This is a genomic window from Bacillus cereus group sp. BfR-BA-01492 (genome assembly GCF_022662815.1).
GTDB lineage: Bacteria > Bacillota > Bacilli > Bacillales > Bacillaceae_G > Bacillus_A > Bacillus_A cereus_BD.
This window is the reverse complement of sequence record NZ_JAKUEH010000024.1, coordinates 1-49,918: the sequence shown is the minus strand read 5'-3', so window position 1 is coordinate 49,918 and position 49,918 is coordinate 1. Positions and strand designations below refer to the sequence as shown.

Below are 49,918 nucleotides of genomic sequence, written 5' to 3'. Positions count from 1 at the left end.
TACCTCATTTCTATCATTGGTTCCATTATAACGAGGTTTTTTGATAAAAATACACAAAAACCCCGAATCATGGGGCTTTTTTTAAGTGTCCATGATTCGGGGTACAGTTCATATGTAAGAATCTGAGCTCTTTTTTGTTTACCGAATGCGAATATGATAGCTTTTTAACCATTCGTTCGTTTGTAGCATATATTCCATTGTACTTCTCGCATCCAAATCATTGATTTCTTGATTCGTTTGATTTGCAATTGCAAGCAATGCGGAATGATCGATAAGTGAGAAGATTGGATTGTTTTTATTACTACACATATCAAGCGTTAAATTGCGAATGGCTTGTAAGTAATTCGGATCTTGTGAAGTTGGATAAGCGCTCTTTCTTCGGTTGCGAACGTCATCTGGTAAGACGCTTTTTAATGCCCGACGTAAAATGCCTTTTTCAATATGATCAATCCGTTTTACATCAAAAGGTACGTTCCATAAGTATTCTACGAGTCGATAATCACAAAATGGTACGCGAACTTCAAAGCCAACCGCCATGCTCATGCGATCTTTTCGGTCCAGTAAAAACGGTAAAAATCTTGTTAAGAATAAATAAAACATTTGGCGTTGTTTTGCTTCTTTTTTATTTTCATCAGGGAGGATCGGAACTTCCTGAATGGCCTCTTGGAATCGATTATGAATATAATGATCAAGATTGCATTGTTTTTTTACTTCATTTTGTAAGAGGAAGGAAGAGTTTTTCCAGTTTGTGAGCCAAGGGAACTGATCTACATATAATAGTTCTTCTTGATGAAACCAAGGGTATCCGCCAAATACTTCGTCAGCTGATTCGCCAGAAAGTGCAACAGTAGCGTCTTTTTTCATTTCCTGAAATAGTAAATATAGTGAAGTTTCTATCTCACCGGCACCCGGTAAATCTTTTGCATAAAGTGGAACAAATAAGTGATTTGCTAATTCTTCTGCATTGACAATAATATCGTGATGAGTTGTTCCGACATGTTCAGATACTCGTTTTACCCACGGGGCATCTAGACCAGTGCGAGAAAAAGTTAACTCAAAATCTTTGGCGCTGTTTACAAAGTCGATGGAATACGTATGAAGTGTTTTATTTTCCTTTGCAAATTCCTTTCCTGCTAGAGCAGTAATACCACTAGAATCTAAACCGCCAGATAACATACAAACGAGAGGTACATCAGCAATGAGTTGTCGTTTTACAGTGTCTTGTAGAATAGAAAGAATATGTGAGGCTGTTTCTTCTGGAGTATCTGTATGTTTTTTACTTGTGAAAGTCCAATATCTTTTTACTACCTTTTTATCTTTTGTAAATGTGATATAATGTCCGGCGCGCACTTCTTTTATATGTTTCAACACACCGCATCCTGGAGTTCGAAATGACCCGAGCCCAAATATTTCATTAATACCACTTTCGTCAATTTCAGCAGACACGGACGGATGAGCAAGTAATGCCTTAATTTCTGAGCCGAAAATAATACTATCATTGCGCTCTGTATAAAAAAGTGGTTTGACACCTAAATGATCTCGCGCTAAAAAGAGTTGTTGTTTTTGGTCATCCCATATTGCGAAAGCAAAAATGCCATTTAAATGTTGCACGCAGTCTTCTTTCCATTCCAAATAAGCATGGAGCAATACTTCTGTATCTGAATATGTTTCAAATGTGTGTCCATTCCTTTTTAAGATTTCTCTTAGTTCTCGAAAATTATAAATTTCACCATTATATGTGATGGCAAATGTATAATCACCAGCCTTATATGTTTTTGGCTGTGCTCCACCTTTAGGATCAATGACAATTAAACGACGATGTGCGAATGCTGCTCGCGGGGATAACCAAAAGCCTTCTGCATCTGGGCCACGGTGCTTAATACGGTTTGCCATAGCCTGTAAAATATGTTGTTGATTTGAAAGGTCTTCTCTCCAATCGACCCAACCTGTAATTCCACACATATGTCTCATCTCCTAATTATAAAATAGTGATAGATTAATAAAACCTAACTTTATAAATAGTATACTAGATGAAATAAATTGTAGACTTGAGAAAATATTCTCAGAAATTTTTAGTAGAACAGTAATCATGTTGTGTCATATACAATATTGCATATAAATGTCCAAACAAAAATGGAATAAGATGCATTACATATAGTATGTTTTTATTTTATCTAAACTTTACAATTTGTATAGACTGTAAAAAAGATATTAATTTTATCCCGCTATTTTAGGGCAGTAAGATTCCTACTTTAAGCTTTAGGGTGGGAGTAGGTGGCTCGTTTTGTAATGATGAACTTTCTCGTTATCGAAAGAATGAAAGGGAGGTTGTTAAGTCATTTGATTGATCAATATAAGAATATACACATTCAATATGAGAATTTAGATTCATTTCATTTTATATATGATAAACCGTTTATTTTGTCCGTCATGTGGAATGGGGTGAAATATGAATTTTTAATTAGAGTGAAGTCAAACTCTTCCAGGATGATCGTTTTAGGATCTGGAGCCGGAGGATATCATGAGAATCCAATTGGGCCTCCGATTTTTCAACGACATTCTTGGATCAATGATTTACATGATACTGTTATTTATTATAATGATCCTACTTTATATTTAGGTAACATTTTGCTAGGGTGGGGGCAAGGGACAAAAGAACGATATTATTTAAAAGATATTGCAACCATCCTTACTAAGTTAATCGAAAAAACAAAGGTACTCCATAAAAATGTTCTATTTTTTGGTAGTTCAGGTGGCGGATTTATGTCTTTCATGTTAGCTGGGTTTCTTAAGGATACAGTCGCTCTTGTCAATAATCCGCAAACTTGCTTAACAAAATGGATTACAGGCCCAGTACAAAATGTATTTCGGCATAGTTATTCTGGTTTATCTGAAGAAGAAATTATAGAAAAATATCGAGAAAGAATAAATGTAATAGAATTTTATAAAAGTATACAATACGTTCCAGAAATACATTATATACAAAATGTAGCTTGTGAATTTGATATTGTGAACCATATGATCCCCTTCATTGAAGGGCTGAAGAATATAAAAGATAATCACGTGATCAATCATGTCTACTTTGATTTATATCATAAAATAGTAGGAGATACGATGCTCGCAAATCATGTGGCATTAGGAAAAGAAGAAACGATTCATTATTTAAATCATTTACATGAATTTAGAACTAATAAAAACAAAGAAGTAGGGTAATAAAATGATGTGTCTAATATAGTGAAATGTTATTTTGTGAGTAAATTTCTTTTTGAAAAGTGTGTTCTATACGCTATATAAAAAAGGAATAAATGAAAGAAGAAGGGACTGGCCTTGATTAGCGGGCTAGTCCCTTCTCTTTAAAAGGTAGTTACGAATAGTGCGTGAGGGTGTTGCGTCTTATATTCTTCTTTCCATGGAATGTTTAATTGTTCCCATGTTTGTCCGCTATCTATAGATTGAAAGACGCCATTATTATTTAAAGCATAAAACGTATGAGGTTCTGCTGGATTCGTAGCAAGCATGGAAATGACTGTACCGATTGCAGATGGTAAGCCTTTATGTACTTGCTCAAATGGGGTATCCTTCGTTTTTCGATACATATAGGATTCATAAGGAATACGGTGGTGAGCTAAGTCAGCGCTTGGTGCGGCAGAAACAAGAATTGTATCACAATCAGCTGGATCAATTGCCATACTATATAAATAATGATGTTCTAACCCTTCACTGCATGAAGTCCAGGTATTACCATTATCATAGCTTTCGAGATATGCTCGTTCAGGTCCGTTCATAAATCCATCACCACATGATGCGTATAGACGGTTAGGAGCATCATCGTGCATGAGTAACTGATGGGCGTCGATTGGAGCACCGAATTTTTTATCGCTCCATGTCTGTCCATGATCATTACTTTGAATAACGGCGCCAGCTTCGATAGATACATGTATTGTATTTTCGTTATGAGGGTCTACTGTAATCCATCGTACATGATGTGTAAAGGGACGAGGTGGAAAAGCCCATGTATAGGAAGATAATAATGATTTCATCGTTTTTAGTTCTGTCCACGTTTCTCCTCCATTTTCTGAACAGAATAACGCACTAGGTTCTGTTCCAACATAAATAGTGCCGTAACCGTTCTTTTGTTTTGCGGGGCTTATAGTAATCGAAGTAATAGCAGAATGAAGAATTCCATCTTCTTTCGGAAAATCAAAATAGCGATAGGCATCGCCAATTGGTCTCCAAGAATCTCCTTTATCATCGCTTACCCATAATCCTCGTCCAAAAGTACCGCAGTAAATACGATTCGGTTGGAATGGATCAACTGCGATACAAGTGGGCTGCATATTTTGTAAGTGGCATTGAATTTGGAAGTCCTCATCTTTCTCTTCAGCAACAACAATTTCATGCTCCATACAAAGAAATAATCGCTTCAAATGAAACGCCTCCTTTTTAAGTTGTACATTATTAAACAATATGAGAAAGAAAGAGAAGTAGTCTTGTTTTTTTGAGAAAAAGGAATCGAGCATGAAAATGACGAAGAGGGTATAGGAAGGGTGTAACAGATACATTACGATAAGAATAAGTGTATGAATGCAAGGAACAAATATGTGAAAAGAAGAAGTCCATATACAGCATTCAATGATTCAGAGACAATTTGCAAAGTATGAAAGAAAAAAGATGAGAAAAAGTGTCATAACATTTGCCTTGCAACATACATATATATAATGTGGCCACAAACAGTTTGGAAGGTAAATATTTCATGAAATTATTTTACTTATAAAGTTTCACCTTTTATAGTTAAATCGGTAATTGATAAAGATTATCATCTATAATCATTGTAGAAAGGAGTTTTTAAAAAAGTGAGTAGTCAACTCCGTTTTGCTATTGAAAATCGAAAAAAGCAATTGATTGATCAGTTAATTGGGGCAGGGGTATTTAAAATTCTCGATCGACAATTATATGAGCTTTCATTAGAGGAACTAGAAAAAGAGTACAAGAACATTAAGAAATACGCTGAAATTCAGGCATAGTTATATAGATATAGAATAAATCAGAAGAGCCGTTTATGTTGGATGCAGCATAAACGGCTCTTCGTTATTTTGTAGAAATGATGTTTTGAATTTCTTTCATTGGGCGTAACCAGTTTTGCGTGATCATTTGCTCTAATTTCTCTTCATCTTTCTCTTGTAAAGCTTTAATCATGAAATGATGCTCTTCAATCGATTGCTTTGCTGGAGTAAGAGCTTGAAAAAATATATATTCAAGGCGTAATACATGAAGGTGAAGGTTGGCTAAGAAAGGTTCGATATATGTATTTTTTGATATTGCTACTATTTTATTATGAAATGCTACATCTAATTGTAACGTTTTTTTTGTATTTTTCTCAAGCAATGCTGTTTGAAATGCAAAATTGATTTGCGAAAGCTCTACAATATCAGTCTCATTGATATGCTTCATAGCTTGTTTTCCAACGATGGTATGAAGCCCAGCGATTGTTTCATACATGATAGGTACGTCTTCTAATTTTATTGGTGCAATTTTTGTTTTTTGTCCCGGTACCATCTCGACTAGTCCTGAAATTTCTAATACTTGAAGTGCTTCCCTAACAGGTGTTCGACTTACTCCTAAAGCTTTAGCCAGCTCTCCATCATGAATCTTTTCATCAGGTTGTAAGACCCCTTCAATAATCCAGTCTTGTAACTGATTTAAAACGAGTGATTTAGCGGATAATCTTTCTTGTTTTTGATAATTTTGAGGAATAGGCATAATGAAGAAGAACTCCTTTCGCTATTTACTTCCTATTTTCTTTTTTGTTTGAACAAGCCGTAATTTTGGTTTCCCTTCATCAGGTTTTTGGCTCAATAAAAGTACCATTACGATCACGCAAATTGCGCCTAGTAGTTGAAATGATTGAAAGGGAACATGCAAAATAAGAACACTTGAAAGAATTGCTGCAAGAGGTTCTGTGCAACCAAATAATGTTGTTTCTTTTGGAGTTAAGTATCGTATGCTGTCTAAATATAAATAAAATGCAATGAGTGTACCAAAGATGATAACGAATGCGATCAAAAGTAAGTTTTGAATGTGGAGATATTTCATGCTAGATAGTAAGATAAATTCATTTGTAGAAAAGAAGTGTAACATTGTTACACCAATCCCCCCGATGATCATTCCCCATCCCACAATAACTGCTGAAGACCATCTATCTAATAACTCTTTTGAATATAAACTATAAAATGCTAATGATAATCCTGATAAAATACCCCAAATGATAGCAGGAGCAGAAACAGAAAGGGTATGAATAGAACCATTTGTTAATAAAAAGAATGTTCCGATTAAAGAAAGTGTAATGGAAATAAAGTCAATGATTTTCGGGCGAATCTTCCATTTGAAGATTAAGTATACAGTGATGAAAATAGGTGCTAAATATTGCAATAATGTTGCAATCGCAGCGTTTCCTTCACGAATAGATGCAAAATAAGTATATTGTACAGCTAGCATACCTAGTAATCCGAATAAAATCATTTTATTCGCATCACTTTTTTGTTTCCAAATCCCGAATATTTCATGTTTTTTACTACGAAATGATGCAAATAAGAGCAATAGAAAGCCTGATACAAGTAGACGAATTGTTACAAGCCATTCGGCAGATACACGTTCTTGTTGGAAAAGCTGTTGTGCAGCAGTCCCGGATAATCCCCATAAACTGGCTCCTATAATCACCATTATAATTCCTTTTAACCTAGCTGAATTCATAATAAAAGCCTCCTTTCTAGAGGAAATGCATTGAAATATGTAATACAATATGCAATATATCACGAATAACAATAAAAATAAATGGAATTTTTAAAAAATAAATTAGATAATAGATGGTAAAGGATTGGAGGGGGAGATTTGATGATCGGCGGTTTTATCATTTGTTTTTTGTTAGGTATGTTAATCATCATGTTAGGATACCAAATTCACATAAAAAAGAGATTATTTCTTCTAGCAGGATATCAAGAAGAAACGTTTGTAGGGGATAAAGAAAAACTTGCAAAAATATCAGGATTTTTTTCTTATACAATCGGCATTGTCACGATTTTATTACCATTTGGTTTAGAAACAATTGGTAACAATGCTGGAATTGGTTATGCGGCATTTGTTGTCATCAGTACAATTGTAGTTATGATATGGATAAATGTAATCAATAAGCCGAAAAAAGAAAAATGAGAACAAGCTGGTTCCTCTCCTAGGGAACTAGCTTGTTCTATTTATAGTTATAAGGATTTCATATGCATTTTTGGAAATTATAAATAAAAATATAAAATTTTTTATAATTTTCATTGCGAAAAGGACAATCTACTTTTACAATAGAAAGGGTCGTATATATTATACTGGAAAAATAAATCGAAATAATGTGAAAATTTTAGTTTGTCTTTGTTAACTGTATATCGCATACACGTAAGACGACACACATCATGTTATCGACTTGTAAGGAGAGAAGCAAATGAAAAGTGTAAGATTACCGACGATTCCAGAAATCATCATTTTGTTATTACTGTTTCTTGCTGTCGTCTTTTCTTTTCAAACGATTTTTAATCTCCCAATTCAATTAGCGCTATTTATTTCATGGTTTTTAGTGATTGCGCTAGGACTCAGATTAGGATTTCGTTACCAAGAATTGCAAGATGCAATTATAAAGGGAATTGCTAATGGATTAGAAGCCGTTCTTATTTTAGTTGCAGTTGGGGCACTCATTGGGACATGGATTGCTGGTGGCGTTGTGCCAACGTTAATCTATTATGGATTAGAGTTTATTCACCCGAGTATATTCTTATTAGCAACGTTAATCATCTGTTCAATTACTTCGATTGCAACAGGAACATCATGGGGCACAGTTGGAACAGCTGGTATCGCGATGATGGCAATTGGAGAAGGGCTTGGATTGCCGCTTCCATTAGTTGCTGGGGCAGTTCTGTCAGGTGCTTATTTTGGTGATAAACTATCTCCACTTTCAGATAGTACAGTACTTGCTGCTTCTATGGCAAAAGTAGATGTAATCGCACACGTTCGAGCGATGCTTGTACTAGATGTTCCAGCTTATATCATTACAGGAATTATGTTTACAATTGCTGGCTGGATGTATGGTGGAGATCATGTTGATTTAAACAAAGTAGAATTTTTAAAAGGAGCTTTATTGAAACAATTTGATATTAACATATGGATGCTTGTTCCAGCGTTCATTGTTATTATGTTATTAGCAATGAAGCGCCCATCTATGCCAACAATTGCAATGGGAGCACTTCTTGGTGCGATTTGGGCTACGCTTTTCCAAGGTATGCACTTTGGGGAGGCAATTGGAACGGCGTATAATGGATTCTCAATTCAATCAGGTATTGAATTTATTGATAAATTATTAAACCGTGGTGGTATTAACGGTATGCTTGGTTCAGTAGCTGTTATTATTTTCGGATTAGGATTTGGCGGCTTGCTTGAAAAACTAGGTGTTTTAAAGGTAATCGTATCGAAATTTGAGAAGAAATTAAATTCTGCCGGAAATGTAACGCTTTCTACATTAATTGTAGCTTTCTTAGCAAATGTATTTGGTTGTGCGATGTACGTATCGTTAATTTTGACTCCAAAAATTATGCAAGAAAACTATGATAAATTAAAATTAGATCGCCGCGTATTAGCTCGTAACTCAGAAGTAGGCGGAACATTAACGGCTGGTATGGTACCATGGTCTGATAATGGTATTTTTATGGCTGGTATTTTAGGGGTAGCAACATTATCATACATTCCATTTATGTGGCTAAGCTTCGTATCTTTAGCTTTAGCAATTATTTATGGATATACAGGTAAATTTATTTGGTATGTAGATGGTGCTGAAAAAGGAAAGCAAGTATCATAAATAAAAGGTCACTTTCTGCTTTTAGCAGAAGGTGACCTTTTATGTTCTAAGGAATCATTCCATTTTATTTATGTACTGAAGTGAGAATTCTTATCATTTGATTGGAATTCTGTTAAAATAAGAAAGGTAGATATTTTATTTTCAAGGGGATGAAAAAATGGAGTATAGAATTGAAAGAGATACATTAGGAGAAATGAAGGTTCCAGCTGACAAATTATGGGCAGCTCAAACGCAGCGCAGTAAAGAAAACTTTCCGATTGGCACTGAGCGCATGCCACTTGAAATTGTAAAGGCTTTTGCTATTTTAAAGAAAAGTGCCGCGATTAGTAATCAAAAATTAGGGAAATTAGCTGAAGAAAAAGCAGAAGCGATTGTACAAGCAGCTGATGAAATTATTGAAGGGAAATGGAATGAACACTTCCCTCTTGTTGTATGGCAAACAGGTAGTGGTACACAATCAAATATGAATGTGAACGAAGTGATTGCGAATCGTGGGAGTCAAATTTTGAAAGAAAAAGGAATTGATGCACATATTCATCCAAATGACGACGTGAATATGTCTCAAAGTTCAAATGATACATTTCCAACAGCCCTTCATGTGGCTTGTGTAATAGCAGTGGAAGAGCATGTATTACCAGCTATTGCGAAGTTAAAAGGTACATTAGCAGAAAAGGTAACCGCTTTTCAACATATTATTAAAATTGGTCGTACACATTTGCAAGATGCTACGCCTCTTACATTAGGGCAAGAAATTAGTGGTTGGCATCGTATGCTTGAAAAAACGGAGCGTATGATTGCTGAGAGCAATACATATATGAAGGAGTTAGCGATTGGTGGTACTGCAGTTGGAACGGGAATTAATGCTCATCCTAAATTTGGTGAGATGGTAGCGGCAGAAATTAGCCAATTTACAGGGAAACAGTTCGTTTCTGCGCCGAACAAATTTCATGCATTAACAAGTCATGATGAAGTTGTATTTGCACATGGTGCATTAAAAGCATTAGCTGCTGATTTAATGAAGATTGCAAATGATGTGCGCTGGCTTGCAAGTGGTCCGCGCAGTGGTCTTGGCGAAATTATTATTCCAGCAAATGAACCAGGTAGCTCTATTATGCCAGGTAAGGTAAATCCAACACAAAGTGAAGCCTTAACAATGGTAGCAGCGCAAGTTATGGGAAATGATGCAACAATTGGATTTGCGGCTAGCCAAGGGAACTTTGAATTAAATGTATTTAAACCGGTTATTGCATATAATTTCTTACAATCCGCTCATTTATTAGCGGATGCAACAGTTTCATTCAATGATAAATGTGCAGTTGGTATTGAAGCGAACGAAGAAGTGATTAAACAAAATGTGAATCGTTCCTTAATGCTTGTAACAGCATTAAATCCGCATATTGGATATGAAAATGCAGCAAAAATTGCAAAGCATGCACATAAAGAGGGATTAACTTTAAAAGAAGCAGCATTGCAGTCAGGATTATTAACAGAAGAACAATTTGACGAAATTGTCGATCCGGAGAAAATGATCGCTCCGAAAGAATAAAAATTTAAAATTGAAACATTCTATCATAGAAGCGAATAAGAGCACTGTCCTACTTATAATAAAAGTGAGACAGTGCTCTTATTTTTAATTTACGTGTCTATCTAATATTTTTACATTTGGACATTTGCTTTTTAATTCGGAAAGAAATTCGTCTTCATTTTGCGGTACACAAGCTGTTAAAGTATCAAATAGTCCATATGCAAATTCAAGTCGTTGTCTTGTCCATTTCTCTGAATGGAGCGGTTTACCATAGTATTTTATATGGCGAATGTCTTCATACAAAATTTCTGTTCTTACAAAACCGTAATGAATAATGAGCGAGGAAGGAGTAAATGTGTAGGTAGATTGAAAGAAAGAAATTATATTATATAAGGTCATTCCGACCATAAAGATATTAAGAAGTGAATGACTATCTTGTAGGAAGAAAAGAACGATGAAAGCAATTGCAAGTGAAGAGAATAACATGATGTGAATCGGATTTTGTTTCACTTTAAATTTCAAATCAATCACCTCTATTTAGTATTGAATCATAAAATGTAGATTAATAATAGAAATATGCATAATTGCATATTTCTTAACTTAAGGTTCATGTAAACTATTTAAAGTAAGAAAAACGATATATATTTCTTTTATGATTCAGTTGTTAGTTTTCTGTATTGAGGATGATAGAAATGAGTAGTGAAAAAATAATAAAGATCTGTTTTATATATAGTTGTATGCTTATAATCAGTGGATGCGCCAATCAATTTCAAGACGAATGGAGTCAGAGAAATCGGAAAAAGGATATTATTAAAATGAGCCAAATTTTAGTAAACAGTGCAAAGAAAAAAACAGTTTTGCAAAACGCAAGATAATAATTGTAATCATAAAGAATGAAAAGATGCTCTCTATTTTAAGGGGAGCATCTTTTTTGTTCGTAAAAAATTCAAAAGTATAGAATTCATTAAAAGAATGAATCTTTTTTATTAGTATTAAAGGTGTATAGATATATTTTATAAACGTTTGTAAAATAGGTAAACAAAATATTGAAATGTTTGTTTTTGTTATGTTAAGATGATAGAGACATAATAAACGAAATAATAATTTGTTTGCATATAAAATAAACTATATGGAGGATTGTTTAGTATGAGTGATATTTCGGAGAAGTTTTGGGAAGCGTCGATTGAAGAATTAAAGAAAGGATATGTGTTTGAGGAAGAAACAGAAGCGTATATTTGTTTAGCGTGTGGAGAGTCCTTTATAAAAGGAGTCATTTACCAGGATCATCAAGTTTTATATGAGGCGGAAAAGTTTGTACAAGTACACATTCAAAATGAGCATATATCTATGTTTGATTATTTATTGCATCTTGATAAAAAGTATACAGGTTTAACAGAGTTACAAAAGAAGATGGTTCAATTTTTTTATATGGGATGTAGCGATAAAGAAATTGTGAAAGAGTTGGATGGGGGAAGTACATCGACAATTCGTAATCATCGCTTTACATTGCGTGAGAAAATGAAGCAAGCAAGAGTGTTTTTAGCGTTAATGGAACTGTCTGAAGAAAAGGAAAAAGTGCAATCTAAATTTGTGCCCATTCATAGAACTGCTACGATGGTGGACGATCGTTACAATATTACAGAAGAAGAAAATGATGAAATATTAAAAATGTATTTTACGGAAGGGTTAGATGGTCCGCTTGCTAAATTTCCAAAAAAACAAAAAAGAAAATTAATTATATTGCGCCATTTAATCAAAAAATTTAATCGGAACAAAAAGTATACCGAAAACGAAGTGAATGAAATTTTGAGAGGTGTATATTCCGATTTTGTAACGTTAAGAAGATATTTAATCGAATATGGCTTTCTTGATCGGACTGATGATGGAAGCAAATATTGGGTGAAATTATAATAAGAAAGGAAAGAGGAAAATGAATAGAAGAGCAGAATTAAAACAACTATACAAAGAGATAGAGGTGGAAGCAGGCATTTACCTAATTACCAATACAAAAAATCAAAAGATGTGTGTGGAAAGTGCAATGAATTTAAAGATGATGAATGGAAGACGCTTTGAGCTAAATGTAGGTTCACATACAAATCGGGTACTACAAGAGGAATGGAAACAATATGGTGAGGAAGCTTTTACGTTTGAAGTGTTAGAAGTGTTGAAAAAGAAAGAAACAGAATCTTTTCATCCGAAAGAAGAATTGAAAAAACTAGAAGAAAAATGGTTGGAACAATTACAACCATTTGGAGAGCGCGGATATAACCGAGCGATCCTAAAATAAAGGAGAAATGAATGTTGAAGTCATCCGTAGAGAATATGAAAGAAAGTGTAGAATCACAAAATCAAGAAATGAAGGAAAAACCAATATGGCAATCGATGTCTATGTTTTTAGTTCCTTTACTATTAAGTAATGTTTTACAATCAGTCGGACAATTATTTGGTATGGTAATCGTAGGACGCTGGCTTGGTGAACACGATTTAGCCGCTATTTCAGCGTTCTTTCCACTCTTTTTCTTACTTGTTTCCTTTGTAATTGGAATTGGATCTGGTAGCTCCATTTTAATTGGTCAAGCGTATGGGGCTAAAAATGAAGACCGCTTAAAAGCGATTGTTGGGACAACATTAACGTTTACATTTATTATAGGGGTTATTTTAGCGATTGTTGGAAGTATATTTGCAATGGATATTATGCGCTTTATGGGCACACCAGCCAATATTATTGATATGAGTGTGCATTATGCACGGATTTTATTTATTTCGATGCCGGTTTTATTTTTATATTTTGCTTATACAACATTTATGCGCGGAACAGGAGATTCCAAAACGCCATTTTATTTCTTAATTGTTAGTACAGCTTTAAATATGATTTTATTACCTATTTTAGTGTTTGGGTGGATCGGACTTCCGAAGCTTGATGTGTATGGAGCAGCTTATGCGTCTGTTATTTCAACGATCATCACGTTTGTTGTAATGCTTATATATTTAAAGAAGAAAAACCATCCATTACAGCTAGATGAGACGGTACGAAAATATCTTCGCATGGATTGGGAGCTGCTAAAATTATTGCTGCGCCTTGGTATTCCAGCAAGTATTAATATGATTTTAGTTTCTTTATCTGAGATTGCGGTTATTGCATTTGTCAATCGCTTTGGTTCGGATGCAACTGCGGCATATGGAGTTGTGAACCAAGTAGCAAGCTATGTACAAATGCCAGCGGTTAGCCTTGGAATTACTGTTTCCATCTTCGCTGCGCAATCAATTGGTGCGAATCAATTTGGACGATTACAAAAAGTCGTTCGAGCTGGTATTATTATGAACTATGTCATTGGTGGCGTCTTAATTGCTTTCATTTACTTGTTTGCAAGAGAAATTTTATCGCTATTTTTAACAAGCTCAAGTACAATTGACATTGCGTATAGTTTAGTGATGATTACGTTGTGGAGCTATTTGATTTTTGGGCATGCGCAAATTATTGGTGCTACTATGCGTGCAAGTGGAACAGTACTCTGGCCGACGATTATCGGTGTCGTATCGATTTGGCTTGTAGAGGTTCCTGTTGCCTATGTATTATCGTACCATACTGACCTTGGCATAGAAGGAATATGGATTGGCTATCCAGCTGCCTTTATTGTGAGTTTGCTTTTACAATATGGCTATTACCAATTTGTATGGAAGAAAAAACGAATTACACGACTTGTGAGTTAGAAAATAGCAATACCCTGTAAGGAGGGGTATTGCTATTTTTATAAATAACTTTTTAACGTAACGTCAAGATGCTGTCTACTCAGTTCTCCATTACTCATATAAAATTCCCAAGCTTTTTCTGGCTTTCCAATAATCTCAAACGAATTTTCGGTAATGTAAATTGCACAATCATCTTCTAAAGCAATGCCTTCTATATTTCCTTCATAACTTTGTAAAAATGAGTGAAAGGCGATGGCCCGGTCTGGTTGATGATAATGCGGACAAAATCTTTTGTTGATGATTCCCCATCCGGTTGCTTCTGCATAATCGTTTTGTTCCCCATTTGAACGAATGCTAGAAATAAACCAACACATAGCACCAGCGCTAATTCCTGCAATCAATGTTTCCTTTTGTAATGCATGATGCAAACTTTTATCTATTTCATATGTTTTCCAATATTCCATCATACGAATGTAATTTCCACCACCAAGATAAATGAGATCTGCAGAATGAATGAGAGCGTCCTGTTCCTCTTTGTTAGGTTTCCTATTTAATGTGCGTAAAACATGAACCTCACAGTTTAATTGTTTTCCAAAGACATTGAAAAATGATTCAATATAACTTTCATCGTCATGACTCGCTGTTGGAATGAATAATACGTTTGGAGACTGTTTATACGTTAGTTTTACAAGCCTTTCGTTAATAGGAAGGTGATTTGCATTTTGTAAATCACCGCCACCAATTATTGTTAATCTCATTTATAAAGCCTCCTCATGATTTTGTTGTGTAAAAGCTTCGATATATAACGGGAGCAATCCTGCTGTAAATAAAGTGAAACTTTAATACGTAGTGGTTTTCTTCATCCCCTGCTGATTATGAGCCCTCACCAACCGGGCTGTTCCTGTCCTAAAATAGCGAGATAAATATAAAATGAGACGGATTTTTCTTTGTTATTTTCAAAGAGGTTCTTTATAGTATATATATGAGCTTTTACAGATCACGATGGAACAAATTTTTCAGTTTACATAAAGAGGATGTGTGTACAATGTCACTACAATCAAAATATATAGCAGGAATTTCTCTTGGTGTGATGGGGATTGGATTTGCTGCTACTATTCCGTTTCAACATGCAGTAGCAGGAGAAATTATGCAAGGTGGTTTTGAAGCAGGGCTAGTCGGTGGACTTGCTGACTGGTTTGCGGTTACCGCTTTATTTCGTCATCCGATGGGAATTCCTATTCCGCATACGGCACTTTTACCGAAAAATCGTAAGCGCATTACAAAAGGCCTTGTTACAACATTAGAAAATGATTGGCTCACAAAGGAAAGTATTACAAGCAAAGTGAAAGAGTTGCAGTTCGCACAAATGGTACTGCAAATTGCAGAAAGAGAACTGCAATCAGAAGCCGTCAAAAAAGGATTTGTTACGATTATTGAAAAAGCGATTCTGCAAATGAATACAGAAAAACTTGCTGTGATCGTAGAAAAAGAACTGAAAACATACTTGCATACAATGGATACAGGAAATATACTGCAAATTTTAATGGATCAACTCGTAAGGCAAGAATATGATGAGAAAGCGCTTGATTATATGTTAGCGAAAGCGAAAGAATGGACTGCGCAAGATGAGGCGCGATATCAGCTTGGAAGCTTAGGGATGAAAGCGATGGAAAATATAAAAGTAGATGGCTTTTTGCAATTTACATTAAAATCATTTATGAATATTATCGATGAAGAAAAAATCGGAAATATTTTGCAGAAGTTTGTCATGAGTAACATTCATAGTTTGCAAAATCCTCATAATCGTACAAGACAGCTAATCATAATGAAAATGCGTGAGGAGTTCGTTCAAGTAAAAGAAAATGAAGCAGTATTGCAGGAATTACAAAAATGGAAAGAAACGTGGATTGCGAACTGGAATGCAGCTGAAAAAATAAAAGAATTATTAGACCAAGTACAAGAAAGAGCAGTAACTTTTATTAAAAAAGAAGAATTTACAGATCAGTATTTGTTGCCGTTTATGATGAAGCAGCTCAATAAAATAAAAGAAGATGCAGAGGCAGTGCGGAAAATGGAGAATTGGTTGCAAGGACAAATTGTGAAACTTGTGGAAAACAATCATTCGAAAATTGGACAACTTGTGAAAGAGAACTTAGATAAATTAGATGATCAAACACTTATTACAATGATTGAGAAAAATGTAGGGAAAGATTTGCAATGGATTCGTGTCAATGGCGCTGTATGTGGCTTTGTAATTGGACTTGTGATAGAAGGGATTAAAGCTTTCGTATAAAGTGAAACTTTATTTTTTAAAGAATATATTGCTTCTTTCAGAACTTGTCAATGAATAGAAAAAGAAAAAAATTCGAATTTTTTGTGACGATATTGTAGGTTTTTGTCTGATTTTGTAGGTTCACCTATATCATGTGAATAAGCTTTTATAAATACAAATTGAAAGCGTTCGCATGAAGGGGAGGAAGTATATGAAAAAATTCGGACTAGCGACACAAATATTTGTTGCGCTTGTTTTAGGGATTGTAGTAGGGGCAATCTTTTCTGGCAATAAAACAGTGATTTCGTATATTACACCAATCGGTGATATATTTATTCATTTAATCAAAATGATTGTAGTGCCGATTGTCATTTCAGCGCTAATTGTTGCAGTCGCTGGAGTAGGAGATATGAAGAAGCTAGGAAAATTAGGTGGTAAAACAATCCTTTACTTTGAAATTATCACAACAATTGCGATTTTGATGGGACTAATCGCAGCCAACGTATTCCATCCAGGTACGGGTGTTGATATGAGCAACTTGCAACAAAGTGATATTTCTTCATATAAGCAAACGGCTGATGCAACGCAAAAACAAGGTTTTGCAGAAACAATTGTTAACATTGTACCAAAGAATGTATTTGAATCGATTGCACAAGGTGATTTATTGCCGATTATTTTCTTTTCTGTTTTATTTGGCTTAGGAGTTGCAGCAATTGGTGAAAAAGGAAGATCCGTATTTCACTTTTTTGAAGGTGTACTTGAAGCGATGTTCTGGGTGACAAATCAAGTCATGAAATTTGCTCCGTTTGGTGTATTTGCACTGATTGCAGTTACTGTTGCAAAATTTGGAGTAGCAACACTACTTCCTTTAGGAAAATTAGTGCTAGCTGTGTATGTAACTGTTATACTATTCGTTATTGTTGTATTAGGTATTAATGCAAGGATGGTAGGAGTAAACATCTTCACATTAATGAAGATTTTAAAGGAAGAGCTTATACTTTCATTCACGACAGCGAGTTCAGAAGCTGTTTTACCTAATATAATGAGAAAAATGGAAGAGTTCGGTTGTCCGAAGGCAGTTGCCTCTTTTGTTATTCCGACAGGCTATACATTTAATTTAACCGGTTCAGCAATTTATCAAGCGTTGGCAGCATTATTCGTTGCACAAATGTACGGTGTACACATGTCATTTACGCAACAAATTACGCTCTTATTTGTTCTCATGCTAACATCAAAAGGGATGGCAGGAGTACCAGGGGCATCGTTTGTTGTTGTACTTGCAACGTTAGGTTCAATGGGATTACCGCTTGAAGGTATTGCGCTGATTGCTGGTATTGACCGTATTTTAGATATGATTCGCTCAGCTGTCAATGTATTAGGAAATGCATTAGCGGCCATTGTTATGTCAAAATGGGAAGGTGAGTTTGATCAAGAGAAAGCAAAACAATATGTAGAAACAGTCAAACAAACAGAAGTAGCATAAGAAATAAAGAAGGAGTGAGTCAAAATGACAACTTTAACTGAAACTACAAAAAATATACGGATTGAAAAAGACTTTTTAGGTGAAAAAGAAGTGCCACTGCATGCTTATTACGGCGTTCAAACAATGCGTGCTGTGGAGAATTTTCCTATTACAGGTTATAAAATTCATGACGGTTTAATTAAGGCGTTTGCGATTGTGAAAAAAGCGGCTGCACTTGCCAATACAGATGTTGGACGATTAGATTTGAAAAAGGGCGGTGCTATTGCGGAAGCGGCGCAGGAAATTCTAGAAGGCAAGTGGCATGATCAATTTATCGTAGATCCGATTCAAGGCGGAGCTGGAACGTCTATGAATATGAATACAAATGAAGTCATTGCCAATCGTGCACTTGAATTATTAGAGAGAGAAAAGGGAGACTATCAGTATATTAGCCCAAATAGCCATGTGAATATGGCGCAATCAACAAATGACGCATTCCCAACAGCTATTCATATTGCTACATTAAATGCATTGGAAGAATTATTGCAAACAATGGGATATATGCATGATATTTTTGAATTGAAAGCAGATCAATTCGACCATGTCATTAAAATGGGTCGTACGCACTTACAAGACGCTGTGCCAATTCGTCTTGGACAAGAATTTAAAGCGTATGCACGTGTTATTGAACGCGACATAAAACGAATTGAGCAATCCCGTCAACATTTATATGAAGTAAATATGGGAGCAACAGCAGTTGGAACAGGGCTAAATGCAGACCCTGAATACATTGAAGCAGTTGTAAAACATTTATCTTCCATTAGCGGATTACCTCTTGTTGGTGCAGAGGATTTAGTGGATGCAACGCAAAATACAGATGCCTATACAGAAGTATCAGCTGCGCTGAAAGTATGTATGATGAATATGTCTAAAATAGCTAATGATTTACGTCTTATGGCATCAGGACCACGTGTTGGTCTTGCAGAAATTATGTTGCCAGCTCGCCAACCAGGTTCATCTATTATGCCTGGTAAAGTGAATCCAGTCATGCCAGAGGTTATTAATCAAATTGCATTCCAAGTCATTGGTAATGATCATACAATCTGTCTAGCTTCAGAAGCTGGTCAATTAGAGTTGAACGTTATGGAACCAGTACTTGTCTTTAACCTACTTCAATCCATTAGTATTATGAAAAATGGTTTCCGTGCCTTTACGGATAATTGTCTAAAAGGGATTGAAGCAAACGAAGGTCGTTTAAAAGAATATGTTGAAAAAAGTGTAGGAATTATTACAGCGGTAAACCCTCATATTGGTTACGAAGCAGCAGCTCGCGTTGCGAAAGAAGCAATTGCTACTGGACAGTCTGTTAGAGATCTATGTATAAAAAATGGTGTTTTATCTCAAGAAGAACTAGACTTAATTTTAGATCCATATGAAATGACACATCCGGGGATTGCAGGAGCAGCACTTCTAAAGAAAAACTAAAAGAAGAGGGGAGGACATTCCTCTCTTCTTTGTTTACAATATAGAAATGATATATAAATAAGGGTAGGGATGGTATGAGTAAATTTACGGTTTCCTCTGATGGTACATTAGAGACAACATTAAGAGGAGTAGAAGTATTAGCAACACCATTATTAAATAAAGGGGTTGCGTTTACAGAAAAAGAACGAGAAGCATTAGGGTTAAAAGGATTATTACCGCCAGCGGTATTAACATTAGATGAGCAAGCGCGCCGTGCGTATGAACAATTTTGTTCTCAGCCAGATGATTTATTGAAAAATGTATATTTAACGGCGCTTCATGATCGAAATGAAGTATTATTTTATCGTTTATTAACAGACCATTTACGAGAAATGCTTCCAATCGTCTATACGCCAACGGTTGGAGTAGCAATTCAAAGATATAGCCATGAATATCGGAAACCGCGTGGCGTATATTTATCAATTGATGATCCTTCTGGTATTGAAGAAGCCTTTTCTAATATGGGAGCAACAGCTGAGAATGTTGATTTAATTGTTGTAACAGATGGAGAAGGAATATTAGGAATCGGTGACTGGGGCGTAGGTGGTATTAATATTGCAATTGGAAAATTAGCTGTTTATACGGCAGCAGTTGGAATCGATCCTAGTCGCGTATTACCGGTAATTTTAGACGTAGGGACGAATCGAGAGGATTTATTAAATAATCCATTTTATATTGGAAATCGTCACCCTCGTATAACAGGTGAAGCTTATGATGCATTTATTGATACGTTTGTAAAAACAGTATGTAACAAATTCCCGAATGCGCTGTTACATTGGGAAGATTTCAGTTCCCATAATGCGCGTAAAATTTTAAATAAATATCGTCATCACGTATGTACATTTAATGATGATATTCAAGGGACAGGCGCTGTTTCACTCGCGGCAGTATTATCGGCAGTGAAGGTATCTGGAGTACCACTTTGTGAACATCGCGTTGTTGTTTTTGGAGCTGGTACTGCTGGAATTGGAATCGCTGATCAAGTACGCGATGCAATGATGCGTGCCGGGTTATCAGAAAAAGAAGCAACTGCACGTTTTTGGTGCATTGATCGCAACGGTCTTATTACAGATCAGATGGAAAGTCTGCTAGATTTCCAAATTCCATACGCGTGTCCATACGCGGAAGTAGAGGAATGGAAACAAAGTGAAACAATCCAGCTTGCAGAAGTTGTAAAACATGTGAAACCAACAATTTTAATTGGAACATCAACGGTTGCAGGTGCCTTTACAGAAGAAATTGTGAAAGAAATGGCTTCTCACGTAGAAAGACCAATTATTTTACCAATGTCCAATCCAACATCACTTGCTGAAGCGAAACCAGAGGATTTGATTCAGTGGACAGAAGGGCGAGCGCTAGTGGCAACAGGAAGCCCATTTGAACCTGTTACCTATAATGGTATAAAATATGTAATTGGACAGTCTAATAATGCACTTATTTTCCCAGGTCTTGGTCTTGGAACGATTGTTGTTCGTGCAAGTGTAATGACAGATAGTATGTTTGCGGCAGCTGCAGAAGCGGTAGCAAGTATGGTGGATACAAGTAAACAAGGAGCACCGATTTTACCAGAAGTTGAAGAATTACGTTATATTTCTGAGATTGTTGCAATTGAAGTAGCAAAAGTGGCTGTTGCTGAAGGGGTTGCGCGTGAACAACTGAATGAAAATGAAATAAAGCAAGCTGTTAAAAAAGCGATGTGGGAGCCTACATATCGCAACATAAAAGCAGTTGAGGAAGTAAAAATATAAAACAAAACGAAAGCCCGTTTATGTATAAGCGGGCTTTCTTGTTCGGTTTTTTTCGTACATATACTTCGGAAATAGGAAGTGTTACCTTTGAACTGGAATCAATTATGGAAAAAAGATATATCTCTTTTCATCATGTTAATGGTAGTGGTCCCGATTGCTGGAGAGCTGAATTTTCACCCCTTTAATGATACATTTCGCGTCAGTTTTGGGACCCCGCTTTTTTTCTTTTTATTATTATTTTTGCGGAAAATACCAGCTAGTGCAGTAGGACTATTAGTTGGATTATCAGTAGTAGGGTTTCGAGTTGTTTTTGATTGGATGCTGCAAGATTCTTTTCATATAACGGAGTCTTTTTATTTGCGTTATCCAGCTTTCTTTTATTATTTTGTTTATGGAAGTCTTTTTTCTTTATGTAGAGTGAATACATTTCATCAAAAGCCAATTGTAATTGGGTGTCTTGGAATCACAATTGAAATCATTGCAAGCATGGCAGAGCTTGCTTTTCATCACATTTTCGTATTGGGTACAATCATTACTTTGTCTGAAATCAATAAATTAATTATTATCGCAGTTTTTCGTAGTTTCTTCGCTTTAGGATTTTGGAACATGATGAATTTGTATGAAACAAAATTAAAAGAACGACAGATTCGTAAAGAAAATGAAAAGATGTTGATGCATCTTTCCAATTTATATGTGGAGTCTGTTCACTTAAAAAAGACGCTTCAAAATGCGGAATTAATTACGCAGGAAGCGTATCAATTATATCGAAATTTACAGGCAGATAACGGTGCGAATATGGAGGCGCATAGTAAAAAAGCGTTAAAAATCGCTGGAGAAGTTCATGAAATCAAAAAAGATAATCAAAGAATATTTGCAGGATTATCGAAACTTTTACTGGATAAAAATCTTTCTGAGTATATGGAAGGTCATAATTTAATTGAAATGATTGTAAGAATTAATGAAAAATATGCACAGCTGTTAGGGAAAGAAATCAACTTTTCTAAAAATGTAAAAGGCAAGCAGAATGAGTACCATGTTTATACAGTATTATCGATTTTGAATAATTTAGTTGCCAATGCTGTGGAAGCAATTGAGAGTGAGGGTATCATTCATATAAATGTTTACAAAAAAGACACAAATATTATGTTTGCAGTGATAGATAATGGTCCTGGGATTTCGCCAAAGTATAAAGAGTTAGTCTTTAAACCGGGATTTACATCAAAATATGATCAAACAGGAACACCGTCGACAGGGATTGGTCTTTCTTATATAAAAGAAATGGTTACAGAGCTAGGTGGAAAAGTGGAACTGCAAGAGAAAGAAAAAGGAACTGGATGTATTTTTCTTGTTTATGTGCCGGAGGAGCGTTTAGTAAGAAAGGGGGAGTAGCGTGCTTTACTATATTGTAGATGATGACGAAGTGTTCCGCTCTATGCTTTCGCAAATTATTGAAGATAGTGATCTTGGAGAAGTTATCGGAGAAGCGGAAGATGGCGCATTTATAGAAGCTGATCAGCTGAATTTTAAAAAGATAGATATTTTATTTATTGATTTATTAATGCCAATTCGAGATGGAATTGAAACGATACGTCACATTTTACCAGATTTTACAGGGAAAGTGATTATGATTTCTCAAGTAGAATCGAAGCAATTGATTGGAGAAGCCTATGCATTAGGGGTTGAATATTATATTACAAAACCTTTGAATAAAATTGAGGTTATATCTATCGTTCGAAAAGTAATGGAGCGAATTCGATTAGAACGCTCGATACAAGATATTCAAAAATCATTAAATAATGTCTTTCAATGGGAGAAACCACAAGTGCAAAATGAAACAATGCGAGAAGAGAAGAAAATAGCAGATTCAGGACGTTATTTATTATCAGAACTTGGAATAGCTGGAGAGAATGGAAGTAAAGATTTACTCAGTATGCTGGAGTATTTAATAGGTCTAGAAAAAGAAAAAACATTTGAATATGGATTTCCAGCATTGAAAGATATTTTTCACTATATCACAGTTAAAAAATTAGGAGAATCGGCTTCAGAAGTGGAAATTGATAAAGAAAGAAAAGCTTCTGAACAGAGGGTGCGCCGCGCAATATATCAATCTTTAAACCATTTGGCCTCCCTTGGCTTAACCGATTTTTCAAATCCAAAGTTTGAAAGTTATGCACCGAAGTTTTTTGATTTTACCATTGTTCGCAAGCGTATGACAGAAATGACAAAGGAAGAGTTTACAGCGCATGGACATACGAGAATTAATACGAAGAAGTTCATTCAAGTATTGTATTTTGAAGCGAAGAGGTTAATGACAACGGATTAAAAAGGATGCTTACAAATAAGTATCCTTTTTCTTTTAGAATTCAGAAAATTATTTATTTTAGGTAATAAAAGGGTATAATGGAATATACATTTCGTTTAGGAGTACATATAAAGGGGATGAGAGAAACCGTGATTAGCGTTCTTTTTAGTTACGTATTGCTTGGGGTTTCTTTATCAGCACCAGTTGGTCCTATCAATATTGCGCAAATAAATAAGGGAATAAAAAACGGATTTTTAAGCGCATGGCTTGTTGGGGTAGGTGCAATGTTAGCTGATGTTATGATGATGTTTCTTATTTATTTTGGTGTCTCTACGTATTTAACAACACCTATTGCAAAATTAATGATTTGGGTATTCGGTTTTTTTACACTCTTATATCTCGGTTATGAAAGTATAAGAGATGTTTCTAAGCAGGTTGACAGTATAGAAACCGATGAAAAAGAACACCCGATGAAATCATTTGCCGCTGGTTTTTTCATTGCAATTTCTAATCCGCTTAATATTGTATTTTGGATTGGAATCTACGGTGCAGTTTTAACAAGTGCGATTAGTACTGTAGGTAAGGAAAAAGCATTGCTATACAGCATTATGATATTTGTCGGGATTATGATCTGGGACTTATTTATGGCAACGACGATTCATTTCGGCAGAAAATTTGTTAATGATCGTATTATGAAATGGATTTCTCTTGCAGCAGGAATCATATTAGTTGGATTTGGTATGTATTTTGGATATGAAGCTGTTCAAGGAGTTCAAAAACTCATGTAGAAAAAAGGGGATGCGGTGTGGAAACTGCAATCCCTTTTCATATATATGCATGTAAAATGTTGTATAAGAGTAAATGTTCTATATAAAATGGGAATAGAAGAATGGATATATGGTTTAATATTTTTTAATATCATTTTAGTAGATGGAGGATTTTGATTTCAAAGAAAGGATTACATGTATGGTAAATAAAACAATGATTAAACGGTTATGTGGAGCAGCTGCATATAAAAAAGGTGAAATGTATTATCGAGAAAATCGGGTACATATTACAAATTATCACGTTGAGAGCAATGTTTATGAGGCAACTGTGAAAGGAACGGAAGATTTTTATGTTGTGATAGAAAAAGCGAATCATGGTAATGTTGTTGGAACATGTACATGTCCTTCACTTGCGTCTATTCCATTATACTGTCAGCATATTGCAGCTGTATTGTTCTCCATCAATCATTTTCAACAAGAGCAATCGCTTGAGATGAATCAAAAATCAAGTTCTATATATGCTGAAGATGAGCGATTGGCAAATGGTATGTTGCACCTATTTGATCGAAAGCCGCTACGTCCAAAGAGTAAGCAGCATCGTTTCGATACACGTGAAGTACTAGATGTGGAATTCATTTGTGTGCCGGTATCTTTGAAAAGCGGCGGAGCGGTATTAGGTATCCAATTACAGCTAAAGAAACAATACTTTATACATAGGATTAGAGAATTTCTACATAAGGTCGAGCGAAGAGAATCTTTTACATGTACAAATGATTTTACTTACATATCAGAAGAACATAGTTTCGAGCAAGAAACAGATGCTATTATTCAACGACTTATTCAAATTTATCAAAATGAGAAAATGTATGTAGAATCGTTGCAAATACATTCTGAACAAGATGAAAGTATGATTTTTATTCCGCCCGCTTCTTGGGAGGAGATGCTTACTTTGCTTTCTAAAGCTTCTTTTGTGAGTTTTATACAAGGTGAGCAAGTATACCATGGGCTTCATATTTCAGGGGGATTGTTACCTTTAATATTTGCATTTCATAAGGGAGAAAACAGCGGTTATATGTTGAAAATTGCTGGCTTGCAAAAGGTGGAAGTGATGAGTACGTATGGGTATGCTCTTTTAGAAGGAAAGCTATATTCTTTAACGATAGAGGATTGTAATAGGCTTATTGCCTTAAAAAAGATGATGAACCAGTCCATAAGTAATCAATTTCATATTCCAAGTGATAAAATAGAGCCGTTTATCGAAAAGGTTGTACCAGGGTTAATGAAGATTGGGACAGTTCGGATGGATGAAATAGTATCAGAAAGGTTTGAAATGCCTTCTTTAAAAGCAAAACTATTTTTAGATCGAGTGAAAAATCGCTTATTAGCAGGGCTTGAATTTCAATATGGGAACGTTGTAATCAATCCGCTAGAAGAGGGACAACCGACTGTTTTAAATCGAGATGAGCAGAAAGAGCGGGAAATATTGCGGATTATGGATGAAAGTGCCTTTGCGAAAACGGAAGGCGGCTATTTTATGCACAATGAGGAAGCGGAATATCATTTCTTATATCATGTTGTACCAAAGTTAAAAAAGTTGCTTACTGTTTATGCGACGACAGCGATTCAGTTGCGGATTGTAAAAGGAGGCAGTGGCCCTCTTGTACGAGTAAGGCGAAAAGAGCGAATAGATTGGTTATCATTCCGGTTTGATATAAAAGGAATTCCAGAAGCTGAAATTAAAGGGGTGCTAGCAGCGCTGGAAGAGAAGCGAAAATATTACCGATTGGCAAATGGATCCTTGCTATCACTTGAAAGTAAAGAATTTAACGAGGTCAACCAATTTGTAAAAGAATCAGGTATTCGAAAAGATTTTTTACAAGGAAAAGAAGTGAATGTACCGCTTGTGCGTAGTATAAAATGGCTAAGCTCACTTCAAGAAGGAAACATTTTAAATATGGACCAATCTGTTCAAGATTTGGTAGAAAATATTCAAAATCCTAGAAATCTCAAATTTCCTGTACCAGAGGGGATAACGACAGTACTAAGAGAGTATCAAAAATATGGATTTGCATGGATGAAGACGTTAGCATATTATCGTTTTGGCGGTATATTAGCAGATGATATGGGACTTGGCAAAACGCTTCAAAGTATTGCGTACATTGTCTCCGTTTTGCCTGAAATTCGGGAAAAAAAGCTGCCTGTCTTAGTTGTGGCACCGTCTTCATTGGTGTATAACTGGCTTCATGAAATTCGAAAATTTGCTCCTCATATACGAGCAATGATTGTAGATGGGAAGCAAATAGAGCGCCGAAATCGTTTAAGGAATATGACGAATTTCGATGTGGTGATTACATCGTATCCTTTATTACGACGAGATGTGAGGCTGTATTCAGAGCCATTTCATACATTATTTTTAGATGAGGCGCAGGCGTTTAAAAATCATACGACGCAAACGGCAAGAGCGGTGAAAGTAATTCAGGCTGAGTACCGTTTTGGATTAACGGGAACACCTGTAGAAAATTCATTAGAAGAGCTATGGTCGATTTTTTATGTCGTTTTTCCAGAACTACTACCAGGAAAAAAAGAGTTCGGTGATTTAAGACGTGAAGATATAGCGAAGCGAGTGAAACCATTTGTATTAAGAAGGCTAAAAGAAGACGTATTAAATGAGTTGCCAGATAAAATAGAGCACTTACAATCATCGGAGTTATTACCAGATCAAAAGCGGCTTTATGCAGCATATTTAGCAAAGTTAAGAGAAGAAACGTTAAAGCATTTAGATAAAGATACGTTACGTAAAAATAAAATTAGAATTTTAGCTGGTTTAACGAGATTGCGACAAATTTGTTGTCATCCTGCTTTATTTGTTGATGATTACAAGGGCAGTTCAGCTAAATTTGAACAATTGTTAGAGATTTTAGAGGAATGTAGAAGTACAGGGAAGCGTATTTTAATTTTTTCTCAATTTACGAAGATGCTTTCCATTATTGGTCGTGAGCTAAATCGTCAAGCCATTCCATACTTTTATTTAGACGGGAATACACCTTCGCAAGAGCGTGTAGAGCTATGTAATCGGTTTAACGAAGGGGAAGGGGATCTATTTCTTATTTCTTTAAAAGCTGGTGGTACTGGCCTTAATTTAACTGGTGCAGATACGGTAATATTATACGATTTATGGTGGAATCCAGCAGTTGAGCAACAAGCGGCGGATAGAGCGTACCGAATGGGGCAAAAAAATACAGTACAAGTGATTAAGTTAGTAGCCCACGGAACAATTGAAGAAAAGATACATGAACTTCAAGAGAGTAAGAAAAATTTAATTGCGGAAGTGATTGAACCGGGGGAAGAGAAATTATTTTCTATTACGGAGGAAGAAATTCGGGATATACTTATGATTTAAACGGAAAAAAGCTATGCTTTCATCTAGGTGAAAGTATAGCTTTTTTGCTGTAATAATTCTATTTTGTTTTGAACAAAGTAAAGAAATAAAACAAAATCTATTTGTTAGTCCCTTTACTTTTATATGGCTTTGCAGCTTTCTTTTTCCTTGCACTTGATTGCCAACGGTTCCATCCTTTGCTTCCGGTACCTTGTCCTACACCTTTTTTCGGTTTTGCTTTCGCTTTACTCATATCATCACTCCGTTATATAAAAACTTTATTTAATAATAGTCAATCATTTAGAAAATAATCTTGATAAAGGACTATGTTTGTCTTAAGTAAAAAACGACTTGAATGCTATAGTATATCATGAATTTGCAAGTAATATTGAAAGGAATTACAAAGAAAATGAAAATAATAAGAAATACTGCGGATTCTATATTTCGAACGATTATATTAATTGCTGTGTATATGTTAGTTTCGGTCAGTGAAACGTTTTTCGGATTGACGAGGCAAAAGAAGTAAAGATGACATATTAACAACAATCAATAAAGCCATAAAATAAAGAATTGAAACATATTTTGAAACTTTTCGTTGACTTTCTCTATTTTTTGTATAAAATAATCATTAATAAAATGTTTCAGAGATGTGACAACAAAAAAGACTATGAAAGGACGAGTAGTAGTAGGACGTAGTCAAAGCGAGTCAGGGATGGTGTAAGCCTGATACGAAGTCTATTATGAAGAACCTCCTGGAGTCGCTAACCGAAATCCAACTATGGAAAGTAGACTTAGCCGGGAACTTCGCCGTTACAAGAAGAGCAGTATCGAGATTTTTATCTCCGTACTGTATAAGTGAGCAACCTCTGTTGCTAATTTGGGTGGTACCGCGGAACCAAAGCCTTTCGTCCCAGTTTTTTGGGAAAGGAGGGCTTTTTTTGTTGGCTTCTTTCCACTACATCCAAACATTTTAGGAGGAAATAGGCATGTATCAATCATTAATGACAGTAAGAGAAACACAAATCGCAATCAAGGAAGTTAAAACATTTTTTGAAGATCAATTAGCAAAACGACTTGGACTATTCCGTGTATCTGCACCATTATTCGTAACGAAAAAATCAGGTTTAAATGATCACTTAAACGGTGTAGAACGCCCAATTGAATTTGATATGCTACATTCAGGAGAAGAATTAGAAATTGTTCATTCACTAGCGAAGTGGAAACGACTTGCGCTGCATGAATATGGCTATGAAGCTGGTGAAGGTTTATATACAAACATGAACGCAATTCGTCGTGATGAAGAGCTTGATGCAACACATTCTATTTACGTTGACCAATGGGATTGGGAAAAAATTGTTCAAAAAGAATGGCGTACAGTGGAATACTTACAAGAGACAGTACGGACGATTTATGGAATATTTAAAGATTTAGAAGATCATTTATTTGAAAAGTACCCATTCCTCGGTAAATATTTACCAGAAGATATTGTATTTATTACTTCGCAAGAATTAGAAGATAAATATCCAGAGCTAACATCGAAAGAGCGTGAACATGCAATTGCGAAAGAATATGGTGCGGTCTTTATTATTGGAATTGGTGATGTACTTCGCTCTGGTGAAAAACATGATGGACGTGCAGCTGACTACGATGACTGGAAATTAAACGGTGATATTTTATTCTGGCATCCAGTACTTCAATCTTCATTTGAATTATCTTCAATGGGACTTCGTGTTGATAGTCAATCACTTGACGAACAGCTAACGAAAGCTGGAGAAGACTTCAAACGCGATTACGATTTCCATAAAGGAATTTTAGAAGATGTACTACCATTAACAATTGGTGGTGGTATTGGCCAATCAAGAATGTGCATGTACTTCTTACGTAAAGCACATATCGGTGAAGTTCAATCTTCTGTATGGCCTGATGAAATGCGTGAAGCTTGTAAGAAGGAAAACATTCATTTGTTTTAAAAAAACAGAAAACCCTCTAAGTAGAATTGTGTTCTATTTAGAGGGTTTTTCTAATATAGCTCTCATCGAAGGATAGCAACATGTTTTGTAGAGCCTTTTTATAGAGGTTCATCGGCATATGCTGCTGGCTTATGTTATAAAATATAGAGATACCGTTTTCTAATGACAGTATAGTCCACGCTATTTCTTTCGCTGATAAAGTAGCTTGATAGTCTGCGTTTTGTATAAAATTTTCAATAGACTTAGAAATTTGTTCTACCGTATCATCAATCATGTTCGCCCATTTATCTCGCACCGATTCTTCACGCATGGCATATAGAAGAAATTCCATAGTAAGCATATTCCATGTTTTTGTTTTCTGTCTAATAGAATGGGAATATTGATCTATCGTCTCGATAAAGCTTTCTAATGATTGCTCTTTTTCTATCATGTTACAAATATCTTGTACATATATGTGCATTTGTCTATCTACAATTGCTAGAAATAGTTCTTCTTTCGTATGAAAATGAGCATAAACGGCTCCTTTACTAAATCCAGCATGTTCCGCAATTTTATCAACAGAGGCTCCGTGGAAGCCTAATTTAGCAAATGTTTCAAAAGCGGATTCTAAAAGTAACTTTCGTGTTTCCTGTTTTCGTTGTTCTTGAGTTAATCTTTGGCGGCTCATCATATCCCCCCTCTCTTGACAATTATATCATAAGGTATTAATATACCGGGTAGTATATTAATTCAAATTAGTATATAATTTGCGAACGATACATAGAAGAAAAAATAAAGTGACCGAGAAGCTTCATACTCTTTATCACATATGAACGGGCAGTGATTTCTCATCTTCTTTTTTTTAGATGGAAATTTCACTGCCCTAAAATAGTGGATTAAAAAGTAGGAATAATTTTTTCTATTGTAGTAAGATAATCTAATAGAAGGGAGAAAAAATATTATGGGAAGGAAAAAAGAAGTAACAAACGCCAAAAGACAACGATCGGAAATTTTGGCTCAAACTATTAAAACTGGAATTATTAAATCGAATTTAGTTCCAATGTTTGCTGGATTGACACTCGCTTTATATAAATATAAAATAAGTCCGTTTGAAAAAATACCAGAGATTTTATTTGCTTTTATAGGTTCTATTTTAATAATAGGAGCAGCGGGGGCATTTAATAATTTATACGATCGTGATATTGACTCTATTATGGAGAGAACAAAAAATAGGCCGACTGTGACGGGGGATATAAGTTCGAAGACAGTACTGTGGCTTGGAATATTGATGACGATTTCTGGTTTAGTATTTCTTGCGTTAACGACATATTTAGCAGCAATACTAGGGTTTTTAGGTTTATTTTTATATGTTGTACCATATACAATGTGGAGCAAAAGAAGAACCATTTACAACACAGAAATCGGAAGTGTTTCAGGGGCAATGCCGCCGCTTATCGGTTGGGCTGCTATATATCCAGATGTAACACATCCAGCTATTATTGGCCTTTTTATTATTATGATTATTTGGCAAATGCCTCATTTCTATGCAATAGCGATTCGTAAACATAAAGAGTATGAGGCTGCGAACGTTCCGATGCTTCCAGTAGTGAAGGGGATTAAAAGAACATATATACAAACAAATGTGTATTTAGTTATTTTAATTATCATAAGTATTCTTTTAGGATCATTAAGTATTGGCCTTATGCTAGTATCGCTTCTGTTAAGCATTTTATGGTTGGCTTTAAGTATTTATGGGTATAAAAAAATGGATTCAGAGAAATGGGCAAAATCATTGTTTATTTTCTCGCTTTTCCATATGACGATTTTATTTTCCACAGTTATTATTTACGCTCTTGTAGGTATCTTTTTTGGAAGTTAATTTGCAAATAATAAAAAACAATTTCCACTATATAGAAGAGGAAATTGTTTTTTATTATGTCCATGTTGTTTTCTTTCTATAGAATTGCTACTTTATAGAAAGGTTATGAATTTGGAAGTATAATATGAATCTTTTCTACCTTTCCATAGTTTTCTTGCTTTTTCAAATGATATGGAAAATATTTCACGTGTCATAGTGTAACAAAATCATAATGAGCTAGAGAAAAAATAACAACAAAGAAAAATTCTTTGCTGTTATGTAGCAAGTCTATTTATTCATTTGTACCAATGGTTCCACTTTTGCCATAAATGCTTGGTGAAGTGCTTCTACACCATCTACTAAATGTAGACGATCAATAACAACAGATATTTTAATTTCAGAGGTGCTAACCATTTTAATATGAATGTTTTCTTTTTTTAATGTAGAGAACATTTGGGCAGCGACGCCTGGATTAGACACCATGCCAGATCCTACAATGGATACTTTCGCAAGATGATTTTCATATTCTACAGATTCATAGTGAAGTGTTTCTTGATTTTGTTCTAATACTTCTAATGTTTCTCTTAAGTCACTTGAGTGAATAGAGAAGGATAGATGCACAGTTCCTTCATTTGTAATACTTTGAATAATAATATCAACATTAATATGGGCCTCTGCTAATGTAGAGAAAATCGTTGATAATGAGCCGTGTTCTAATCCTTTCATTGTAACGCGTGTAATATTATCTTCAAATGCAATACCTTTTACGATTGATTGTTGTTCCATGTTACATTCTCCCCTTACAATTGTTCCGTTTTCTTGTTCCATACTGGAACGAACTTCTAATACGACATTATGGTTTTTCGCAAATTCAACAGCACGCGGATGTAGGACACCAGCCCCTAAATTGGCAAGTTCTAACATTTCATCATAAGAGATTTCATCTAATTTATATGCACTATTTACAACGCGTGGATCAGTTGTGTAAACACCAGTTACGTCCGTATAAATATCACATTTCTTTGCTTTAAGAGCAGCTGCTAATGCAACAGCAGTTGTATCAGAACCACCTCGGCCTAGGGTTGTAATTTCTTTTTCTTCACTTAATCCTTGGAAACCAGCTACGATAACAATTGTCCCTTCTTGTAAATAAGATTGAATTCGCTCTGTGCGGATATCAGTAATGCGGGCCTTTCCGTGCACAGGTTCAGTTGTAATACCAGCTTGCCAACCTGCTAGTGAAATAGCTTGATATCCTTTTGTTTGCAATGCCATTGTTAAGAGAGAAATTGTTACTTGTTCACCAGTTGTCAGCAGCATGTCTAATTCGCGCTTACTTGGATTTTCTGTAATAGAAGTAGCAAGTGCAACGAGTTCGTCAGTACTTTTGCCCATTGCTGAGACGACAGTGACGACGTTATGTCCTTTCTCGTATTCCTCGATAATTAAATTAGCGACATGTTGAATGCGCTGAATAGTTCCGACCGAAGTACCGCCGAATTTTTGCACAATCGTTTCCATAGTTCATTCCTTCTTTCAGCTTATTTTTGACAATAAATCAGAAAATGTAATGTAGGAGAGTAATGTGAAAATCCCCAATATTCCTGTAGTTACCGGACAGAAAAGAAAAAACACCATCTCAAATAGATGAGGATGGTGCTGTTACAGGAAAAGGGAAACAGAAAACGGAGCTAATAAAAAAATCGCCAAAAAAGGAATATCATTATAAACATGATATTTCTTTTTTGTAGATAGCTCTTCATATATACACGTCTGTATATATGACAGTTCTGTTTCTATTCGAAAACAGCCCCAATCGATAAATGCAGAGAAATTTATCGATTTCGGCAACACTTCCTTTCTTCTAAACTCATTGACATCTCTGTGTCTCCTTTAGAATAATCATAAGTGTTGCAACCTCTATCTCACGTTTTAGGCGAGAGTGTTTTAGTTATGAAGTTGTTGGTAACATTTGTTTTATAATAATTTAAATTTTTCGAGGAATCAAGTTTTTTATTTAAATTCGGAAAATTAATTTTTTTTAGGTTTGCAAGCAGTGAAAAAAGAGGGGATTACAAATGGAAAATGTATGACGTGCTCAAGTACCAATTAGTAAAATAACGATTTGATTTTAAAGTTTAGCATTCAGATAAACTATTCTTCTTTTAAAATATAATTTCTCATTAAAATAGAGAGATATATCGTTTTATGTTAATTTTAAAAATATAGGGCTAGATTAGTTGTTTTTAATAACGTATACTTTTATCGTTAGCTAATTTATCTCGTAGCATAGGGTATTTTTTATCTCCCTCTTGTAAGAAGAGGAAAGTGTGAATTAGTTTGATAGATGAAATGCTAGTATTTTATGAAAAAAGGAGGCTAGTTAACACGGGACGAGTAAGTACATAACGTGTTAAAAGTAAGATGAAAAAAGTAATTTCTAATGTTCTAGCAATGACAGCTGCACTACAAGTTATAATGGTTCCAACAACCTCATTTGCGGCAGAAAAAGGATTTCCAGATGTACCAAAGAGCCATTGGGCATATGAGGCAATCAATGATTTAGCAAATCGAAACATAATTGCAGGTTATGACAACGGTAAATTTGGAGTGGGAGACAGTGTAACGCGTGAACAAGTGGCTGCACTTATTTATCGTACATTGAAACCAGAAGCGAAAACAGAATATAAAAATCCATATCATGATGTAAGTGCAAGTACAACAATGTTTCCAAATGAAATTTTAGCTTTAACGGAGATGGGAATCTTTACAGGGGATGAGAACAAAAACTTTAGACCGAAGGATTCATTAACTCGCGCTGAAATGGCAATGATTTTACAAAGAGCTTATCATTTAAAAGTAAAGGCAAATCATACATTTCATGATGTGGATCCAAATTCTTGGGCGAAAGATGCAATTAGTGCGTTGCAGTCTAACGGACTGGCAGAGGGAGATGGAACGGGTGCATTTTATCCATCAAAAACTGTAACACGTGAGGAATACGCACAATTTTTATTCAATGCGGAACAATCGTATTTAAATTTAGATTTAACATTAGCTTCTAATGTAACAGCAGAAGAAATTGATAATTTTCTTAAGAAATCGCGTTCTGATAGCCCGTTAATTGGCCATGGGCAAGACTTTATTGCAGCGCAAAATGAACATGGTGTAAATGCTCTTTACTTAGCGGCACATGCAATTTTAGAATCTGGATATGGAAGATCTGAAATTGCGTATCGTAAACATAATTTATTTGGACTACGTGCATATGATCGCGATCCATTCTATCATGCAAAATATTTACCAACATATCGTGATAGTATTTCGTATAATGCTAACTATGTGAGAGAGCGCTATTTAGAGGAAGGTGCAATCTATAATAATGGTCCAACATTAGTTGGTATGAATGTGAAATATGCATCCGATCCAGAATGGGCTGGAAAAATTGCTGGTTTAATGGAGCGTATTAAGCCGTTTGATCGAAATGATTATAAAAATGCCAACAGATTACCGAAAAACCCACATACATTAGATGTTGAAGCGTTAGGAAATGAAATTCCATATAAAGATTTAGGAATCAAAGAAATTACTGTTCAGGCATCTGGAAAGTATTATCAAGTGCCATATCCATACGATTTGAAAATTAAGAGTATCCCAAACATTACACAAAATGAAATGGGAACATTAGCGAATGGATTAAAAGTAACAGTTCATCGTGAAGATCCAAATGGATGGGTAGAGTTTTCAATGAAAAATAAGCAAGAAAAATATTGGACATTGAAAAGTAATTTAAAAATGTAATAAACGAAAAAGGTGTTTTCTCCACAGAAAACACCTTTTTCGTTTGAAAAGATTGTTATTCTTCAGTAAATATAAATGTTTGTTGCATCTTTTTACTTTTACTTTCTGGATGCCCGTTGTAAGTAAATTCTTTTTCTTCCCAAGTCATGACAACTTTAAATGTATGGCTAGTAAAATATAGTGGGAAGACCATATAATCAAAACTTGTATGACTTTTTGAGACATTTGTATGTGATGCGGTAGGTTTAAATGTAGTTTTAGCTGATGGATCATTACCAAATATTTCTATAGATACATTTGATACATCTTTACCGATATTTTTAACGAATAAACTATATGTATCATATACACCTTGCTTCGGTTGTATCGCTTGTTTGTTTGAGTTGTAAGATTTATCAATTTCGATATACCATTGTTTAGACTTTGAGGCAACAGGAAGTTCTTGAAATGTAAAGGCACTTACTTGTATAGGAAATACTATACAAAGAAGAGTAAGTAAGAAAATTATTTTTCGTTTCATTTTACAAAGCCCCTATTCTTTTTATAACTTTATTTGTTATTATTTTCTATTTTTATCATAATATACTATATATTTAAAGAGGAAGAGTAGGCCGAGGGAATGTGATCTTACTTGTAGAGTAAGGAAAAAATAAATGCATATTTTGATTATTTTGCACACCGATGTTTGAGGTGAATATGAATAAAAGAAAATGAGAGGGGAGAATATCTTTTGCACTTAAAATATGAGAAACGTATGAGATCAGAAATAGCTGATAAACCTTATTTGACTAAAGGGTGGGGCTATGTTGTAACTCTTGCACTATTGCCGTATGCAATTTTAAAATCGCTTTGGGCATGGGGAGTAACCGTAGGGCTTACAACAAAACAAGCTATACAAGGTGTAGCGGAGTTTGGTAATACATTAAAGGAAGAATCGTCCTTTTTATATACGTTATATACTATTGGAATAGACTTCACAGCTGTCTTAGCAATACTGGCATCTTTATTTGCTTTAGCGCTCGTGACTTCATGGGGAGAAAAGCTACCAAAATGGTTATTAATCATATCAGGATGGTCAGTTGGGATATTAACAGTCCTAGTTAGCTTCTTGACAGCCCTTCAATTTTTAGGAGTGCTTCCAAAAGGATACATCGAAGGATTAGCCATTTGGGTGTATGTGGTCACTTACGGAGGATTGTTCTTGTGGGGAGTAACTGTATTTCTCGCGACTCTGTCGTTTCAGCACCGGATTAAAAACAAATCGTCTGAAAAAGGAATGTAGAAAGTCTAGATTTGAGCAAAGAGTAACAAGAAAAATTAATTTTAAGTGAAGTCAGTGGAGTATTAAATAAAGTTCCAGTAGAATATAGAGAAGTAGGAAGAGAAGAAATAGAAAAGAAATCCTCACATTTTTAAATGATGTGAGGCGTTACGCAGAAAAGAAAATGGCGAAGAGTTTTACAGATTTATATAAGGCAAGTGTGCCAATGATTTTACTATGTAGCTTAGCTGCTCTCATGTTTTATGAAGGACATTTTTTCAGAAGAAAAGTGCATGAAAGTAAATAGAGAATTAGGATTAGAAAAGGGAAGAACATAAGGTGGAACAGAAGTCTTAAAAGTGTTGCTTTTTTCTTGTTTCACATCTTATAATGAAGACTATTTTAAGTGGGTAAAGACGATTTTGACATCAAAATCGTCTTTTTTATATTATGTAAAAACGATTTTGATGGAAATCAAGTGAATAGAGATAAAAATAAAAAAATAAGAAGTATTAGAGATATACTGTAGTCACAAAGGAAAACACAAAAAAATTGAAGAACAACTTAGGAAATTTAGAGGAAATAAACAGGGAGAACTAAGAAGGGTAATGAGTAGGAAATAAAAAATATTAGTATTTAAATTCAAAATATAAAAATAGGAGTGTTTCATTGTGCCAGTGAGAGTATATGATTATCAAAATAGTAAAACCCCATTAATGTTAGGTTTAGCCGAAAATGTATTAGAGAAAGAAGTATCAGGTAATTATTTTTTAGATACAGATTGGTTAAAAGGGCCGAGCATTTTAATTACATTAAGAGAAAAGGAATCAGAGGAAAGACTTGCTGATCAAGTAAAGCAATATGTTGAACATTATAAAAATGAAAATAGTGTAGATCCAGTTGTTATCGAAACGATAAAGAGAAAATATGAAAAAGAACAAAAGAGATTAATTGATCTTGAGTTAAGAACAGCTGAAAATATTGAGATGCAAGATGATGGGGTAGTAGAAATAGGAGAGGGAAAAAGTGGTGTTTATAACTCTGAATATCACAGACAATTATTTCATAGATTTAGATTTTTGAGCCAGCCTGTTAATAATAAATTATTAAAAGAAATTAGTGATATGAATGAGAAGGAACGTACAAAATTATTTACGGAAATGTTTCTATATATTGCTACTTTATTTAACGGAAATATTACTCAGGGATACATTTCTTATCTATCTCATGTTATGGGCTTTTTCTCAAGATTAAAACTTGAAGGACATGATGAAAATGTTAAGGAACGATTTGATGATTTATATAACAAGTTGTTTAAAGAAGAAGTTATAAATTATACTCAAGAAACTAAATCAGCTTTAAGTGAATGGAAAGAAGTATGGAAAACTATTAGTGATGATATGAGGGCTGATTTCAAAAAAGAAAAATTTATTGATGACAAAAACCTTGATTTAAATATTCAATATCAAATGTTTAAAAAGCATATTTCAAAGATGGACAATCCATTTCACAATTTGTTACTTGAAAAAGGAGATTTGGAAGCACTAATGATGTCAGATGAGATGATAATTTATCGAAATATTATTAATCTATTCTATATTACATTGCCATTTTTTGAACAAGGAATGTTAAAAAAACATTTTTATGGATACTGTGCAATTAAACATGTAGAAGAAAATTATAGCAATCTCCTTATGAAAATTTAAGTTTTAGAAATGAGGTATTTCTAATGGAAACACTGAATCCTTTTGTGTTGATTAGGACGAATTCAATTGAGAAAAAGTCAGTAGAGATAAACAATAAAATTGAATTTGAAGAACAAATAAAGAAAATATTAGAGTTAAAGGAACAATTTGATAAATCGAAAGAAAAATTAATTAACCTATTAGAAAGACTCATTGAAGTCTCTAAAGATAATAAATTACTAAACATAAAAAGAGCCGTATATAATGAAAGATTTAATAAGTTTGAAAAAATATTATTTGAAGTTACTTCTAAGCTAAATGAAGATATAGTGAGAGAACTTACAATGTTTTATGAATTATGGATGAATTATCTGAATCATGAAACTGAATATGAAATGTTGTATGAGAATACCTATAACAATGCCAGAAGAAAAATGTATGAAGAAGTAAAGAATAGTAATGAAATAAAAAATAACTTATTAATGATTCAACCCAAAATTTATCAAACATTAAATAAGTATTTAGCATTGCCACCAGAAGAACATAAAAATAAAGAAAGAAAACTCGATTATACTCTTTATAAGGTACTTTCAAGAGCAGCTATGAAGACTAGCCCATTCTCTGAAATAACAAGGGTAGGGAGAGTTAACTTAGTTGAGAGTGATTATGAGGATGATAGATCTGTTTTTAAATATGAAAAATTTATAAAAATAAACTATGCATTTTTAAATCGAGTAATTTTTGAATTTTTGCTCAATGAGGATAATTTTTACAAGAAAGTAACCTACAAAATTCCTCCCTTATCTATTGAGAAAGAAAATCAAAAAAATTACATTAGCTTTGTGGCTACCAGTGATGATAGGAAAAGTGAAAAAATTTTTGAGACAAGTGAAATTGTGAAGAAATTAAGAATGCCTAGGAGATTAGCTGAATTTTTTAAGAAACATAGTGTAAATAGTGTTATTAGTGTGAAAGATTTATTAGGTGTCTTTCAAGGAGAAAAAATCTCTGAAAAGCAGGTGTTAGATCTTATAAAAGAATATGTACAAATAGGATTATTAGTACCAACTGTTGGGTTTTCTCAAAAAAATGAGACTGAATTTATTTCGGAAATTCTGGAAGTTGGAAATGAATACTTATCCCCAGAAAAATATAAAGAGCTTTCACAGATATTACAATCTTTAAGTAATATCAAGAATCAATTACAAGGTTCCATAAATATTCACCATAGAAACAAATTATATAAGGATACGGCGGATCTTCTTAACAGTTACTCTGAAACTAGGGATATCTATATGGATCCAAGTAGATTGTTTTATGAAGATGGCGTGGTAAAAGACGAGTTTCATTTAGATTATTCTCGATTAGAAAAGAATTTACCTGTTCTTAAAAGTCTTCAAAGATTGTCTTTACTATTTGATGTGAATATTAGAATGCAGTTAGAGCTTGGAAAACAACTGAAGGAACATAATGTAAAAAAAATGAACAATGATTTTTTTACATTATTATTTGATACATCTAAAGAAATTCTTCCATATTGGTCAAGACCAGTATATCGATATCTTAACGCAACTTCTAAATGGGTCAAATTTTTAGATGAATTAAAATTGGAATTTATAAAAGAATTAAATGAAATTTGTAATGGAAAAGAAGATGTTAATATAATTTCACTAATTGAAAAATATAATAAAAAAATTCCAGAGCAAATATATAATATAGCGGATCTATCTTCGAGCTTCTTCGTGCAACTAAATGGAGACAAAATAATTATTAATGCAATTTATGATGGACAAGAAAAATACAAAGCAAGATTCATGGATTATTTTAAGGAATATCTGATTAGTGATGAGAATTATAAAAAATTCGAAGAACATTATTATAAAAAACAAGATTACAGTGAGTACACAGAAAACTTTGGTTTTAATGGAAATATAAAAGAATATACGTTAAATAATTTAGTTACAACAGTTGGAACAGGAAGAAAAAGATTCTCAAAAGCTGCAAAAGATTACTTAGAAGTAGAGAGTTTATCAATTGATGCTGAAAAAGAAACGGATGCGATAAGATTTCATACTGGAAATAGTGGAAAGCGTGTGAAAATTTTATTTAGAGGATCTCTAATTCCTACCGCAATGCCTGGTTATATATCAACCTTACTACAACTATTTTCTTCTGGAAGGATGACATTTAAATTTCCAGATTTAATTAGAGGAGAGAAAATCCCAAGGATTTTTGCAAATAATATTATTTTAAGTAGAAGAAGAGTTACTTTAAGTTGTGCTGCAGAGTTTTTAAATAAAAAAGAAGTAGAAAGTTCAATGGAATATCATAAACGGTTGAACTTGTATTTTACAAAGCATGGATTACAAAAACAATTTTTTGTTGTTGCTAAGCGGGATTTATCTGATAAAGAATTTAAGCTTATTGATTTTAAACCATTTTTTGTAGATATACTAAACCCTATTTCACTGAAAGTTTTCGAAAAGGAGATATTGAAAAAACATGCAGGTACTAAATATGAAAACTTATATATTGAAGAATGTTTAAGTGATGATGCTACATTTGCAACAGAATACGACATTGAAATTTTTAAAAAAGAGGATGTTCAGTGAGTAAAGAGGTGAAATTTTAAAAAAGGGAGGGAGATACAATGAGTAAAGAAATAAAATTATTAAACAGAGAGAATGTAATGATATATAGAAAGAAGAATATTACTCTGTTAAAGACAAGCTATAAAACGTTAAAGATTGAGCTTGATGATCAAGAGCATAAATTACTTACCACGATACTAACTCAGACAATAAATGGGGAATGGTTCTCCAACATTATGTTGGAGAACAGAAAAAGTTGTTTGAAAATAGTGAAATTGCTTATAAAACACGGTATGCTATTTAGTTATTATGAAAATGATCCTATTGATCGAAATAAAAATCAAAAGTGGTTTCCAATTTTATCTCAATATTTGCCTAATCAATATAATTCGCAAGAAGCAGCCAGCAAAGTTGAAAAATCTAATATCGCGATTGCTCAAACACTTGTAATGAAGCTCCCTAATATTGCGCAAGTATTTCAATCAAATAATATAAAAGTTTTTATATATAGAGATAAAAAAGAAATTAAAAATAATGATTTCGTCATTACAGATAAAAAGGAAGATATCTTAAGTGGTGATCAACAATATATATTTATTCAAAAATTTAATACGGGTATTTGTGGAACTGTAGTAGATTATCTAGATTATGAATTATTGGATAATGAAATCAATACTTTGGTACGAAACATGGGGGCATTCTACATTTTCATTTTTACCCTAAAACAAATTCTTGGTTTTGGGAAAGATACCTTTTATATAAATGAAAATGGGAAATTCATTGAAAATGAGACAAGACAAGGTGAAATCGAAGTTATTAGTACATCACAAACCCCATTAATTGTTAGTGATATAGAACCGATTGATCAAATCGATAATTTTGAACAGTATTTATTAAATAATAGAATTCATTTGCAAATATCGAATCATTTAACAAAGTTAGGTGAATTAAAACAAATTGGTTTTTCAACATATGGAATGAAAGATGTTATAGATAATGAAGAATATTCAATTGCTGGATTGAATTTTGAAAAGAATAGCGTTGAGACAATAACATTCACTTTGCAATCATATTTAACAAAACACACTGGAAATCAGTGGTTAGTTACAACAGCTAAAGATTACTATTATAAAAAAGCGTGTCTGCTTTTAGAACACTTAGAAGAGCCGAGTTCAATTTTTAAAATGAGTAGTAGTCAATTGAGAAATATAAAAGTGTTATCGGCATATAAATATTTTTTAACGGATGTGAATTTATATATAGAACGTTTCGAATATTCAGGAGCGTATAAAATATATATTGGTACTGAAGATCAGCAGCTATTTGGTGACAATCAAAAGACAATTAGGTTAGAAGAGCAAATCGAAAAGACTGTCATTAATTATATTTTCAATAAATTAAATTCTGAAGCTAATGTAAAAACACCATATTATTTTAAAGAGCATAAAATTAAGTTAACAGATCTACAAGAGGAATTCGTTCCATTCAATGAAGATGAAAATCATTTCATTGAAAAAGCCTTAAGGCTTTTTAAAGAAAATAACATTAGGTATGAAGAATGGGCATGGACCTATGAGTACGAGCTTTTAAAATTTGGATTTGCTGCTAGGAGAATTGATGTAGGTGAATACAATGAATAGCAAAATTATTATAAAAAAGGTTAGAGAGTTGATTGTTATAGCAACATTGTATTCTTGGCATCATTATATTAAAGAACGTATTCAAGATAATACTGATTATGAGATTGAAGATTTTGATGAAGAAAAAATGGCACTTATTGATTATGAAATAATTAAAGTTTTAAAAAGTCTGGTTAATAATGAAAAATACTATACTTTCAACTTAATTACAAAAACATTTGAGAAAAGGCGTGTTTTAGACTATTCCTTGGTAAATACTAGAGAACATTTAAGTTGTGATTCTAGTAAAATTAGTTATCAAAATTTCAGGAAAACAAAATTTGAAGAAATTATGAAAAAGATTTTAGTATATCACTCCAGTTTAATTCATCCGATATTTGGTATATTTAAGGGACATTATCGAGGAATTGCTGATTCCATGCCATTAATTGCTGTTGATGCAAAATTAGGAAGGCGAAGTTATGATGCATATGGCAGAGCTTCTAGTTACAATGAATCTTATTATACAGCTATCTTAGAGGCTTTGGAGAGGTTTCATGGAGTAGCTCCACAAGATTCAAAGACAATTATTATGAGTGAAGATGAATTGAAGAAATTAAATATGGAATATTTACCGATGAAAAAATTTAATCATTACGGAAAAGAAAATTATGAATTAAAAACATTCGAATTTGATAAATATTCGTCAGAAAAGAAAATTAGATGGAGATCTACATTTGATTATAACAAGAAAAAGGAAGTATTGATTCCAGAACAAATTATCTATTTTTCTAATGAACAATTTTATAAAGATGGTGGTGAAGAAAGATATATAGCTGAAACTTCGAATGGAACAGCGATAGGTAGTACGTGGGAAGAAGCGGCAATCGTATCTTTGATGGAGGTTATTGAAAGAGATTCATTTCTTGTCCATTGGTATACAAAATCACCACCAATTAAACTAGATAACATCGAGAGTTATCCAGATACGGATATTCAACTAATGCTAGCATATTTAGAAATGATTGATTACAAAGTTCATCTATTTGATATTACTTTAGAATCAAGAATTCCTGCTTACTGGGTTTTACTTGAATATAAAGGAGATAATGATGAAAACTTAGCTTTTTATACAGCTGCTGGAGCCAATATTAATCCAATAGCTGCAATAAAATCAGCATTAATTGAAGCTGCTACTTCAATTAAAGTGTTTAGGGCATATATGTATAAAAAGTATACAGAGAGTGAACTTTTAAACTTAAAAAGAAACTATTTAAATGTTAATAAATTAGAAGATCATCTATATTTATTTTCGTCCAAGGAGATGAGGAAACACCTCGAATTTGCTTTAAATACTCCGAAACACACTGATATCGTATTGAGTATTCAAAGCTATCAAACAGATAATGAGAGGAGAGTTACACAAGGAGAATTATTAGAGGAATTATTAAATAGGATAACTCAAAATCACAAAGAAATTTTTATTTCGGATTTAAGCAATGCATTTTTAAGAGATATGGGGTTGAGTTGTACTAAAATTCATATACCAACATTACAAAATATTGGATTTGGAATGCAATACCAAAATATCAATAGGGATCGATTAGAACAAGCAGTGAGGATAAATAAATTAGAGGGAGATTTCAAAGTACCAATCAATACTCCTCATCCATTTCCATAAAGTAGGTGAAATAGTGAATTCATTAGAATTTCAATATTATAAACGATACTCAAAAGATAGATACAATATGACTCATTTAACACACCTAACTCCATTTATAAAAAAACAATATTTTTCTGGAGGGGCAAGAGTCAATCTTGAAAAAGAAACGGAATTGAATACAATTCTGAAACAGATTATAAAAAATACGTTGAAGATAAATCGATTTGATATTTTAAGTAGATATCAGGAACATAATCATTCTCCTTCAACAAGAAATATGCATTCTTGTCAACTATTATTTTGGGTTAATAGTAAGGTATTATTCTATGATTTATATGAAGATGAACTGTTCTTAGTTAATGATCACATAATAGGAAATAATTTTTCAATGGACAAGATATACATAATCGGTTTTTCAGATTTATTGAATATTTCACGGTATTATAGTGAGTTCGCCTTATATCTCAGTATTTTGGATGCTGGACACGTGTTATTTAATGTAAAAAATACATTAAACCTATTAGAAAATAAATATGGTTGTTACAAATCATTTAATGTTACAGAAGTATTAAAACAATTGGATATACCATTAGATTCTTCGTATGCTTCTTTCTTAGTTGAAATGGATAGGCCTAATGGAGAGTTGGAAATTGAAGTGGATAGTAAACAAAAAAGAATCGCGACATTGAAAACGTTTAATGAATTAAAGCCAACTGCATATGTGAGTCAACTGCTTGAGCATTTTAAACTAAAAGAAATAGGTAGTTTTATTCCGATGCATTATGAAATTGGATTTTCATATAACAAGGTAAGAAATTCGGCGCATACAATGGTAGGGAATTTTAATATATCTGAACAATTTGATAAATTGAATACGAGAGAAGCAGTACTCTCAATTGGTAGAGTTAAAAACTGCATTACAAATCCAGAGATCAATTTTTGTATAGTAGAGAAAGAGAAAATAACTTTTGATAATGGTAGTAATCAAAATATTAACGTTGATTTTAGTAAAATTCTTTATAATGATCATGAATTCTTTGATTTGCAAACATATTCAAAAGTTGTAGTTTGTTATTCAAACGAGAAATTAATTAAAAAAGATGGTTTAATCCCTACAATTATTTCTGCAGGGGAATTAATGCAAGCATTTTGCCTTCATAGTGCAGAAAAAGGTTATGCTTTTCGACCAATGAAAAATCATAACGATGAATATTTAAAAGAGATATTAGAGCTAGATAATACATGGGAAATAAATTATATCGGTGTTTTATGTAATAGTCCTGTAACTCAGATTAGGGAGTATTTATAAAATGAGAGAGGTGTATGGACATGTGGTTTTCCTATCATGCTTATATTCATGATTATAACGCGTTAGACAAATATATGAGTGAGAAGTTTCCAAAATTTATTGAGGAGAATATACCTGATAAAAATAATTGGTTTTTTATAAGATATTGGCTAGGTGGTCCACATATTAGATTAAGGGTGAATAATAAGCAATCTTTCAACCATGAATTTTTTAGGGAGAAATTCCAAAAATCAATTGAAGATTTTATATCCAAAGAGAGTATTAAATTAATCGATTACGATAATTTTTATAATGAAACAATGCTGAAAGGGGAAAATATAAGTTCAGTATTTTGGAAACAGCATGGTACCGTAGAGAAAGATAATTATGAACCAGAATATGATAGATATGGTGGAAGGGAAGGTATGGAGATATCAGAAAACATTTTTTCTCAGAGTAGCAATCTAGTACTAAAGTTAAATACATTGTCTTTTGGATACAGATTAATAGTTGCTACTGATCTACTTTTCTGGACGATTAAAGAGTTGGATCTTCCAAATAGCATGTATAGTATATATAAAGAAATGTGGAAAATGTATAAACAACCAAACCATAGTGATAATTCCGAAAAAAAAGATTATTTAATTAAAAAAAGGGTAGATCATTTAAAAAAATTAAATGTTCCTCAAAAAGCATATAGTGAGTATTTAGAAGCATTAAAAAAATTAAAAGAGTTTCCGCTGCATGTGGTTTTATCGCATATTCATATGACAAACAATCGTTTGGGAGTACATCCTGAATTAGAGTATGAAATTGCAAAGAGTCTCAGTGAAATGAGGGAACTGACATATGAAATTAAGTAAAGAAGTGACTTGGTGGGATACAGATTTTGATAGATCTTCGCTGAGGAAGTACTTTCATAAACATTCAATTTCGAAAAGAAATTATACATCAGTTCAAATAAAAAAGGTTAAAGGTTCGAAGAAGTGGGATAAATACGAAGGGATTGCATTACAAAAGTATTCATCAAAAGTACAGATTGAAGAAATTTTAAAGCGTAGAAGAACGAGAAGGGTTCGTTCGGAGGTAAATATTACGAAAGAAATTCTATCAAAATTGTTGTTATTTTCTGTGGGAATTACAGATAGTGAAAATAATTACTTTGCGTATCCTTCACCAGGAGCATTGTATCCGTGTACTTTATTTTTAACAATTGATCTTCCTGATTTTAAAGATGATATATATAGATATAACCCATACAAACATATGTTAGAAAAATATTCTTTGAATACAGGGCACTATTTAGATGAGGTGGTTATTGATAACCAATTAGCTAAATTCCCATTAAAAATATTTTTTACAAGTGACTACCAATTATTAGAAGATAAATATGGTGAATTATCTTATCGGTTGCTAAATCAAGAAATTGGTCATATGGCTCAAAATATTTCACTATATGCGGAATATTTAGGTTTGAATACTACTTGCATTGGTGGATTTTATGAAGAAGAATTTAAAAAGTATATAAAAGAGTATGATTTATTATATGTAATGGTGGTGGGATAGATGCAGCTTATATTAAAAGCAGAAAATAAATTATTAAATATAGATAATGCGATTTATATAGAAAATATTTTTAATAAAAGTGTAACAAAAATCAAAGTTAATGAATCAATAGATGATGCCAGACTACAAAAAATGATGTATGAAGGAATTGAAATTAACAAATTAAAAGATTGGGATTCAGAAGAAGGAAAGGTTCTGATTAGTATTTTTAAATCAGTTCCGGAAAAATTTTTATTAAGTAAAGATACAAAGGTGTTAAGTAAGGAATTGAATATTAGAAATGTATTTTTACTATGTGAACAAACAGGAACACCAATAGAAGATTTATTGAATTATAGGGAGTCACTTGAAAATACATGTATCTATATCTTAGGGGACAAAAACAATCTACTCTCCACAATATTAGAAAATAATGGATTTCATGTTGTTGATACTATCGAGAATGTAAATAAAAGGATAATTGGGGTTGTAGAAAAGGAGTTTTTAAACTTTGATCCAGATATGCTAGATGGATTTGATTGTATTCTTCCTTATTCGGTAACCGAAATGACATTAGGGCCTTGTATCTTTTCATTAGCTGAATTTCCTAAAGAGCAACTTGAAACTAATATACGTAAAAGTAGTGATTCGCAAGTAATCCCATCTTATGCAAATATGTTAACAATTTATTCTCTATTAATAAATAACCTAGTCTTTTTAATAAATAACACACACCAAAAATTATATGTAGATGCAGCTTTACCAATTAATCGATTCTTTCATTTTAAGCTACCAGATATGAAACTAGTTGCGAAAACGGTGTTTTAAATTTGAGAGGAGGAGCTAACATGAATGTAGTTAAACTAAAAAAATTATCAAAGAAATATGGAAAAAAACAAGTTCTGAAAGATATTAGCTTTTTTGTAGAGAAAGGAAGCATTGTTGCAATTTTAGGACATAATGGTGCAGGGAAAACAACTTTAATCAATTCGATTATGAATATTATCGATTATGATGGGGGGATTGAGTTTAGTTTTGATAAGAAAGATTTATACAAAAAAGTAGGATATCAAATGCAATCGTCAAGTTATGAACAAGAATCTAAAGTATATGAAGTGTGTAAGTTATACAAAAAAATTTTAAAAAGCTCTATTGATTTGGAAAGTTTATTACAGGATTTTGAATTTACAAATTTTAAAAATATGTATATTAAAGATTTATCTGGTGGTCAAAGGCAAAAATTATCAATTCTTTTAACATTAATAGGAGATCCAGAACTTGTTATATTTGATGAACTGTCAACAGGTCTTGATGCAATGTCAAGACATCAAATTTGGAACTATGTTAAAAAGCTAAATCAAGAGAAGAGAATGACTGTTATTTTAACTAGCCATTTTCTAGATGAAGTTGAATATTTAGCGGATAAGGTAGTTATTTTAAATAAGGGAAAAATTGAAAAAATCGGAACAGTTTCTAATATCATAAATGAAGAATTTGACTCAGCTAAAAAAATTGAATTTAGAGCAGATAATAGAGAAGAGTTCTATGCAGTGTTTGGTGGGAAAATTATAAATGAAGGAAATGTTTTGTCTTTAGATTACAAAGGAGATAAAGAGGAGGAAATGTATAAAAAAGTAAAACAATTAGGTGGATATGATATAGCCATCAAAAATCATACTTTTGAAGATGCTTTTCTAAAAATATTAGGTTACAAGTTAGTAAAGAATGGGGAGATCTTAAATGGATAATTTATTGGTTCTATCAGGCTATCAAATTAAGCTACTATTAAGAAATGTTAAAAGCGTAATTTTAGGATTCACTTTACCGATAGCTATGTTTTTCATTTTTAGTAATTTATTATCTGGCTATACAGTTGATGGACAGATGGCGCTTACAAACCTACTTGTACCAGCATACATCCCAATTATTATAGTTAATGGTGTTATGGTGATATTTGGACAAAATTTTATTGTTTATAAAGAACAAGGGAATTTATTGAAATTTAAGTTGTTAGGGATATCAGGTTTGACAGTTTCTGTTAGTCTTTACATCGCGACTTTTATTTTTCAATTGGTTGCATCGTTATTATTAGTTGTATTTGCTTCAGTGTTAAAAAATATTTCGATTCCGTTTGAAAATGTACCAAATGTAATCATAGTGTTTTTAATCATTAATATGTATCAATTTGCGATTACGTATTTTTTAACTTCTTTTATAAATAAAAGTGTAACCTATCAATCAGTTTCATTACTAATATTCTATTTTCAAATTTTCTTAGGTGGGTTAACATTCCCGCCAGAGATGTTTCCAACTTTTTTAAAGAATCTGGTTTACCTTTTTAATCCAATTGTTTATGGCTTAACCATGATGAGAGGGGTATGGTCAACAAATGACTCAGTGTTAGATTATCCAAAAGAAATTATGATTTTAGTTGGAGTTTCAATTGTTTTAATTACTCTTGGTATAGCTATTCAAAAAAAGTTAAAAAAATAAATTAATGGGAGAGAGAAATCAATGGGAAATGAAAAAGACAAATTAGTAGAAGAATTATTTTCGGATATAGAGGATTTAGACTTTGTAGAAATTAGTGAAGCGACAGCGTTACCAGAGACAGCGGCAACAAGTGGATCAATGGCAAGTAATGGCTGCTCAACGTGTGGTTCAAGTTCATGTTGTTCATCATAAGGAATAAAAAAGAAGGAGAGAGAAATCAATGAGAAATGAAAAAGACAAATTAGTAGAAGAATTATTTTCGGATATAGAGGATTTAGACTTTGTAGAAATTAGTGAAGCGACAGCGTTACCAGAGACAGCGGCAACAAGCGGATCAATGGCAAGTAATGGCTGCTCAACGTGCGGTTCAAGTTCATGTTGTTCATCATAAGAAGATAAATGTAAAGCATAGATACAGTACAGGAATTGTGATGGATCTCAAGAGAGGGCAGTATTATAAAAAGTTCTTAGCCTTAAGCTGTCCTCTTTATTATGAAATGGAGTTAGTATAGTCATATGGACACAACTTAGTTAAGTCCTTACAATGGATTTCAAGGAGGAAGTGTCCGTATGGCAAACAAGAAATTTAATGCAGAATTTAAAAAGATG

The 49,918-nt window shown here is 33.3% G+C and carries 44 protein-coding genes, 1 riboswitch and 1 other annotated feature; of the genes, 34 read left to right on the top strand and 10 right to left on the bottom strand.

Features of this window, described 5'->3' with window-relative positions:
- Positions 1-138: 138 nt before the first annotated feature.
- A complete protein-coding gene (gene asnB, locus MR063_RS19915) occupies positions 139-1,962 on the bottom strand; it encodes an asparagine synthase (glutamine-hydrolyzing) (RefSeq protein WP_242200986.1) in 1,824 nt (607 codons plus the stop codon).
- Between the two features lie 312 nt (positions 1,963-2,274).
- Between asnB and MR063_RS19910 the strand changes: the two genes are divergently transcribed.
- On the top strand, positions 2,275-3,213 hold the full coding sequence (locus MR063_RS19910) for a glycosyl transferase family 2 (protein WP_242200984.1): 939 nt from the start codon (positions 2,275-2,277) through the stop codon (positions 3,211-3,213).
- Positions 3,214-3,353: 140 nt separating this feature from the next.
- Here MR063_RS19910 and MR063_RS19905 read toward each other — a convergent pair whose 3' ends face one another.
- Positions 3,354-4,427 (bottom strand): WD40/YVTN/BNR-like repeat-containing protein, encoded by a 1,074-nt coding sequence (locus MR063_RS19905; RefSeq protein ID WP_242200982.1) that lies wholly within the window; start codon positions 4,425-4,427, stop codon positions 3,354-3,356.
- A 426-nt stretch (positions 4,428-4,853) separates the two neighbouring features.
- Here MR063_RS19905 and fbpA point away from each other — a divergent pair, with 426 nt between their 5' ends.
- Positions 4,854-5,024, top strand: coding sequence for a Fur-regulated basic protein FbpA (fbpA, locus tag MR063_RS19900; protein ID WP_087098360.1), 171 nt, complete (start codon positions 4,854-4,856; stop codon positions 5,022-5,024).
- A gap of 64 nt (positions 5,025-5,088) precedes the next feature.
- Here fbpA and MR063_RS19895 read toward each other — a convergent pair whose 3' ends face one another.
- Positions 5,089-5,760, bottom strand: a complete 672-nt coding sequence (locus MR063_RS19895; RefSeq protein ID WP_242200979.1) for a GntR family transcriptional regulator — start codon at positions 5,758-5,760, stop codon at positions 5,089-5,091.
- Positions 5,761-5,781: 21 nt separating this feature from the next.
- Positions 5,782-6,750, bottom strand: coding sequence for a DMT family transporter (locus MR063_RS19890; protein ID WP_242200977.1), 969 nt, complete (start codon positions 6,748-6,750; stop codon positions 5,782-5,784).
- A gap of 141 nt (positions 6,751-6,891) precedes the next feature.
- Here MR063_RS19890 and MR063_RS19885 point away from each other — a divergent pair, with 141 nt between their 5' ends.
- The 3 genes from MR063_RS19885 to fumC all read left to right on the top strand — a co-directional run bounded on the left by MR063_RS19885 (position 6,892) and on the right by fumC (position 10,433).
- Positions 6,892-7,206: a DUF3784 domain-containing protein gene (locus tag MR063_RS19885; protein WP_242200975.1), complete on the top strand. Its 315-nt coding sequence runs from the start codon at positions 6,892-6,894 to the stop codon at positions 7,204-7,206.
- A gap of 277 nt (positions 7,207-7,483) precedes the next feature.
- The gene (gene nhaC / locus MR063_RS19880) at positions 7,484-8,887 is read left to right on the top strand and encodes a Na+/H+ antiporter NhaC (RefSeq protein ID WP_242200973.1); all 1,404 of its coding nucleotides are present in this window, start codon (positions 7,484-7,486) and stop codon (positions 8,885-8,887) included.
- A gap of 157 nt (positions 8,888-9,044) precedes the next feature.
- Positions 9,045-10,433 (top strand): class II fumarate hydratase, encoded by a 1,389-nt coding sequence (fumC, locus tag MR063_RS19875; RefSeq protein WP_242200971.1) that lies wholly within the window; start codon positions 9,045-9,047, stop codon positions 10,431-10,433.
- 84 nt (positions 10,434-10,517) lie between these two features.
- On the opposite strand, the gene MR063_RS19870 is transcribed toward fumC, so the two are convergent.
- Positions 10,518-10,943, bottom strand: a complete 426-nt coding sequence (locus MR063_RS19870; RefSeq protein ID WP_313929703.1) for a PH domain-containing protein — start codon at positions 10,941-10,943, stop codon at positions 10,518-10,520.
- Between the two features lie 206 nt (positions 10,944-11,149).
- On the opposite strand from MR063_RS19870, the gene MR063_RS19865 reads away from it, so the two are divergent.
- The 4 genes from MR063_RS19865 (at position 11,150) to MR063_RS19850 (ending at position 14,123) form a co-directional block, all read left to right on the top strand.
- Positions 11,150-11,287, top strand: a complete 138-nt coding sequence (locus tag MR063_RS19865; RefSeq protein WP_242145734.1) for a hypothetical protein — start codon at positions 11,150-11,152, stop codon at positions 11,285-11,287.
- 271 nt (positions 11,288-11,558) lie between these two features.
- Positions 11,559-12,323: a DUF2087 domain-containing protein gene (locus MR063_RS19860; RefSeq protein WP_242200967.1), complete on the top strand. Its 765-nt coding sequence runs from the start codon at positions 11,559-11,561 to the stop codon at positions 12,321-12,323.
- Positions 12,324-12,342: 19 nt separating this feature from the next.
- Positions 12,343-12,699 carry a GIY-YIG nuclease family protein gene (locus MR063_RS19855; protein WP_242200965.1) on the top strand — a complete coding sequence of 119 codons (357 nt, stop codon included), beginning with the start codon at positions 12,343-12,345 and terminating at the stop codon, positions 12,697-12,699.
- Positions 12,700-12,734: 35 nt separating this feature from the next.
- Positions 12,735-14,123 (top strand): MATE family efflux transporter, encoded by a 1,389-nt coding sequence (locus MR063_RS19850; RefSeq protein WP_396021460.1) that lies wholly within the window; start codon positions 12,735-12,737, stop codon positions 14,121-14,123.
- A gap of 38 nt (positions 14,124-14,161) precedes the next feature.
- Here the strand turns inward: MR063_RS19850 and MR063_RS19845 are convergent, their stop codons facing one another.
- On the bottom strand, positions 14,162-14,860 hold the full coding sequence (locus MR063_RS19845) for a peptidase E (RefSeq protein ID WP_242200963.1): 699 nt from the start codon (positions 14,858-14,860) through the stop codon (positions 14,162-14,164).
- 287 nt (positions 14,861-15,147) lie between these two features.
- Between MR063_RS19845 and MR063_RS19840 the strand changes: the two genes are divergently transcribed.
- The 8 genes from MR063_RS19840 (at position 15,148) to MR063_RS19805 (ending at position 27,577) form a co-directional block, all read left to right on the top strand.
- Positions 15,148-16,395 carry a DUF445 domain-containing protein gene (locus MR063_RS19840; RefSeq protein ID WP_242200961.1) on the top strand — a complete coding sequence of 416 codons (1,248 nt, stop codon included), beginning with the start codon at positions 15,148-15,150 and terminating at the stop codon, positions 16,393-16,395.
- Between the two features lie 190 nt (positions 16,396-16,585).
- Positions 16,586-17,857, top strand: coding sequence for a cation:dicarboxylate symporter family transporter (locus MR063_RS19835; protein WP_242200959.1), 1,272 nt, complete (start codon positions 16,586-16,588; stop codon positions 17,855-17,857).
- A gap of 24 nt (positions 17,858-17,881) precedes the next feature.
- A complete protein-coding gene (gene aspA / locus MR063_RS19830) occupies positions 17,882-19,321 on the top strand; it encodes an aspartate ammonia-lyase (protein ID WP_242145741.1) in 1,440 nt (479 codons plus the stop codon).
- 53 nt (positions 19,322-19,374) lie between these two features.
- On the top strand, positions 19,375-21,108 hold the full coding sequence (gene malS / locus MR063_RS19825) for an oxaloacetate-decarboxylating malate dehydrogenase (protein WP_242200990.1): 1,734 nt from the start codon (positions 19,375-19,377) through the stop codon (positions 21,106-21,108).
- Positions 21,109-21,195: 87 nt separating this feature from the next.
- Entirely contained in the window at positions 21,196-22,497 is a 1,302-nt protein-coding gene (locus tag MR063_RS19820) for an ATP-binding protein (RefSeq protein ID WP_277927956.1), read from the top strand.
- A 1-nt stretch (position 22,498) separates the two neighbouring features.
- Entirely contained in the window at positions 22,499-23,431 is a 933-nt protein-coding gene (locus MR063_RS19815; protein WP_242200954.1) for a response regulator, read from the top strand.
- A 128-nt stretch (positions 23,432-23,559) separates the two neighbouring features.
- Positions 23,560-24,198, top strand: coding sequence for a LysE family transporter (locus tag MR063_RS19810; RefSeq protein ID WP_242200989.1), 639 nt, complete (start codon positions 23,560-23,562; stop codon positions 24,196-24,198).
- A 178-nt stretch (positions 24,199-24,376) separates the two neighbouring features.
- Complete coding sequence (locus tag MR063_RS19805) at positions 24,377-27,577, top strand: DEAD/DEAH box helicase (protein ID WP_396021863.1); 3,201 nt, start codon at positions 24,377-24,379, stop codon at positions 27,575-27,577.
- A 97-nt stretch (positions 27,578-27,674) separates the two neighbouring features.
- On the opposite strand, the gene MR063_RS19800 is transcribed toward MR063_RS19805, so the two are convergent.
- The gene (locus MR063_RS19800; protein WP_242200952.1) at positions 27,675-27,809 is read right to left on the bottom strand and encodes a DUF3934 domain-containing protein; all 135 of its coding nucleotides are present in this window, start codon (positions 27,807-27,809) and stop codon (positions 27,675-27,677) included.
- Positions 27,810-28,214: 405 nt separating this feature from the next.
- Positions 28,215-28,472, top strand: a binding site (T-box leader).
- A gap of 70 nt (positions 28,473-28,542) precedes the next feature.
- Here MR063_RS19800 and asnA point away from each other — a divergent pair.
- A complete protein-coding gene (gene asnA / locus MR063_RS19795; protein ID WP_242200951.1) occupies positions 28,543-29,526 on the top strand; it encodes an aspartate--ammonia ligase in 984 nt (327 codons plus the stop codon).
- Between the two features lie 37 nt (positions 29,527-29,563).
- Here the strand turns inward: asnA and MR063_RS19790 are convergent, their stop codons facing one another.
- Positions 29,564-30,193: a TetR/AcrR family transcriptional regulator gene (locus MR063_RS19790; RefSeq protein ID WP_242200949.1), complete on the bottom strand. Its 630-nt coding sequence runs from the start codon at positions 30,191-30,193 to the stop codon at positions 29,564-29,566.
- Positions 30,194-30,466: 273 nt separating this feature from the next.
- On the opposite strand from MR063_RS19790, the gene cyoE reads away from it, so the two are divergent.
- Positions 30,467-31,384 (top strand): heme o synthase, encoded by a 918-nt coding sequence (gene cyoE / locus MR063_RS19785; RefSeq protein WP_242145749.1) that lies wholly within the window; start codon positions 30,467-30,469, stop codon positions 31,382-31,384.
- Positions 31,385-31,651: 267 nt separating this feature from the next.
- Here cyoE and MR063_RS19780 read toward each other — a convergent pair whose 3' ends face one another.
- Positions 31,652-32,884 (bottom strand): aspartate kinase, encoded by a 1,233-nt coding sequence (locus tag MR063_RS19780; RefSeq protein WP_242200948.1) that lies wholly within the window; start codon positions 32,882-32,884, stop codon positions 31,652-31,654.
- 223 nt (positions 32,885-33,107) lie between these two features.
- A riboswitch (Lysine riboswitch) is annotated at positions 33,108-33,294 on the bottom strand.
- Between the two features lie 493 nt (positions 33,295-33,787).
- Here MR063_RS19780 and MR063_RS19775 point away from each other — a divergent pair.
- A complete protein-coding gene (locus MR063_RS19775) occupies positions 33,788-35,164 on the top strand; it encodes an S-layer homology domain-containing protein (protein ID WP_242200946.1) in 1,377 nt (458 codons plus the stop codon).
- A gap of 55 nt (positions 35,165-35,219) precedes the next feature.
- On the opposite strand, the gene MR063_RS19770 is transcribed toward MR063_RS19775, so the two are convergent.
- Positions 35,220-35,684, bottom strand: coding sequence for a hypothetical protein (locus tag MR063_RS19770; protein WP_242145752.1), 465 nt, complete (start codon positions 35,682-35,684; stop codon positions 35,220-35,222).
- A 210-nt stretch (positions 35,685-35,894) separates the two neighbouring features.
- Here MR063_RS19770 and MR063_RS19765 point away from each other — a divergent pair, with 210 nt between their 5' ends.
- From MR063_RS19765 to MR063_RS19700, 14 genes are all read left to right on the top strand, one after another.
- Positions 35,895-36,446, top strand: coding sequence for a hypothetical protein (locus tag MR063_RS19765; protein ID WP_242200944.1), 552 nt, complete (start codon positions 35,895-35,897; stop codon positions 36,444-36,446).
- A 139-nt stretch (positions 36,447-36,585) separates the two neighbouring features.
- Complete coding sequence (locus MR063_RS19760) at positions 36,586-36,732, top strand: hypothetical protein (RefSeq protein ID WP_242200942.1); 147 nt, start codon at positions 36,586-36,588, stop codon at positions 36,730-36,732.
- Positions 36,733-37,096: 364 nt separating this feature from the next.
- Positions 37,097-38,131, top strand: coding sequence for a hypothetical protein (locus MR063_RS19755; protein WP_242200940.1), 1,035 nt, complete (start codon positions 37,097-37,099; stop codon positions 38,129-38,131).
- Positions 38,132-38,154: 23 nt separating this feature from the next.
- The gene (locus MR063_RS19750; protein ID WP_242200938.1) at positions 38,155-40,722 is read left to right on the top strand and encodes a hypothetical protein; all 2,568 of its coding nucleotides are present in this window, start codon (positions 38,155-38,157) and stop codon (positions 40,720-40,722) included.
- Between the two features lie 38 nt (positions 40,723-40,760).
- Complete coding sequence (locus MR063_RS19745) at positions 40,761-42,341, top strand: hypothetical protein (protein WP_242200937.1); 1,581 nt, start codon at positions 40,761-40,763, stop codon at positions 42,339-42,341.
- On the top strand, positions 42,334-44,001 hold the full coding sequence (locus tag MR063_RS19740) for a YcaO-like family protein (RefSeq protein WP_242200987.1): 1,668 nt from the start codon (positions 42,334-42,336) through the stop codon (positions 43,999-44,001). Before MR063_RS19745 ends, MR063_RS19740 begins: the two co-directional genes overlap by 8 nt.
- A 13-nt stretch (positions 44,002-44,014) precedes the next feature.
- Positions 44,015-45,292: a hypothetical protein gene (locus MR063_RS19735; protein WP_242200935.1), complete on the top strand. Its 1,278-nt coding sequence runs from the start codon at positions 44,015-44,017 to the stop codon at positions 45,290-45,292.
- Between the two features lie 14 nt (positions 45,293-45,306).
- The gene (locus MR063_RS19730) at positions 45,307-46,134 is read left to right on the top strand and encodes a thiopeptide-type bacteriocin biosynthesis protein (protein WP_242200934.1); all 828 of its coding nucleotides are present in this window, start codon (positions 45,307-45,309) and stop codon (positions 46,132-46,134) included.
- Positions 46,121-46,837: a SagB family peptide dehydrogenase gene (locus MR063_RS19725; protein ID WP_242200931.1), complete on the top strand. Its 717-nt coding sequence runs from the start codon at positions 46,121-46,123 to the stop codon at positions 46,835-46,837. Before MR063_RS19730 ends, MR063_RS19725 begins: the two co-directional genes overlap by 14 nt.
- On the top strand, positions 46,838-47,644 hold the full coding sequence (locus tag MR063_RS19720; protein ID WP_242200930.1) for a hypothetical protein: 807 nt from the start codon (positions 46,838-46,840) through the stop codon (positions 47,642-47,644).
- Positions 47,645-47,664: 20 nt separating this feature from the next.
- Positions 47,665-48,564, top strand: a complete 900-nt coding sequence (locus MR063_RS19715) for an ABC transporter ATP-binding protein (RefSeq protein ID WP_242200928.1) — start codon at positions 47,665-47,667, stop codon at positions 48,562-48,564.
- A gap of 4 nt (positions 48,565-48,568) precedes the next feature.
- The gene (locus tag MR063_RS19710) at positions 48,569-49,309 is read left to right on the top strand and encodes an ABC transporter permease (protein ID WP_242200927.1); all 741 of its coding nucleotides are present in this window, start codon (positions 48,569-48,571) and stop codon (positions 49,307-49,309) included.
- 21 nt (positions 49,310-49,330) lie between these two features.
- Positions 49,331-49,501 carry a thiazolylpeptide-type bacteriocin gene (locus MR063_RS19705; RefSeq protein ID WP_210351329.1) on the top strand — a complete coding sequence of 57 codons (171 nt, stop codon included), beginning with the start codon at positions 49,331-49,333 and terminating at the stop codon, positions 49,499-49,501.
- Positions 49,502-49,529: 28 nt separating this feature from the next.
- Positions 49,530-49,700: a thiazolylpeptide-type bacteriocin gene (locus tag MR063_RS19700; protein ID WP_242200925.1), complete on the top strand. Its 171-nt coding sequence runs from the start codon at positions 49,530-49,532 to the stop codon at positions 49,698-49,700.
- The last annotated feature ends 218 nt before the right edge of the window (positions 49,701-49,918 follow it).

Coding starts and splice junctions, on each gene's coding strand:
- asnB (WP_242200986.1), bottom strand. CDS start 1,962: ATGTGTGGAATTACAGGTTGGGTCGATTGGAGAGAAGACCTTTCAAAT.
- MR063_RS19895 (WP_242200979.1), bottom strand. CDS start 5,760: ATGCCTATTCCTCAAAATTATCAAAAACAAGAAAGATTATCCGCTAAA.
- MR063_RS19890 (WP_242200977.1), bottom strand. CDS start 6,750: ATGAATTCAGCTAGGTTAAAAGGAATTATAATGGTGATTATAGGAGCC.
- MR063_RS19885 (WP_242200975.1), top strand. CDS start 6,892: ATGATCGGCGGTTTTATCATTTGTTTTTTGTTAGGTATGTTAATCATC.
- nhaC (WP_242200973.1), top strand. CDS start 7,484: ATGAAAAGTGTAAGATTACCGACGATTCCAGAAATCATCATTTTGTTA.
- fumC (WP_242200971.1), top strand. CDS start 9,045: ATGGAGTATAGAATTGAAAGAGATACATTAGGAGAAATGAAGGTTCCA.
- MR063_RS19865 (WP_242145734.1), top strand. CDS start 11,150: ATGCTTATAATCAGTGGATGCGCCAATCAATTTCAAGACGAATGGAGT.
- MR063_RS19860 (WP_242200967.1), top strand. CDS start 11,559: ATGAGTGATATTTCGGAGAAGTTTTGGGAAGCGTCGATTGAAGAATTA.
- MR063_RS19855 (WP_242200965.1), top strand. CDS start 12,343: ATGAATAGAAGAGCAGAATTAAAACAACTATACAAAGAGATAGAGGTG.
- MR063_RS19850 (WP_396021460.1), top strand. CDS start 12,735: ATGAAAGAAAGTGTAGAATCACAAAATCAAGAAATGAAGGAAAAACCA.
- MR063_RS19845 (WP_242200963.1), bottom strand. CDS start 14,860: ATGAGATTAACAATAATTGGTGGCGGTGATTTACAAAATGCAAATCAC.
- MR063_RS19840 (WP_242200961.1), top strand. CDS start 15,148: ATGTCACTACAATCAAAATATATAGCAGGAATTTCTCTTGGTGTGATG.
- MR063_RS19835 (WP_242200959.1), top strand. CDS start 16,586: ATGAAAAAATTCGGACTAGCGACACAAATATTTGTTGCGCTTGTTTTA.
- aspA (WP_242145741.1), top strand. CDS start 17,882: ATGACAACTTTAACTGAAACTACAAAAAATATACGGATTGAAAAAGAC.
- MR063_RS19805 (WP_396021863.1), top strand. CDS start 24,377: ATGGTAAATAAAACAATGATTAAACGGTTATGTGGAGCAGCTGCATAT.
- MR063_RS19800 (WP_242200952.1), bottom strand. CDS start 27,809: ATGAGTAAAGCGAAAGCAAAACCGAAAAAAGGTGTAGGACAAGGTACC.
- asnA (WP_242200951.1), top strand. CDS start 28,543: ATGTATCAATCATTAATGACAGTAAGAGAAACACAAATCGCAATCAAG.
- MR063_RS19790 (WP_242200949.1), bottom strand. CDS start 30,193: ATGAGCCGCCAAAGATTAACTCAAGAACAACGAAAACAGGAAACACGA.
- cyoE (WP_242145749.1), top strand. CDS start 30,467: ATGGGAAGGAAAAAAGAAGTAACAAACGCCAAAAGACAACGATCGGAA.
- MR063_RS19780 (WP_242200948.1), bottom strand. CDS start 32,884: ATGGAAACGATTGTGCAAAAATTCGGCGGTACTTCGGTCGGAACTATT.
- MR063_RS19775 (WP_242200946.1), top strand. CDS start 33,788: ATGAAAAAAGTAATTTCTAATGTTCTAGCAATGACAGCTGCACTACAA.
- MR063_RS19770 (WP_242145752.1), bottom strand. CDS start 35,684: ATGAAACGAAAAATAATTTTCTTACTTACTCTTCTTTGTATAGTATTT.
- MR063_RS19750 (WP_242200938.1), top strand. CDS start 38,155: ATGGAAACACTGAATCCTTTTGTGTTGATTAGGACGAATTCAATTGAG.
- MR063_RS19745 (WP_242200937.1), top strand. CDS start 40,761: ATGAGTAAAGAAATAAAATTATTAAACAGAGAGAATGTAATGATATAT.
- MR063_RS19740 (WP_242200987.1), top strand. CDS start 42,334: ATGAATAGCAAAATTATTATAAAAAAGGTTAGAGAGTTGATTGTTATA.
- MR063_RS19730 (WP_242200934.1), top strand. CDS start 45,307: ATGGACATGTGGTTTTCCTATCATGCTTATATTCATGATTATAACGCG.
- MR063_RS19725 (WP_242200931.1), top strand. CDS start 46,121: ATGAAATTAAGTAAAGAAGTGACTTGGTGGGATACAGATTTTGATAGA.
- MR063_RS19720 (WP_242200930.1), top strand. CDS start 46,838: ATGCAGCTTATATTAAAAGCAGAAAATAAATTATTAAATATAGATAAT.
- MR063_RS19715 (WP_242200928.1), top strand. CDS start 47,665: ATGAATGTAGTTAAACTAAAAAAATTATCAAAGAAATATGGAAAAAAA.
- MR063_RS19705 (WP_210351329.1), top strand. CDS start 49,331: ATGGGAAATGAAAAAGACAAATTAGTAGAAGAATTATTTTCGGATATA.
- MR063_RS19700 (WP_242200925.1), top strand. CDS start 49,530: ATGAGAAATGAAAAAGACAAATTAGTAGAAGAATTATTTTCGGATATA.